At 43.0% G+C, this 56898-nt stretch carries 61 protein-coding genes and 1 tRNA gene (2 of these 62 cut by a window edge); 41 read left to right on the top strand and 21 right to left on the bottom strand.

What is annotated here, in order from left to right:
- From OFY17_RS02775 to OFY17_RS02730, 10 genes are all read right to left on the bottom strand, one after another.
- A protein-coding gene (locus OFY17_RS02775; RefSeq protein ID WP_263529172.1) for a methyl-accepting chemotaxis protein crosses the window boundary here: on the bottom strand, positions 1 to 115 show its start. Its footprint begins 1511 nt before the window's first position; 115 of the gene's 1626 nt are visible here — the first part of the coding sequence; it begins with the start codon at positions 113 to 115; its stop codon lies beyond the left edge, outside the window.
- A 158-nt stretch (positions 116 to 273) separates the two neighbouring features.
- A complete protein-coding gene (gene znuB, locus OFY17_RS02770; RefSeq protein ID WP_263529171.1) occupies positions 274 to 1074 on the bottom strand; it encodes a zinc ABC transporter permease subunit ZnuB in 801 nt (266 codons plus the stop codon).
- Positions 1075 to 1103: 29 nt separating this feature from the next.
- A complete protein-coding gene (gene znuC, locus OFY17_RS02765) occupies positions 1104 to 1889 on the bottom strand; it encodes a zinc ABC transporter ATP-binding protein ZnuC (RefSeq protein ID WP_263529170.1) in 786 nt (261 codons plus the stop codon).
- Positions 1890 to 1903: 14 nt separating this feature from the next.
- Positions 1904 to 2383: a Fur family transcriptional regulator gene (locus OFY17_RS02760; RefSeq protein ID WP_263529169.1), complete on the bottom strand. Its 480-nt coding sequence runs from the start codon at positions 2381 to 2383 to the stop codon at positions 1904 to 1906.
- The gene (locus OFY17_RS02755; RefSeq protein ID WP_263529168.1) at positions 2383 to 3399 is read right to left on the bottom strand and encodes a nickel/cobalt transporter; all 1017 of its coding nucleotides are present in this window, start codon (positions 3397 to 3399) and stop codon (positions 2383 to 2385) included. Before OFY17_RS02755 ends, OFY17_RS02760 begins: the two co-directional genes overlap by 1 nt.
- Positions 3400 to 3509: 110 nt before the next feature.
- Positions 3510 to 4121: a MarC family protein gene (locus OFY17_RS02750; protein WP_263529167.1), complete on the bottom strand. Its 612-nt coding sequence runs from the start codon at positions 4119 to 4121 to the stop codon at positions 3510 to 3512.
- Positions 4122 to 4514: 393 nt separating this feature from the next.
- Complete coding sequence (locus tag OFY17_RS02745; protein ID WP_263529166.1) at positions 4515 to 5285, bottom strand: SDR family NAD(P)-dependent oxidoreductase; 771 nt, start codon at positions 5283 to 5285, stop codon at positions 4515 to 4517.
- Between the two features lie 66 nt (positions 5286 to 5351).
- Entirely contained in the window at positions 5352 to 5990 is a 639-nt protein-coding gene (locus OFY17_RS02740) for a LysE family translocator (protein WP_263529165.1), read from the bottom strand.
- A 46-nt stretch (positions 5991 to 6036) separates the two neighbouring features.
- A complete protein-coding gene (locus OFY17_RS02735; protein ID WP_263529164.1) occupies positions 6037 to 6603 on the bottom strand; it encodes a DUF1007 family protein in 567 nt (188 codons plus the stop codon).
- A 9-nt stretch (positions 6604 to 6612) separates the two neighbouring features.
- Positions 6613 to 7566 (bottom strand): homoserine kinase, encoded by a 954-nt coding sequence (locus OFY17_RS02730; protein ID WP_263529163.1) that lies wholly within the window; start codon positions 7564 to 7566, stop codon positions 6613 to 6615.
- A gap of 250 nt (positions 7567 to 7816) precedes the next feature.
- Between OFY17_RS02730 and polA the strand changes: the two genes are divergently transcribed.
- The 3 genes from polA to OFY17_RS02715 all read left to right on the top strand — a co-directional run bounded on the left by polA (position 7817) and on the right by OFY17_RS02715 (position 12523).
- The gene (gene polA / locus OFY17_RS02725; RefSeq protein WP_263529515.1) at positions 7817 to 10558 is read left to right on the top strand and encodes a DNA polymerase I; all 2742 of its coding nucleotides are present in this window, start codon (positions 7817 to 7819) and stop codon (positions 10556 to 10558) included.
- A gap of 45 nt (positions 10559 to 10603) precedes the next feature.
- A complete protein-coding gene (locus tag OFY17_RS02720) occupies positions 10604 to 11602 on the top strand; it encodes an Abi family protein (RefSeq protein ID WP_263529162.1) in 999 nt (332 codons plus the stop codon).
- 348 nt (positions 11603 to 11950) lie between these two features.
- Entirely contained in the window at positions 11951 to 12523 is a 573-nt protein-coding gene (locus OFY17_RS02715; RefSeq protein WP_263529161.1) for a hypothetical protein, read from the top strand.
- Positions 12524 to 12729: 206 nt separating this feature from the next.
- On the opposite strand, the gene OFY17_RS02710 is transcribed toward OFY17_RS02715, so the two are convergent.
- From OFY17_RS02710 to OFY17_RS02700, 3 genes are all read right to left on the bottom strand, one after another.
- Positions 12730 to 14445: a diguanylate cyclase domain-containing protein gene (locus OFY17_RS02710; protein ID WP_263529160.1), complete on the bottom strand. Its 1716-nt coding sequence runs from the start codon at positions 14443 to 14445 to the stop codon at positions 12730 to 12732.
- 229 nt (positions 14446 to 14674) lie between these two features.
- A complete protein-coding gene (locus OFY17_RS02705) occupies positions 14675 to 15514 on the bottom strand; it encodes a 2OG-Fe(II) oxygenase family protein (protein WP_263529159.1) in 840 nt (279 codons plus the stop codon).
- Between the two features lie 90 nt (positions 15515 to 15604).
- Positions 15605 to 15760, bottom strand: coding sequence for a hypothetical protein (locus OFY17_RS02700; RefSeq protein WP_263529158.1), 156 nt, complete (start codon positions 15758 to 15760; stop codon positions 15605 to 15607).
- Positions 15761 to 16350: 590 nt separating this feature from the next.
- Between OFY17_RS02700 and OFY17_RS02695 the strand changes: the two genes are divergently transcribed.
- The 11 genes from OFY17_RS02695 (at position 16351) to OFY17_RS02645 (ending at position 24888) form a co-directional block, all read left to right on the top strand.
- Positions 16351 to 16917 (top strand): YqgE/AlgH family protein, encoded by a 567-nt coding sequence (locus OFY17_RS02695; protein ID WP_263529157.1) that lies wholly within the window; start codon positions 16351 to 16353, stop codon positions 16915 to 16917.
- Complete coding sequence (gene ruvX / locus OFY17_RS02690; protein WP_263529156.1) at positions 16918 to 17376, top strand: Holliday junction resolvase RuvX; 459 nt, start codon at positions 16918 to 16920, stop codon at positions 17374 to 17376.
- 72 nt (positions 17377 to 17448) lie between these two features.
- On the top strand, positions 17449 to 17946 hold the full coding sequence (pyrR, locus tag OFY17_RS02685) for a bifunctional pyr operon transcriptional regulator/uracil phosphoribosyltransferase PyrR (protein WP_263529155.1): 498 nt from the start codon (positions 17449 to 17451) through the stop codon (positions 17944 to 17946).
- A 248-nt stretch (positions 17947 to 18194) separates the two neighbouring features.
- Positions 18195 to 19199: an aspartate carbamoyltransferase catalytic subunit gene (locus OFY17_RS02680; protein WP_263529154.1), complete on the top strand. Its 1005-nt coding sequence runs from the start codon at positions 18195 to 18197 to the stop codon at positions 19197 to 19199.
- A gap of 1 nt (position 19200) precedes the next feature.
- Positions 19201 to 20478 (top strand): dihydroorotase, encoded by a 1278-nt coding sequence (locus tag OFY17_RS02675; RefSeq protein ID WP_263529153.1) that lies wholly within the window; start codon positions 19201 to 19203, stop codon positions 20476 to 20478.
- A 116-nt stretch (positions 20479 to 20594) separates the two neighbouring features.
- A complete protein-coding gene (locus OFY17_RS02670) occupies positions 20595 to 21698 on the top strand; it encodes a GGDEF domain-containing protein (protein ID WP_263529152.1) in 1104 nt (367 codons plus the stop codon).
- 125 nt (positions 21699 to 21823) lie between these two features.
- Positions 21824 to 22540, top strand: a complete 717-nt coding sequence (locus tag OFY17_RS02665) for a YggS family pyridoxal phosphate-dependent enzyme (RefSeq protein ID WP_407659340.1) — start codon at positions 21824 to 21826, stop codon at positions 22538 to 22540.
- A gap of 15 nt (positions 22541 to 22555) precedes the next feature.
- Complete coding sequence (gene proC, locus OFY17_RS02660) at positions 22556 to 23395, top strand: pyrroline-5-carboxylate reductase (protein WP_263529150.1); 840 nt, start codon at positions 22556 to 22558, stop codon at positions 23393 to 23395.
- 18 nt (positions 23396 to 23413) lie between these two features.
- Positions 23414 to 23956, top strand: a complete 543-nt coding sequence (locus OFY17_RS02655) for a YggT family protein (RefSeq protein WP_263529149.1) — start codon at positions 23414 to 23416, stop codon at positions 23954 to 23956.
- 153 nt (positions 23957 to 24109) lie between these two features.
- A complete protein-coding gene (coaD, locus tag OFY17_RS02650) occupies positions 24110 to 24595 on the top strand; it encodes a pantetheine-phosphate adenylyltransferase (RefSeq protein ID WP_263529148.1) in 486 nt (161 codons plus the stop codon).
- Between the two features lie 41 nt (positions 24596 to 24636).
- Entirely contained in the window at positions 24637 to 24888 is a 252-nt protein-coding gene (locus tag OFY17_RS02645; protein ID WP_263529147.1) for a YfhL family 4Fe-4S dicluster ferredoxin, read from the top strand.
- A gap of 104 nt (positions 24889 to 24992) precedes the next feature.
- On the opposite strand, the gene OFY17_RS02640 is transcribed toward OFY17_RS02645, so the two are convergent.
- Positions 24993 to 26105: a potassium channel family protein gene (locus OFY17_RS02640; protein WP_263529146.1), complete on the bottom strand. Its 1113-nt coding sequence runs from the start codon at positions 26103 to 26105 to the stop codon at positions 24993 to 24995.
- Between the two features lie 9 nt (positions 26106 to 26114).
- Positions 26115 to 26597: a tRNA (uridine(34)/cytosine(34)/5-carboxymethylaminomethyluridine(34)-2'-O)-methyltransferase TrmL gene (gene trmL, locus OFY17_RS02635; protein WP_263529145.1), complete on the bottom strand. Its 483-nt coding sequence runs from the start codon at positions 26595 to 26597 to the stop codon at positions 26115 to 26117.
- Between the two features lie 131 nt (positions 26598 to 26728).
- Here trmL and OFY17_RS02630 point away from each other — a divergent pair.
- From OFY17_RS02630 to OFY17_RS02565, 14 genes are all read left to right on the top strand, one after another.
- Positions 26729 to 26804, top strand: a tRNA-Phe gene (locus OFY17_RS02630).
- 368 nt (positions 26805 to 27172) lie between these two features.
- Positions 27173 to 28225 (top strand): hypothetical protein, encoded by a 1053-nt coding sequence (locus OFY17_RS02625; RefSeq protein ID WP_263529144.1) that lies wholly within the window; start codon positions 27173 to 27175, stop codon positions 28223 to 28225.
- Between the two features lie 185 nt (positions 28226 to 28410).
- Positions 28411 to 28734: a hypothetical protein gene (locus OFY17_RS02620; protein ID WP_263529143.1), complete on the top strand. Its 324-nt coding sequence runs from the start codon at positions 28411 to 28413 to the stop codon at positions 28732 to 28734.
- A gap of 12 nt (positions 28735 to 28746) precedes the next feature.
- Entirely contained in the window at positions 28747 to 29100 is a 354-nt protein-coding gene (locus tag OFY17_RS02615) for a hypothetical protein (protein ID WP_263529142.1), read from the top strand.
- A 429-nt stretch (positions 29101 to 29529) separates the two neighbouring features.
- Positions 29530 to 30828 (top strand): sn-glycerol-3-phosphate ABC transporter substrate-binding protein UgpB, encoded by a 1299-nt coding sequence (gene ugpB, locus OFY17_RS02610; protein ID WP_263529141.1) that lies wholly within the window; start codon positions 29530 to 29532, stop codon positions 30826 to 30828.
- Positions 30829 to 30907: 79 nt separating this feature from the next.
- Positions 30908 to 31783 (top strand): sn-glycerol-3-phosphate ABC transporter permease UgpA, encoded by an 876-nt coding sequence (ugpA, locus tag OFY17_RS02605; protein ID WP_263529140.1) that lies wholly within the window; start codon positions 30908 to 30910, stop codon positions 31781 to 31783.
- The gene (gene ugpE, locus OFY17_RS02600; RefSeq protein WP_263529139.1) at positions 31783 to 32631 is read left to right on the top strand and encodes a sn-glycerol-3-phosphate ABC transporter permease UgpE; all 849 of its coding nucleotides are present in this window, start codon (positions 31783 to 31785) and stop codon (positions 32629 to 32631) included. The genes ugpA and ugpE overlap by 1 nt, the downstream gene beginning before the upstream one ends.
- Positions 32632 to 32634: 3 nt before the next feature.
- Positions 32635 to 33711 carry a sn-glycerol-3-phosphate ABC transporter ATP-binding protein UgpC gene (gene ugpC / locus OFY17_RS02595; protein ID WP_263529138.1) on the top strand — a complete coding sequence of 359 codons (1077 nt, stop codon included), beginning with the start codon at positions 32635 to 32637 and terminating at the stop codon, positions 33709 to 33711.
- A gap of 13 nt (positions 33712 to 33724) precedes the next feature.
- On the top strand, positions 33725 to 34456 hold the full coding sequence (locus tag OFY17_RS02590; protein ID WP_263529137.1) for a glycerophosphoryl diester phosphodiesterase: 732 nt from the start codon (positions 33725 to 33727) through the stop codon (positions 34454 to 34456).
- Between the two features lie 57 nt (positions 34457 to 34513).
- Positions 34514 to 35329 carry an HAD-IIB family hydrolase gene (locus OFY17_RS02585; protein WP_263529136.1) on the top strand — a complete coding sequence of 272 codons (816 nt, stop codon included), beginning with the start codon at positions 34514 to 34516 and terminating at the stop codon, positions 35327 to 35329.
- A 172-nt stretch (positions 35330 to 35501) separates the two neighbouring features.
- The gene (locus tag OFY17_RS02580; RefSeq protein WP_263529135.1) at positions 35502 to 36689 is read left to right on the top strand and encodes a GAK system CofD-like protein; all 1188 of its coding nucleotides are present in this window, start codon (positions 35502 to 35504) and stop codon (positions 36687 to 36689) included.
- 144 nt (positions 36690 to 36833) lie between these two features.
- On the top strand, positions 36834 to 37847 hold the full coding sequence (locus OFY17_RS02575; protein WP_263529134.1) for a response regulator: 1014 nt from the start codon (positions 36834 to 36836) through the stop codon (positions 37845 to 37847).
- Positions 37847 to 38329, top strand: a complete 483-nt coding sequence (locus tag OFY17_RS02570) for a PAS domain-containing protein (protein ID WP_263529133.1) — start codon at positions 37847 to 37849, stop codon at positions 38327 to 38329. The genes OFY17_RS02575 and OFY17_RS02570 overlap by 1 nt, the downstream gene beginning before the upstream one ends.
- A gap of 196 nt (positions 38330 to 38525) precedes the next feature.
- Positions 38526 to 39437, top strand: a complete 912-nt coding sequence (locus tag OFY17_RS02565; protein ID WP_263529132.1) for a D-hexose-6-phosphate mutarotase — start codon at positions 38526 to 38528, stop codon at positions 39435 to 39437.
- A gap of 113 nt (positions 39438 to 39550) precedes the next feature.
- On the opposite strand, the gene OFY17_RS02560 is transcribed toward OFY17_RS02565, so the two are convergent.
- The gene (locus tag OFY17_RS02560; protein WP_263529131.1) at positions 39551 to 40327 is read right to left on the bottom strand and encodes an exodeoxyribonuclease III; all 777 of its coding nucleotides are present in this window, start codon (positions 40325 to 40327) and stop codon (positions 39551 to 39553) included.
- A gap of 114 nt (positions 40328 to 40441) precedes the next feature.
- Between OFY17_RS02560 and pyrE the strand changes: the two genes are divergently transcribed.
- Positions 40442 to 41089 carry an orotate phosphoribosyltransferase gene (gene pyrE, locus OFY17_RS02555; protein WP_263529130.1) on the top strand — a complete coding sequence of 216 codons (648 nt, stop codon included), beginning with the start codon at positions 40442 to 40444 and terminating at the stop codon, positions 41087 to 41089.
- Positions 41090 to 41141: 52 nt separating this feature from the next.
- On the opposite strand, the gene slmA is transcribed toward pyrE, so the two are convergent.
- The 4 genes from slmA to coaBC all read right to left on the bottom strand — a co-directional run bounded on the left by slmA (position 41142) and on the right by coaBC (position 44671).
- The gene (slmA, locus tag OFY17_RS02550; RefSeq protein WP_263529129.1) at positions 41142 to 41735 is read right to left on the bottom strand and encodes a nucleoid occlusion factor SlmA; all 594 of its coding nucleotides are present in this window, start codon (positions 41733 to 41735) and stop codon (positions 41142 to 41144) included.
- Positions 41736 to 41774: 39 nt separating this feature from the next.
- A complete protein-coding gene (gene argB, locus OFY17_RS02545; RefSeq protein ID WP_263529128.1) occupies positions 41775 to 42680 on the bottom strand; it encodes an acetylglutamate kinase in 906 nt (301 codons plus the stop codon).
- Between the two features lie 288 nt (positions 42681 to 42968).
- Positions 42969 to 43427 carry a dUTP diphosphatase gene (gene dut, locus OFY17_RS02540; RefSeq protein WP_263529127.1) on the bottom strand — a complete coding sequence of 153 codons (459 nt, stop codon included), beginning with the start codon at positions 43425 to 43427 and terminating at the stop codon, positions 42969 to 42971.
- Between the two features lie 14 nt (positions 43428 to 43441).
- Entirely contained in the window at positions 43442 to 44671 is a 1230-nt protein-coding gene (gene coaBC, locus OFY17_RS02535; protein ID WP_263529126.1) for a bifunctional phosphopantothenoylcysteine decarboxylase/phosphopantothenate--cysteine ligase CoaBC, read from the bottom strand.
- A gap of 137 nt (positions 44672 to 44808) precedes the next feature.
- On the opposite strand from coaBC, the gene radC reads away from it, so the two are divergent.
- From radC to fabA, 11 genes are all read left to right on the top strand, one after another.
- Positions 44809 to 45483 (top strand): RadC family protein, encoded by a 675-nt coding sequence (radC, locus tag OFY17_RS02530; RefSeq protein ID WP_263529125.1) that lies wholly within the window; start codon positions 44809 to 44811, stop codon positions 45481 to 45483.
- A gap of 177 nt (positions 45484 to 45660) precedes the next feature.
- A complete protein-coding gene (gene rpmB, locus OFY17_RS02525) occupies positions 45661 to 45897 on the top strand; it encodes a 50S ribosomal protein L28 (RefSeq protein WP_263529124.1) in 237 nt (78 codons plus the stop codon).
- Positions 45898 to 45908: 11 nt separating this feature from the next.
- Positions 45909 to 46079, top strand: a complete 171-nt coding sequence (rpmG, locus tag OFY17_RS02520) for a 50S ribosomal protein L33 (RefSeq protein WP_011978459.1) — start codon at positions 45909 to 45911, stop codon at positions 46077 to 46079.
- Positions 46080 to 46204: 125 nt separating this feature from the next.
- Positions 46205 to 47023: a bifunctional DNA-formamidopyrimidine glycosylase/DNA-(apurinic or apyrimidinic site) lyase gene (mutM, locus tag OFY17_RS02515; protein WP_263529123.1), complete on the top strand. Its 819-nt coding sequence runs from the start codon at positions 46205 to 46207 to the stop codon at positions 47021 to 47023.
- A gap of 272 nt (positions 47024 to 47295) precedes the next feature.
- Entirely contained in the window at positions 47296 to 48285 is a 990-nt protein-coding gene (locus OFY17_RS02510) for a BMP family lipoprotein (RefSeq protein ID WP_263529122.1), read from the top strand.
- Positions 48286 to 48480: 195 nt separating this feature from the next.
- Positions 48481 to 50049 carry an ABC transporter ATP-binding protein gene (locus OFY17_RS02505; protein WP_263529121.1) on the top strand — a complete coding sequence of 523 codons (1569 nt, stop codon included), beginning with the start codon at positions 48481 to 48483 and terminating at the stop codon, positions 50047 to 50049.
- The gene (locus tag OFY17_RS02500) at positions 50046 to 51143 is read left to right on the top strand and encodes an ABC transporter permease (RefSeq protein WP_263529120.1); all 1098 of its coding nucleotides are present in this window, start codon (positions 50046 to 50048) and stop codon (positions 51141 to 51143) included. The genes OFY17_RS02505 and OFY17_RS02500 overlap by 4 nt, the downstream gene beginning before the upstream one ends.
- Before the next feature lie 9 nt (positions 51144 to 51152).
- Positions 51153 to 52121, top strand: a complete 969-nt coding sequence (locus OFY17_RS02495; RefSeq protein ID WP_263529119.1) for an ABC transporter permease — start codon at positions 51153 to 51155, stop codon at positions 52119 to 52121.
- 1 nt (position 52122) lies between these two features.
- Positions 52123 to 52542 (top strand): cytidine deaminase, encoded by a 420-nt coding sequence (gene cdd, locus OFY17_RS02490; protein WP_263529118.1) that lies wholly within the window; start codon positions 52123 to 52125, stop codon positions 52540 to 52542.
- Between the two features lie 126 nt (positions 52543 to 52668).
- Positions 52669 to 53475: a helix-turn-helix domain-containing protein gene (locus OFY17_RS02485; RefSeq protein WP_263529117.1), complete on the top strand. Its 807-nt coding sequence runs from the start codon at positions 52669 to 52671 to the stop codon at positions 53473 to 53475.
- 31 nt (positions 53476 to 53506) lie between these two features.
- Positions 53507 to 54013 (top strand): bifunctional 3-hydroxydecanoyl-ACP dehydratase/trans-2-decenoyl-ACP isomerase, encoded by a 507-nt coding sequence (gene fabA / locus OFY17_RS02480; protein WP_322790594.1) that lies wholly within the window; start codon positions 53507 to 53509, stop codon positions 54011 to 54013.
- Between the two features lie 23 nt (positions 54014 to 54036).
- On the opposite strand, the gene OFY17_RS02475 is transcribed toward fabA, so the two are convergent.
- Entirely contained in the window at positions 54037 to 56418 is a 2382-nt protein-coding gene (locus OFY17_RS02475; protein WP_263529115.1) for a bifunctional acetate--CoA ligase family protein/GNAT family N-acetyltransferase, read from the bottom strand.
- 143 nt (positions 56419 to 56561) lie between these two features.
- Between OFY17_RS02475 and OFY17_RS02470 the strand changes: the two genes are divergently transcribed.
- A protein-coding gene (locus tag OFY17_RS02470; protein WP_263529114.1) for a histone deacetylase family protein crosses the window boundary here: on the top strand, positions 56562 to 56898 show its 5' portion. The gene runs 587 nt beyond the window's last position; the window shows 337 of its 924 coding nt (coding positions 1-337); its start codon is at positions 56562 to 56564; its stop codon lies beyond the right edge, outside the window.

Genomic DNA, 56898 nt, shown 5'->3' with positions numbered 1-56898 from the left:
GACTGGAGACTTGTTGGAACCGAGATGCGGAAAGACCAATAACAACTAATAAAAAGGCCAATAGGACGATATAACTGGCCGTGAGTCGGCCCCGAATGGTGGCAATTCCTAGCATAGATTACTCCGAGTGATTTTTAGTTATAGTTCGCTCTCAACAACTGTGAACTCTTTGTATAGTTACAATTAGACATAATACACACCATTAATATTACATACACATAATAAAAAAGCATATTAAGCAAAATGCGGGGGCTTAATATGCTTTGGTTGTTTTTATTTATGAGCAATAAGGCGCTTCAGAGGTAAAGAATAGGCCATTAAAAACAGGAATGTTGCGCAGACAACCACACTTGGTCCTGTTGGGGTATCCCATTGGTAAGAAGCCCATAAACCGCCACAAATCGCAATGCAGCCAAGCATACTGGCAATAGTCGCCATTTGCACAGGGGTATGAGATAGCTTGCGAGCAGTGGCAGCAGGTATGATCATCAACGAGGTGATGAGTAAGACGCCCACAATTTTCATTGCTACTGCGATCACCAGAGCAACCAATAGCATGAGTAGAAGGCGAATAGCCTCCACAGGATACCCTTCTACTTTAGCGAGCTCTTCGTTCACCGTCATCGCAAGTAGTGGTTTCCAAAACATCACTAACAAGCTGATAACGACGAATCCACCGCCATAAATCCATAAAATATCGTTGCTGCTGATCGCCAGCAAATCACCAAATAAATAGGTCATTAGGTCAATACGTATGTTGTCTAAAAAGCTTACGGCGACTAATCCTAGAGACAAAGACGAATGGGCCAAAATACCTAATAACGTATCTGTGGCTATGATGTGTTTCTTTTGTAGTGTTACTAATACAAGAGCCAGACCTACACATAGTACTATGATGGCTAGGTTCATATTAATGTCGAATAGAAAACCTAATGCGACACCTAACAGGGCTGAGTGAGCAAGGGTATCACCAAAATAAGCCATACGACGCCAAACCACGAAGGCCCCTAAAGGTCCTGCTACAGAGGCAACCCCTATCCCGCCGACTAAGGCTTTAAGCAAAAAATCTAACATGCTATTACAAACTCCAAACTAAGATAGGATTAATGATTACAACTGGCGCTATGCTGGTGAGGCTTATGCTGTTGGGGATCAGATACAACATGACCGTCTTCGGCATGAACGTGGTCGTGTTGGTGAGCATAAATGGCAATGGACTCAGAACCTGGCACCCCAAATAAGGCTTGGTAAGCAGGGTGCTCAGTAACATGTTGAGGGCTACCTGAGCAGCAAACGTGCTGGTTGATACAAACAACGGTATCGGTTTTTGCCATCACTAAATGCAAATCATGGGATACCATTAATACGCCACAGCCCAACTCATTACGAATATTCTCAATCAGGTTATACAGCTCAATTTGACCGTTTACATCAACTCCTTGAACAGGCTCATCGAGTACCAACAGGTTAGGTTGGTTTAATAAGGCACGAGCTAAGAGCAGGCGCTGGGTTTCCCCGCCAGATAAAACATGCACTTGAGAGGAAATAAGGTGTGCAATCCCCAGCCTTTCCAGAGTCGGTAAAATATCCGCTTTATTAACGCCACGAACTAGCCCAAGAAAATGCTTAACGGTTAACGGCAGGGTTGAGTCTATATGCAACTTTTGTGGCATATAGCCAATACGTAAGTTTTTATCGCGGGTTAGTTTTCCTGATGTTGCAGTTTGTAACCCTAATAAGGTTCTAATCAGAGTACTTTTTCCGCTTCCATTTGGACCGATAAGCGTCACTATTTCACCAGCGTCTATGGTCATGCTGATTTGATCGAGTAATGTGCGACCATCAAAAGCAATGCTGATATCTTCAAACGCTACGAGAGGAGCATTCATTAAAGGGGTACCTTTTAACTATCTTTACAAGAGGCGCAGCGGCCAGTTAATTCAATTGTTTCAGAGCGCAGCTCAAAACCATGGGCAGCGGCCTTATTTTCCAAAGAGGAATGGATATCTTGGTAATCAAACTCCAACACATCATGGCAGTCTTGGCAGATCAAAAAATACCCTGTGTGATTCTTGTCTGCTTGAGTACAGCCAAGGTACGCATTCATAGACTCCACTTTGTGAATCAGACCTGCTTCCAATAAGAAATCCAAGGCGCGATAAACCGTTGGAGGGGCTGAGTTAAAGCCTTCTTCCACTAGCTTGGCTAATAATTGGTAAGCACCCAAAGGGCGGTGGCTTTCCCAAATAAGCTCAAGAGCACGACGCCTTACTTTGGTTAGTCTTTGTCCTTGCTCGGTACATTTTGCCTCGGCAATAGCTAACGCACTGGCTATGCAGTCGTTATGATTATGCTGGTGGCTATGAGAGTCAGCTTCTGTCATTAGAATGCCCTTCCTGTATTACTGAGATAGCTCCAAATCATGGAGCAACTAATAATGATAAGAGTGAACGCCGCAATAAAACCGAACAACCGCGAGAGGCGTTGACGCCAAATGATGCTTTTTTTACTGAGTGTAAAAGAAGCATCACGAATAAAAACACTGACAGCGGCGAGAGCAGAAACTGTTATCGCTGTGCCCAGTGCCATGGCAAAAGTAGCGGCGACCCCCCACCAAAAAATTCCGGTACTGACAGAAAACAACAGTACTAAAACAGCACCAGTACAAGGGCGAATGCCAACTGCCGCGACCATAACCCAAATGCTTTTTTTCGCCGTGTTGCTTTCATTGTGGTTGTTATTTTCATGATGATCATGACCATTTTTAGCATGAGCACTATTTTCTACTGCCGCTGCGCTATGGCTACAAGAGGAATGATGAGAGCAGCAAGTATGCCCTTCTGGCTGATGGTGAACATGAGCGTGGCTGCCATTTAGATGATCTTTTGAGTGGTCATGGCCACAGCTTGATTGGCCTTTTAATAAGCGCACTAGCATCCAAACGCCGATCAAACCAACGGCAGCAAAACTTGCCACTTCAAAAAAGCGCGTAATAGGCATGACTTTGCCCGCTAGTGAAAAAATTTGGCTTAATACAACAATGACTAATATGGCGACTAAGGCTTGGGCACCTGCACATAAAAAGGACAAGCTGATCCCACGTCGCATGGGGGCATCGCTAGCGAGCATATAGGCGGAAATGACCGCTTTACCATGTCCGGGTCCAGCAGCATGAAATATGCCGTAAAAGAAACTGGAGCTCATTAATCCCCATAATAAAACCGCGCTGCCTTCCTTGCTAATTGCGCGTACAAGAGACACCAACTCGCGATGAAAGGTCGCCTGTTGGGAGATTACCCACTGAATAAAGCTTTGGTAGGCGTTAAAGTCTGCCGCCGCATAAAGAGGGCTGGAAATAAGGAAAAAAGAGATAATCAAAACGATGGCTTTGTTCGCCATAATGAAAGCCCACTAAAGAAACTTGAAGTCGAATTGTTATGGTATAACAATTCGACTTCAAGGAGAAGCTAAAGGCTAGTCGCTATGTAGAATCAGTAAGCTCTTTACAACTAGCTGACGACGGGATTTAAAAAGCCCATCAGGCCGCCCATAAAAATTTGCGCAGCCATTGCTGCTAAAATGAGTCCGGTAATTTTCGATAATACATTTAGGCCGGTGCGACCGAGCATTTTTTCGATCAAAGAGCCGGAATATAAGATGATCGCCAAGGAGCCAAGCGCCAATAATAAACCAACTAAGCCGAGAAATAGGTTCACACCCTGCAGCTCTGCACCATAAACGAGAATCGTACCTATCGTCGCAGGCCCAATGATGGTTGGCACGGCCAGTGGTACCACTGAGACATCATCACGGTCTTCACTAGGCACATTGCCACCATGATTGCGGGTGCCATCTTTCACCAAACTTAATGCCGACATAAACAGTAAGATGCCTGCACCAATTCGGAACGAATCTAGAGTAATACCAAGGATGGAGAATAAGCTGCCACCGAAAAATAATAGGACAATGGCAATGGTTGCAGCCGAGATAATGGCTTTATTAGCGATTTGCTTTCTAGCGGTGGCTGATTCTCCGCGGGTTAGTGCAAGAAACATAGATAAAACAAAGAAGGGGGCGAACAAAAAGAAGAACTTAATCCAAGTTGCGATCAATAGACTCATTAGGAAATTACCAAAAAAGCACTTACAACGCGATCAGCGCTGACACAATGCGGGTTTTACACCAAAGCCCACTAGCAGTACGCCAGTTAGGCCATCCAAGACTAGCGCCACTTTTGGTCGCGCTAACATATCCTCATCTTATGGTTTATAAAATAAGGGATAGGTGCCGCAAAGGTATAACATATTGCCTGATAGGAGAACCTAAACAGCAGAAAGATACGTTGAATTTAAATAGAATCGCCGCTTTCATTAATTAGGCAACCGCATTTTTAGCGTTGAGTATGCAGAGAAGAGAAGCGGTTCGTATTTTAAAAGGAAGCTGTTTGTATTTTTAAAGGGGGCAGCCCTTTTAAACAAGGGCTGCGCTTTACAGGATATAGGTGAGTATTCAGATTAAGCGGCGGTATAGCCACCATCAACGACAAGTTCTGAGCCTGTCATAAAAGCAGCGTCCTCACTGGCAAGAAAAAGCACTGGTCGTGCAATTTCAATGGGTTTACCCAAGCGTGTCATGGGGACGTTACCTATCGTTTTAGAAGCAAATGCTTCACCGTCTTCTCCTAGTCCAGCCATTAAGCTGTTAACTAATGCGGTTTCAGTCCAGCCCGGATGAATTGAGTTGATTCGGATAGGGTAGCCCTGACGAGCACAATCGATAGCCACAGCTTTTGTCATGGTTCTAACAGCTCCTTTGGTTGCGCAGTAAGCGGCCAGTAATGGTTCGCCGATGATGCCAGCAATGGAGGACATATTAACAATGGCTCCACCTTTTTCTTTCATTACCCGAATGCATGATTGCATGCCGAAAAATACCCCGTCGACGTTCAACGCATTAACGGAGCGCCATTGCTCCTCCGTGGTGTTTTCGCACAGAGCAAAGTCCGCACTTCCCGCGTTATTGAACATGACATCAAGTTGGCCGTAGTCAACAACAATGGCATCGACCATGCTGTCCCAGCTCGCTTTGTCCGTGACATCCTGATAGCGAGTGTCAATTCTCATGCCTTTGTCAGCCGCACTTGAAAAAGCGTTTTCGAGTCCTTGGGTATTAATATCGGTAGCGATGACTTGCGCGCCTTCTAGTGCAAATTGTTCCGCGGTGACGAGACCAATGCCGCTAGCAGCGCCTGTAACAAGTACAACTTTATTTTCAAATCGTTCCATTTCGTATCTTCCCTAGCTTCGTTACTGTGAAGCTTTAAAGAGTAGACTATGGAGAGTGACGGGGTGTTACGTTCTTTGGCTGAGGGCGAGTTTAATGCCAAAGCCCACTAATAATAGACCTGTAACACTATCGAAGACTTGGGCAACCCTAGGGCGTGCTAGCAAGATTCGAGCTTGGGAAACCATTATTGCAAGCAAGGTTTGCCATACCATAGCAATCATAAAGTGCAGGGCTGCCATAAAAAGAGATTGCGCAAGCGGGGAGTAGTTCGGGTCGATAAATTGTGGCAAAAATGCCATATAGAAAATAATGGGTTTGGGGTTAAAGACATTCGAAAACAGCCCTTGGCGGAAGCTGCTCCAGTAATTTAATTGTTTCGCTAACGGCTGGTCACTGAAGGTCATGCCAGTTGGCTTGTAGGCACTGCGTAGCGCCATGATTCCTAGATAAATAAGGTAAGCAGCACCTAGAAGTTTAAAGGCGGTAAATAGAGTCGCGGAGCTGAGCAGTATCACGGATAAGCCTAAAGCCGACAGGGTGGCGTGAGCAAATAAGCCAGAACAAATACCTAAACTGGTTAAGAAACCAGTGCGCCAGTTTCCTATAGCGGCGTTTCGCATCACTAAAATGGAGTCGACTCCGGGGCTCATGGTAAGGACGGTAATGGCCAGTAGAAAGGGCATCCATTGGAAGTTTTCTATCATGATGAGTTTCCCGTATGTAGCGGTTTCTTATAAGAAAAATAAGACGTTAAGATTGGCAGCTTAGATCAATCCAGTAGGCAACAGATGTCTCAAAAGCTTCTCGCTCAAGCGGCGTACATAGTTCAGAGAGCGGGCCAGATAAATGCACAAGCCCAGCTTCTAGGGGTTCCATAGCGAAATAAAGTTCGTCATCACCATAGGCCAAACTTAAAGTGGAAGTTTGCAAATCTATTGTTTGAGGGAGCGTTACGTCCAATGTTAGCCAGAGCATTTGATCGCGAATGCCAATATTTTTGACACGCACCGATTGAGGAATGAGGTCCTTACCATCCAACTTTAATTTCATAAAATAGCCGTATTGGTCGAAGCTGGTTAATACCTCAATCAAGTCTATCTTTTCTTGGCCGGTAAAAGCGCCGTCAAAATTCGTGTCGTATTCGGCGATCAAGCTGGTGGAGGTGAAAAGGTCTAAAGACCAAGTGCCTTCAAACGTACTGATTTGAGTTTGTTCGATATTGATTCGATACTCGGAGTCGACCCACACATGGGGGTGAGCAAGACTATGGCTAGCAAAGCTTAGGGCGATAAAGAGACAACACCAAGTACGAATCATAGTAGACCTCTAGGTCAAATCTGGCGTGTAACGAACACGAGCTTCCAAAATACGTTGGAACTCCACAGGATCATGTTGCTGAGCCAAACGCTTGGGATCATGTTTTGCTCCATGCCATGCTTCTAAGCGAGATAACCAGAAGCGTAAAGCGGCAATTTTGAGCATAAAGGGCCAAGCTTGTTTTTCTGCTTCCGTAACATCTCTGTGGTACAAGTAAGCTTTTAATAATGCCTGATACTTATCCATATCCAACTCACCAGTTGTAATGTCTGAACACCAGTCGTTTACCACTATGGCCAGATCGTACATAGCCCAAGAGTGGCAAGCATTATAGAAATCGATAATAGCGGATAAAGAATCACCATTAAATAGGGTGTTATTGTAAAACAGGTCGCCGTGAATGGTGGTTTTCGGTAAGTCGTTGTTCTGCTCTATAAAAGTATCGAAGCTTTGAATTTGAGAAAAAAGTAAACCAGCTTGTTCTGGCTCTAATTCGTCTTTAATGGCTTCGCTAGTCTCATGCCACCATGACATACCTCGATGGCTTTCCCTATGGGTTGGGAAGTCTTCACCCGCAATATGCAGTTTTGCTAAGGCTTCACCCATTTGGTGACAAGTGGCTTTGTTGGTTTCTGGTAGTTCACTTCCCGGGAAGCAGTCGACAATGATTGTAGGGCGCTCATTTACTACCCGTAGGCGCTCGCCATGAATATCAATTAACGCCGCAGGAACATTGAAACCTTTGTCTTTTAAGTGGGCAACCACGTCTAAAAAGTAGGGAACTTCGTCGAACTCGAACTCTTCGAACAAGGTCACCACGTATTTCCCTGTGGTTGTGACTAAAAAGTAATTGGTGTTTTCCACACCCCCTGAAATACCTTGAAAAGAAACCAGTTCACCTAAGTAATAATCAGCCACTAAGGCCTGCATGTCAGATTCAGAAAGGGAAGTGTAAACAGCCAAAAGGAACTACCTATGAAAAATAAAATGAGAAGGTGAATGTAAAGTGCCTATGCTCCACAATCTGTGGCAAAAGGTCAATTCGTTATGAATAAAAGCCAAGCGATTAAAGGCCATTAATTTCATAAGAATGGCATTTGAAGGCGTATTAAGACTGTAAAACTTATCTCAAACACATAGAATAGATGCCAATAATTGCGATTCATTCAGAGGTTTTATTTTGGCTACGGATTCTTCAACACAAAACACCCCAATGATCTTGGTAGACGGCTCGTCTTACCTTTACCGAGCTTTCCACGCCATCCCACCTATGAGTACCAGCGACGGTCATCCGACCAACGCCACTCGTGGTGTGATCAGCATGATCCGCAGCCTCATAAAAACTTACCCAGATTCACCAATGGTGATTATCTTTGACGCCAAAGGCAAAACCTTCCGCGACGAAATTTACAGCGAATACAAAGCGCAGCGTCCACCTATGCCGGATGATCTTCGTCCTCAAATTGAGCCGATTCACCGCATGGTAGAAGCCATGGGTTTACCTCTTGTCATTATTGATGGCGTAGAAGCCGACGATGTTATTGGCACTATCGCTAAACAAGTGGGCGAAACAGGTCGAGAAGTCATTGTCTCCACGGGCGATAAAGACATGGCTCAGCTGGTGACGGAGAAAGTCACCCTAGTGAATACCATGACCAACACTGTGATGGACATTCAAGGTGTAAAAGACAAATTTGGTATTCCGCCAGAGCTCATCATTGATTACCTCGCCTTGATGGGTGACAAGGTCGATAACATTCCCGGTGTACCGGGTGTTGGTGAGAAAACTGCATTGGCTTTATTGCAAGGCTTGGGCAGTATCAAAGACATTTACAACCGCTTAGATGACATTGCCGCGTTGGGTTTCCGTGGTTCAAAAACCATGAAGCAGAAGATGGAAGACAACAAAGAAATGGCTGAGTTGTCTTACACCCTTGCCACTATCAAATGCGACGTAGAGCTGCCTTTTAACTCTTTAGAGTTGCAAAATACCGAAGCTAACAAAGAGGTATTGCGTGAGTGGTTTGAGAAGCTGGAATTCAAAACATGGCTTAGAGATTTAGACAAAGCCCTATCAGGCAGTGTGGTTTCAAATAGCGCTGATGGCACCCAAGAAGGCCAAGTTGACGCACCTGTCGCAGCCAATATTGAAGTGCAGTACGAGACTATTTTAGATAAAGCGGCTTTCGCTACTTGGTTGGAGAAGATTCAAGCTGCTGAATTGACCGCCTTTGACACGGAAACCACTAGCTTAAATTACATGGCTGCGGAGCTGGTGGGTGTGTCCTTCTCGGTAGAAGCGGGTGTTGCCGCTTATGTGCCGTTTGCGCACGATTATGAAGGTGCCCCAGAGCAGCTAGAGCGTGATTGGGTATTAGAACAACTCAAGCCTTGGTTAGAAGACAGCAGTAAAGCCAAAGTAGGCCAGCATCTTAAATACGATGCCAATGTATTGAACAATTACGACATTACACTGGCTGGTATCGTTTATGACACCATGCTGGAATCCTATGTGTATAACTCAGTGAGTTCTCGTCACGACATGGACACCTTGGCGAAGAAATTCCTCGACCATACTTGTGTGAGTTTTGAAGAGTTAGCAGGCAAAGGTAAGAAGCAAAAAACCTTTAACCAAATCGAATTAGAACAAGCGGCTTTTTACGCGGCGGAAGATGCGGATATTACCCTACGTTTGCACCAAGCCATTTGGCCGAATGTGGAAAAAACACCTGAGCTGGTCAGTATCTTCAAAGACATTGAATGTCCATTGATTCCTGTATTGGCGAAGATGGAGCAAACAGGGGCGTTAATTGATCCGGAATTGCTCCATGCCCAAAGCAGTGAGATAGCGGCTAAATTACAAGAGTTAGAAATCAAAGCCCACGAAGAAGCGGGTGAGAGTTTTAACTTGAGCTCACCTAAGCAGCTGCAAGTTATCTTGTTTGAAAAGCTAGAATTGCCAATCATTAAGAAAACGCCAAAAGGTCAGCCTTCGACGGCAGAGCCTATATTGCAAGAACTGGCGCAAGACTATGAATTGCCTCGTATCATTATGGAACACCGCAGCTTGTCTAAGTTGAAGTCTACTTACACAGACAAGCTACCAGAAATGATCCAGAAAACAGGACGTATTCATACCTCTTACCATCAGGCGATTACCGCAACTGGGCGTTTGTCTTCCACTGATCCGAACTTGCAGAATATCCCAATTCGTACTGCAGAAGGTCGACGTATTCGCCAAGCCTTTATCGCCCCAGAAGGTTATAAAATGGTCGCGGCCGATTACTCGCAAATCGAACTACGTATCATGGCGCACTTGTCGCAGGACAAAGGCTTATTAGACGCCTTTGCGAAAGATGCCGATGTGCATAAAGCCACCGCAGCAGAAGTGTTTGATACCACGCCAGAAGAAGTAACAACCGAACAACGCCGTCGTGCCAAAGCCATTAACTTTGGTTTGATCTACGGCATGTCGGCATTTGGTTTGGCGAAGCAATTGGGCATCAGCCGACCAGAAGCACAAAAATATGTGCAACGTTATTTTGAGCGTTACCCCGGTGTTCGCAGCTACATGGATAACACCCGTGAAAACGCCAAAGAAAAAGGCTACGTAGAAACCTTATTTGGTCGCCGCTTGTACTTGCCTGATCTAAAAGCGAAAAATGCCATGATGCGCCAAGCCGCAGAACGTACCGCGATCAACGCGCCGATGCAGGGTACCGCCGCAGACATCATCAAGCGCGCCATGATTAAAATGCACGACTGGTTAGCAGGCACGAATCTCGATGTGAAAATGATCATGCAGGTACACGATGAACTCATCTTTGAAATCGCTGAAAACGACCTAGAAGAAGCCCAAGCGAAAATCATCGACATCATGCAAAACAGCAGTCAAATCGACGTGCCCTTATTGGTGGAAGCGGGTGTAGGGAACAACTGGGACGAGGCGCATTGATTGGTAATTAGATGCTAATGTAAAAAATATATCAGAGGGAACTGAATGTATAACAAACCATGGCTCAGTTATGAGCAGCAACTCGATAAGCTCATTGAAAATGGGCTTATCATTGATGATAGAAACAAGGCTCTCTCGTCTTTAGAAAAAATTGGATATTATCGGCTCAGCGGTTATTGGTATCCGTTTAGAGAGCGGTCTGAACTCTGTTGTTTATATGACCCATCATTAAATATGCCTAATAAAAAGCAGAGGCGAGTCACAAAACTAGTGTTTGATCGCTTTGATTCAGGTTTTGGATTTCAAGATGCAGTAGACCTGTATGTTTTTGATAAAAAACTAAGAATTTTAGTTTTGGATGCATTAGAGCGAATAGAAATTGCCCTTCGAGTTGATATTTCTCATACCCTTGGCCAAATAAGCGCTTTTGCTTATTTAGAATCAGCAAACTTTAAAAATGTATTTAGCAAACGGGTAGACTCCAGAACGGGAGTTATTCCACAACATTCTTGGCTACAAAACCATGCCAACCTAATTTCTCGTTCGAAAGAAGAATTCATTTTACATACAAAAGAAAAATATGGTTTGCCAGTTCCTATCTGGGTCGCTTGTGAAGTATGGGATTTTGGCACTATGTCTCGACTATTTAAGGGAATGTTACCTGAACAACAAACATTAATTGCAAATAAATACGGTATAACTAAGGGTGAAACACTTGAGTCCTGGTTACGTTGTTTAAATTACCTTCGTAACGTCTGTGCGCATCATAGTCGCCTATGGAATCGCAATATGATCGAACAACCTAAGCAAGAAGGATTGAGTGATATTGATCATTTAGAAGGTCACCTGAAACCTCACATTCTTGCCAGACCATTTCTGCAACTTTGTCTTACACAACATATATTAATGAAAATAAGCCCTACTTCCACATGGTGGGAGCGCTTAAAAAGCTTACTTAATGAGTTTCCTGATTTAGCAGCACAAGGAGTTACTTTAGAGGCAATGGGGATTATCGAAGGTTACGCAGATTGGAGTTGGCAATAAAAAACCCCTAAGCAGATCTGTTGAGACAACATCACTGAAAGGGGCCGTGTTACGATTAATTATGTACCAATATGACAATATACGCAATATGAGGAAAGAAAAGCTAAGTTTCTCTGAAGTAAAAACTTCAATTGGCATTATGAAAACAAGTAGTTTAATTGACGTGCCCATACTTGTGAAATCAAGATTAGGAAACAACAGGGGTGAAGCGCACTAAAGTCTAGGAATTAAGGGCATTTGTTCCCTTGTAATATATAGAGAATTGATTATGGATATTAGCTTTCAAGAGATAAACCCAATTTTACAGTTTGTTTTTTTATAGTAAGCCCACTTATAACTTTAGCGGCAGTGGCAATTGCGTACTACGCCCTCTATAGACAAGCTAAGCCCTCAATTTCTATCTATTATGAACCCAATCCAGATGTTGGCTCTATTATTGATTTGGTTATTAAAAATACGGGTGGATCTGCTGCTACAAATTTAACTTTCTCCGTCCCAATTCCAATCAAGAGATTTGGTATAGAAAAAGCAGACTCAAGCAGAAATGATTGCTTTGATTACACTATTCATTATTTGGCTGCTGGACGTGAATTAAGATATTGGGGAGGTCAATTTGCTGGTTTAAAAGCCGCAATACCAGAGGGGTTAGAGGTTGTTTCTCAATATGGCTTTAAATCTCCTCTACGTAAAAGGAAAGGCAAGGATGTGTCTATTTTAGACATACGTTATTTAAAAGGTGTTAATAGTTCAAATAGCGCTGCAACGGACTTATCTGATGCATTAAAAGGTAAAAACAATACTATTTTTTCAGAGATCCATGAATCATTAAACAGTGTCGCTAAAGAGCTAAAAACTCTTAATATAACTGTAGTAAATTTGAAGGAGTTAGATTCGCCAGATAATAAATCAGGTAGTAATTAACACTCTTAACAAATGTGAGTGCTTAAGCGCTGCGCAACTTAGTAGGCTGCTGAAGTGTCTTTTCCATCTTGAGGCTAACCGCTCAAATCCTTTTTGCTTTGTTGTTTTCAATATGACGACAAACACATAACCCGCAATTTTTAGGCTCAGCCACCTTGAGGTAAATTCGTTTTACTCTGATTTTTAGTGGCTTATGCCCCCTGATTTTATTGAGCCATCTTCATCGTCGTTTTATTCACGTACATTACGGTATCGGCGATGTTGAGGAGTTGCTCAATGTTATCGCTATCTGCTGGGTAATATGCGGCACCAATGGCGGTACGTAAATTGAGCTCTTCGCCATCTTGCAGTTTAATGGGCTGCTCAAGAACCTTTTCCATCTCGAGGACAATGGGCTCAACTTCTTCTTTGTCCTTGATGTTATTCAACATGACGACAAATTCATCCCCTGCATATCTTGCAGCGATATCCCCTTGGGAAATGGTATTTTTTAGCCTAAATGCGAACTCTCTTAGCACAATGTCGCCGGTCTCATGGCCAAATAGGTCGTTGATGTTTTTAAAGTCGTTTAGGTCAAAGAATAAGACAACAAATGGGGTGATGGTGTTTGTTGTTATGTCTTTTGTAATGGTTGCCTGTAGGTGCTGTTCAAAGGCGTATCGATTAGGAATTCTGGTTAGGTAATCCGTTTGTAGCCTTTTTTGCATGTCTGAGAAGTTCTTGGCGAGGTCGCCAATTTCGTCTTTTCTTTGAATATAGATAGGCTTTTCTAGGAAACCGCTACCTACTTTATTGACCGCTTTCGATAGCAGTTTAATGTCTTTGGTTACCCACTGTAGGACAAGTAATCCAATAATGGTGACAAAGGCTGTGGCAAAAATGCCAATGAGTACAGTTTGTAAAACATTGTGTTTAATGCCGCCCATAAAGTCTTCGCTGGGCATGGCGACAATGTTAATCCATTTTAAGCCCGCTTCGTCTTCAAAAATATTGTAGCCAATGTAAATGCTTTTATTGTTTTGATCTTTGTAGTTGATGGTTTGCGGCTCAAGGCTTTCTAAGTTGTCAGAAAGGAGTGGTTTGATGTGTTGGTACACATCTGCCAGTAAGAAGTTTTCGCTTTCATGGGCGAAGACTCTCGATTTAGCTCCGTTCTCGTCTCGCTTAATATTGGCGCTGTGTGAAGAGGCGATTAGCATGCCGTTGGGCTCAATGATAAAAGCGATCGCGTTTTCAGAGATATTTAGTGTGCTGACAAAAGTATTCAAAGATTTAAGTGACATATCAGTTGCCACCACACCTTCTAATTCACCATCTTCTCCCTGAATGCGTCGAGCACGGGTAGCGACTAGATCCTGTGTACCGAAGTCTATGTAAACAGATGTCCAGATATCATCCAAACTATCCCAAGCGGCTTGGAACCATGGTCTTACGCGTGGTTCAAAGTTCTTTTCTTCTACCGACGCAAATATCGGTTCGCCATTAATACCATCTAATTTATAGAAGGTACGGTGTTCTTCTGGGGTGAATTTGACCCTTAACTCTCCTGAGTTAAGGGAGTCACGGTACAGGCCTATAGCTTGGCCGCTTTTGTTGCCGTAATAAACATAGTTGTTTGGGTCTAAGTACAGGGAAGACGCTGTCCATAGGCGCGTGCGAATGCCGTCGAAGTCCGTTTGTATGTCTGTTGGAGTGGTAATACCGGCTGGAAAAGCTGTTTCAAGGGCTGAAACAGAGCCCACCACATGTCGGTCGATTGCCTGACTTAAACGGCTAACCGTTTCTTTTAATAAATGTGTAGAGACTGTTTGAACAGCATAACTGCCTGTTTGATAAGAAAGCAATCCGATTGCTAGGGCTAAACAAATAACCAGTGTCACATAAGGGAAAATGAGCACGGAGCGAAGAGAAAACTTAGTCATAGGGTGTGTTGTACTGTCATATAGCGATTAAAGAAACGTCACCAAAAGGGGGGCAATCTTATATCTATTGTGTTGGGTTTGCTAGTTACTAAAGTAAGTTAGTGTTAACTATTGTGAAAACGCTTTTATCTCATTGTTTTTATGAGTCTATGGAGGTCGAAAATGTTCTATTTAAATAAACAAAAAGGGGGCTCAAAGCCCCCTTTTTGTTTGCTGGTCAGTAACCGAGTTAGATAACGCCTAGTTCTACTAGGCGTTCGTGTAGGTAACTTTTCGCTGTGTAGCGATCGGATAAAACCACTTCTGGTTTTGGATGCAAGAAGAGAGGCAAAGAGATGCGCGACTTGGTTTTGTCTGCACCGTCTGGATTAATAACTCGGTGAGATGTAGATGGAAAGTAGCCTGCTGATGCTTCTTGTAACATATCCCCAATATTAACGATGAGCGTGCCAAAGTCGCAGGGCACATCCATCCAAGAGCCATCTTTCGCTTGAACCTGTAAACCGGGCTCATTAGCAGACGGTAGAATGGTTAGTAGGTTGATGTCTTCATGGGCACCTGCACGTATAGCGCCTAATTCTTCATCACCTTTTAATGGCGGGTAATGCAGTACTCGTAATAGCGTTTGATCACTGTCTTCCACCATACTAGAAAGCGCTTGTGTGTAATGTTGAGCAATGTCTGCAGGTGTGTGCTTTTCAACCCAAGCTAACAGTTCGGCTGCAAGGGTGTTAGCTTCACTGTAGTACTGCGCCAGCAAGTCTTTTCTGTCTGCTGGACATTGTCCCCACGGGTAGTAGTGGAAGTATTCTTTTATATCTTTTTTAGTATGGCCTTTGGCTGTTTCGGAAACATCGGGTGGGAAATAGCCGTCTTGTGTGCCGACGTTGTAACGGAAGTCATACTTTGATTCATCATCAAAGAAGGTTTGCCATTCGCTGTAAATCGAGCTTACTAATGATTTTTGTATAGGGTGGTTTTTTAAGACTCCAAAGCCTGTCTCGTGTAGAGATTTAACAAAGTCTTCTTGGGCTGTTGGGCTAGTGTAATCAATGGCTTGTAGTTTCATAATGTTGTCCTTTGTAAGCTTGTCTTTCGTATCTATTGTGTATAGCTCAAAGCAATTCAGTATGCCTTGAATGGGAGATGCGAAATAAAACTAGGACGACCATCCACTATGGAAGAAGTAACGTAGGTCTACTGTTTCTGCTTGGTAGTGTTGTACCCACTGTGCCAACGTCTTCAGATGAAGGCGCTCAAATAGTGCTGTTGAAGCAGCATTATTGAGATAGTGTTGGTGAATGGTGAACGGCATTGTTTGAGTACCCTAAAAGTAAAGTTTGATCGTAAAAGAAGTGTAATAAACTTTTACTTTATCTGTGAGCTTAGTCTACTGTTTGATGTAAGTTTTTTGAAGGGGGGAAGGAAAAAAGCTATCTTTAAGTCAGGAAGAATGCTTATCTTGTTCTATACTGCATTCGATTAAGGCGTATTTTTGTTGAAGGAAGGTACGAACAAGTCCACTGGCTTCAGCGTGTGGATAAACCTTTATTATTCGAGGCAAGTTTCGCCGTCCAATATTGAACATATTGGCAAGAAGCTTAACAAAGAATAAAAAGTGTTTAGCCCACGCCCTTCGGGTCTTTTAGAGAAATGGCCTCTCTGTGTTAAGAGTGATTGAAAGGTATTAACATTCCGGCTCACTCTTGCCTTGATAGTCCACTTCTCTGATAAGACTGAAGCACAGAAGGCTTATTCGCACCTTCCTTAAACTGTTCTTCTGTTGGTATCGCTTCTGTATTTTTAATGCTCTTTCGTTGTATTTGTTGTCTTTTTTCAGTTCGTTGTACGTTTAGAAAATCAGCTCTTTCTTGTTTTTACTTTATTTAAAGAGGGTTTATCGTTATGAATGTATCTTTTAGTTCTTTTAAAAATCACTTTTTAATCTCAATGCCACACCTAGACGATCCTCATTTTGAGCACACCGTAGTTTACCTTTGCGAACACACCAAGGGTGGCGCTATGGGGGTGATTATTAACCGACCTTCTAATGTCGACTTTACCGAGCTGGCGAATTATTTAGGCATGCCAGTGGATGACCCTATTGTTGCCAGCGAACCAATTTATACGGGTGGTCCTGTTGAATCCGAGCGTGGTTTTATATTGCATACCGCCGACAAAAACTGGAACAACACCTTACCTGTTACGGATGAGGTGTCCTTATCTGCATCCTTAGAAGCGTTAGAAGATATTGCTGCAGGGAAAGGTGCGAAAGCCTTTCGTATTACCCTAGGTTGCGCTGGTTGGGATCCAGGTCAGTTAGAAACAGAAATTGCGAACAATGATTGGCTAGTATGTGAGGCGGATTTAGACGTATTATTCCATACACCAAGCGATATGCAGTTTACCGCCGCGACTCAGGTACTGGGAATTGATATGGCAAGACTCTCTCCAGATATAGGACATGGTTAAATGCTTGAAACTTCTTCAATAGGAGAAACTGAAAAGCCCAATACTGAAACCTCGGTATTGGGCTTTGATTTTGGCACCACTCGAATTGGTGTGGCTATAGGACAAAGTATTACAGGAACAGCGCGCCCACTCGACCCTTTAAAAGCGAAAGATGGCATTCCTAATTGGGATGACATAAACAAGCTTGTTGAAGAGTGGCAACCTGATGCATTTGTGGTGGGCTTGCCATTAGATATGGATGGCAGTGAGAACGAGATGTGTCTTCGCGCAACCAAATTCGCTAAGCGTCTGCATGGTCGTTTTAATAAGCCTTACCACATGATGGATGAGCGTTTGTCTTCGTATGAGGCCAAAGGTCAGGTCATCTCCCGTGGTGGCAACCGTAATTTTAAAGATAATTCAGTGGACGGCTTAGCCGCTCAGATGATTTTAGAAACTTGGTTTATGGAATCGGTTTAAACTCGGCAATAAGTCATGTATTTTTCACTTAACTCAATTCGAACATAAACCTAGAACAAGGTGAACAGGGTAATGAAGTTAGATTTAGATCTGTCTTTAGCATCAATGAAAGAAAAGCTTGCCGCTTACTGTGAGCAAAAAAACATACAAGACGCTATTGTCGTGGGGATTCACAGCGGTGGTGTTTGGGTTGCCGAGCAACTGATTTCTGCGGCTCCTACCAATGAACCATTGGCTACGCTTGATATTACATTTTACCGAGATGATTTTTCCAAAGCGGGTTTGAACCCTAAAGTGAAGCAAACATTACTGCCTGCTATTGAAGATCGTCACGTCATTCTAGTGGATGATGTACTCATGTCGGGCCGTACTATTCGTGCCGCTATGAATGAAATTTTTGACTTTGGCCGACCGGCCAGTATTACATTGGCTATCCTTTATGATTTGGGACAACATGAATTACCCATCGCTGCGGATATTGTTGGGGAGAAGTTAACGCTAAAACCTAACCAAAGGGTTAAACTTTCTGGGCCTCAGCCGCTCGAAGTTTCCTTAATTGAGACCCAATAATCTGCATTTCAGGCTTTATTTTTTGTTTCACAAATAAGACAATTAGCCCATGAAAATTATCCATGATCGAATAGCCATAAATAGACAGATTTCACCCCGTTGTGGAGGAATCGCTATTTGATCTTATAAATGCCCGATGTCAGTTTTACTGAGTCGGGCATTTCTCTATTTAGCCACTATGGTTGAATGAGACTTATATTTAATAACAGAAAAGCGATAGTGCTTTTCCAGTTTGAGGCAGACAAACAATGATGCAATCCGACCCTCGGGCATTACAGCTTAATGCACACGGCCAGCTTAAACATTTTCTGACACTAGATGGGCTGGATAAAACGATTTTGACAGAGATTCTTGATCGAGCTGAATCTTTTCTTTCGATGGGTGAACAGTCTGTTAAAAAGGTTCCTTTACTGCGCGGCCGAACGGTTGTGAATTTGTTTTTTGAAAATTCCACTCGTACCCGTACCACATTTGAATTGGCTGCTAAGCGTTTATCAGCCGATGTTATTAATCTCAACATCCAAACCTCTGCAACATCTAAAGGTGAATCATTATTAGATACCCTGCAAAATTTAGAAGCCATGCAGAGTGATATGTTTGTGGTTCGCCATTCTGATAGCGGCGCAGCACACTTTATCGCCGAACACTGCACACCAAATGTCGCCATCATTAATGCAGGCGATGGTCGACATGCTCATCCAACGCAAGCCATGTTGGATATGTTAACGATTCGTCGTCATAAGGGTGGCTTTGAAGGGCTTAAAGTTGCCATTGTTGGCGATATTCTTCATTCACGAGTAGCGCGTTCATTATTACAAGCCCTAACGACATTGGGTGTTGATGAAGCTCGTCTTGTAGGGCCAAAAACATTAGTTCCTGACTTCTTTGCAGATATGGGCGCGACGATTTGTCATGAGCTAGAAGCGGGTTTGAAAGACGTTGATGTGGTCATCATGCTGCGCCTTCAGAAAGAACGTATGGCTGGTGCCTTATTACCAAGTGAAAGTGAGTTCTTCCGTTTGTACGGCCTCACTGAAGAGTCCTTATCTTGGGCGAAACCGGATGCCATTGTTATGCACCCGGGGCCAATAAACCGAGGTGTTGAGATTTCATCGGAAGTGGCGGATGGAGAACACTCGGTTATTTTAAATCAGGTAACCAATGGTATTGCAGTGCGCATGGCGGTGATGTCTATGGCCATGAGTGGTCAGTTACAAGGTGATGACACGCCAGAAGAGAAGGGTGGTCAATAATATGAAATTACGTATTCAAAATGGGCGTTTAATTGACCCTAGCCAAGGCATTAATGAAATTACCGAGTTATTTATAGCGGATCAAAAAGTGGTTGCCATTGGCGAGGCGCCAGCAGACTTTGACGATGCAGAAGTAGTAGATGCCGAAGGGCAATGGATTCTACCCGGATTGGTCGATTTGGCCGTGGCTCTTCGTGAACCCGGTTATACCCAAAAAGGTAACATAGCGACAGAAGGGCGCGCGGCAGTATCTGGTGGTGTGACCACACTTATTTGTTCCCCTGATACTAAGCCTATTGTTGATACCCCAGCAGTTGCCGCTTTAATCCAAGATAAAGCGGACGAAGCTGGTATGGCGAATGTTTTTCCTCTTGGCGCATTAACGCAAGGCTTAGAAGGCTCACAGTTGAGCAACATGGTGGCGTTAACCGAAGCAGGTTGTGTGGCTTTATCGAATGGTCGTCATGAAATGGCCAATACCAAGGTACTGACTCGTGCGTTGGAATACGCAGCGACCCATGATCTGCTGGTGGTATTCCACCCTGATGAGAAAAGTCTATCGGAAGGTGGTTGTGCCCATGAGGGGCTAATGTCAACCATGCATGGTTTGGCGGGTATTCCTGATACAGCCGAAACGGTAGCGCTTATGCGTGACCTGCTTCTTATTGAAAAGACAGGCGTAAGAGCACACTTTGCTCGTATCTCTTGTGCTAAATCGGTAGAAATGATCGCCGAGGCCAAAGATGCTGGCCTTGATGTGACAGCGGATGTGGCAATACATAATTTATTGTTAAGTGATGACGTATTGAATCAGTTTGATGGTCAGTACCATGTATTGCCTCCATTACGAGGTGAGAATGATCGTTTAACTCTGATTGAAGGTGTGAAGCGAGGAGTCATCTCTGCTATTTGTTCGGACCATCAGCCCCATGAAAAAATGGCCAAAGTAGCGCCTTTTGCTGCGACAGAATCTGGTATGGCAAATATTGAAATTCTGCTGCCTTTAGCGATGCGTTTAATGGATGAAGGTGATTTAACCTTTACCGAATTACTGTCTTGTTTAACGTCTGGCCCGGCTTCTTGTTTTGGTTTAGAAGTTGGTTCTTTGGCTGTCGGTAGCTTTGCAGACTTTACTTTATTTGATAGTACGGCTCGCTGGAATTGGCATTATGAAGCACGCAAAACCAAAGGTCATAATTCGCCTTTCTTTGCAGAAGAGTTTGTTGGCAAGGTAATGAGTACCTATGTCTCTGGGCAAAGGGTTTATCAGGCGAGCTAAACCTTTTAGTTGAATATTATTACTATTCAAGTAGGTATTCTCGATGATATCTTTACTTTTTGTATCAGGTCGTTAACCTGTTTTTAATCATTTAATGGATTCGGTCTTAATTTACTATGACGACAAATACACAAAGCGCATTGCTAAAAGAGGATCAAGGGGTGCAAAAGCGTCTCAATTATCTCGAAAAAGAGCGAAGCTTTTTAAAAAGTTTATACAGTGATTTGCCTGAAACTATGCAGCTTCTTGCTAAAGGTGCTCCTTTAGGGTCAATGCTTGGTCGTTTTAAAACCAAGATAGAAGATCAGCTGGCGAGTACTTACTGCTTATTTTTAGTTTGTGATAAAGACTGTTTGCAATGGCGTCTCCAGTACCCCGACTCTATTAATGAAAAATTACTAAACGGCATTGGCCAGCTCACAGAGATTCCGCAAAGTTTGGTTACCTTTGCAGCCTCACCTTCATGCCCTAAGAGAATGGATTCTGATATCCAACAGTCGACAGGTTGGAGCATATGGCAGACTTTTCTAGAGCATAATGGCTTTATTCATGTTTCCATGGTGAGTGTTTCTGATGAAAAAGGCTCCATTTATTTGATGCTTTCCTTTCAAAAGGAAAACAGCAAATTAGAAAGTGAGTTAATGGATGTCACATTAGATATGTACTTGTCGCTTGTTAGCGCGGCGTTCGAACGTGAGAGAGCAAACTTTTTACTATTAGAAGACAGTCATAAAAGCCCAGATACTGGCTTGCTCCGCCGTTACAGTTTTGAGAATAGCTTTGGGATTATTCTCAAAGATTCTAGACGCCATTTCCAACGAGCGGCTTTAATGTCTATTCGTCTATTGGATGAACAAAAAATCAATTCGGCAGAATTAAAAGCCTTAGCCGATGTAATGCGCGAATCAGTTCGTGATAATGATTTGATTGCACATTATGATGAGCGTGAGTTAGTCATGGGTATTCGTATTCAACATTTAGTTGATGCGGAAGTTGTGGCTAATAAATTATTGGATTCACTTCAAAAAGATGAATTCTCTAACAATCGTTTAATCCGTTCAGGTATTGCCATCGGTATCGCCTTTTATCCTGAGCACTCATCACTAGATGCGCTTCATCAGGCAGCGGCCCACGCAGCGAGTTCATTAAAGAAAACCACGGGTTACCATATCGAATTTCATGGCAAATTCCACAAAAGCAGCTCGGATCTCTATTCTTAATAAAGGGTTTTGCTGTGGGGTTAAAAAGTGCGCTACTATGCCGCTTTTATGAGGTACGTAAGCCTACATAGATGGCGACTATTTGCTGTTTATGTAGGGAAACAATAAAAGTAGTGGTGATGTACGTGGCAAGCAACTCAGCAGACCAGATAAAGACAAACCTGTCTTTTGTTTCTCAGCAAATCGAACAACTAGTACAAAAAGCGCAAAGGCCAAAAGGCAGTGTTAGGTTGTTGGCAGTTAGTAAAACCAAACCTATTTCAGCATTACAAACAGCCTACGATGCTGGCCAAAGAGCGTTTGGTGAAAACTATGTACAAGAAGCGGTTGAAAAGTTTCATGCTCTATCCCATTTGAAAGACATCGAGTGGCACTTTATTGGCCCAATTCAATCGAATAAATCACGTCAAATTGCGGAAACAATGGATTGGGTGCACACCCTTGATCGAGAGAAAATTGCGCGTAGGTTGAGCGAGCAACGCCCAACAAACATGCCGCCACTAAACGTATGTATTCAAGTTAATATTAGCGGCGAAGCCAGTAAATCGGGTATTCCATTAGAGCAGTTACCTTCTATGGTAGAGTTGGTGAAAAGCTTACCAAACTTAATATTAAGGGGGGTGATGGCAATACCTGCTCCCCAGCAATCCCATGAAGCTCAATGTGCAGTTTACTCACCTTTAGTAACAGCCTTTGAGAAGTTAGCTGAGTTGGATTCCCAATTAGATACAGTATCAATTGGTATGTCTGGGGATATGGCGGCGGCCATTGAATCCGGTAGCAGTATTGTTAGAGTGGGAACAGCCATTTTTGGTGAGCGGGATTATCACCTTACTGAATAGATAAGGGACGAGACGATGAATAACATAGGTCAAACAATGGAAGCAAAAGTTGCCTTTATCGGCGTTGGAAATATGGCTCGTGCTATCTTTAGCGGCATGATTGCTAGTGGCTACTCTGCTGAGAGCATTATTGGTACATCAAGAACACCTGAGAAGCGTGAATACTATCGTGAGCAATACGGTATTAGCATGCTAGCTGATAACGGCATGGCCGTTGAGCAAGCCGATGTTGTGGTGTTATGTGTGAAGCCTGCTCAAATGAAGGCAGTTATTGAAGAGTTTGCTCCTCATGTTCGTGGCGACCAACTGTTTATTTCTGTAGCGGCTGGTGTTGAGTTGAGTGCTATATCTCATTGGTTGGCACAACCTGCTGCCGTGGTTCGTAGTATGCCAAATACGCCGTCGCAGTTGGGTGCTGGTATGACAGGGCTGATTGCTAATGAGGTGACAACCGACGTTCAGAGAGACTGGGTTGATCAACTTTTTGCGAGTGTAGGCAGTTCAGTGTGGGTGGATAGTGAAGATCATATGCATACGGTGACGAGTTTATCTGGCAGTGCGCCTGCTTATTTCTTCCGCTTTATCGAAGCTATGATGAAGGAAGCTAAAAAGCAGGGGCTTGATGAAGAAACTAGCCGCAAATTGGCAAGCCATGCCATGTTGGGTGCGGCGCGTATGGCAATAGAGCTTGATGATCCTGTTGATCTTTTGCGTGAAAATATTACTTCACCAAATGGCACAACTGAACGAGCACTTATCTCTTTTGAAGCATCAGATATTGATAAAATTATTTCTGATGCCATGATAGCTTGTGTTGACCGATCAAAAGAAATGTCGAAAGACTTTTCCGCCTAATTCAAGGAATTTATAACCATGTTGTCCGATCCTTTTTACACTCTAGTAAAAGTGATATGTAACCTTTACCTTTTTATTGTTCTATTACGTTTGGTTTTACAACTTAGTAGAGCGGATTTTTACAACCCAATTAGTCAGGGTGTCGTTAAAGCAACGAGCCCTTTGATTTTGCCACTACGAAAAGTGATCCCAGCTATTGGTCGTTTGGACACAGCCTCGCTTGTTTTAGCATTGGGTGTTCAGCTTGTTACTGTTGGTCTTGTCGTGTTACTCAAAGGCGCAAGCTTGCCACCGGCAGGTTACGCTATTTATACCATTGCTGGCACCTTATACCATTTGTTGGATCTGTATTTCTGGGCCATGTTAATCTCAGTGATTCTAAGTTGGGTGGCACCAGATGCTAATCACCCCGGTGCCATGTTAGTTAGGCAAGTAACAGCGCCTTTGTATCAAACTTGCCAACGCTTTATTCCTAGCTTTGGTGGGTTAGATATTTCACCTATCTTTATCTTCCTAGCGATTTCTTTCTTAAAGCAGGCATTAATGCCCTATAGTATTTAAAGTCAGTATTGAAACGCTGAATGGCGCCATACAGTTTGGTGAATTGAGTAAAAGGGCGTATTCCTATATGATTCGCCCTCCATTAAACAGTAGAAGTGGTTAGGCTTGCGCCTAAATCGCTTTGATACCCTTTAATTATTTTGGATGAAAGCCATGAGTACAATTGCGGTTTATCCGGGGACATTTGACCCTATAACAAATGGCCATACGGATTTGGTTGAACGCGCATCTAAGCTGTTTCCTTCCGTGATTGTTGCGGTTGCTGCAAGCCATAAAAAGCGCCCAGTTGTGCCTCATGACCTGCGTATTTCATTAGCGCAAAATGTATTGAGTCATTTACCTAATGTTACCGTGGTGGGCTTTGATAACCTGTTAACTGAGTTTGCTGCGTCTGTTGACGCCACTGTGGTAATTCGTGGTTTACGTGCCGTATCGGACTTTGAATACGAGTTCCAGTTAGCCAATATGAACCGTGTTATCGCACCAGAAATTGAAAGTATCTTTCTAACGCCTTCTGAGAAATATTCGTATATCTCGTCCACACTGGTAAGAGAAATTGCCTCTTTGAATGGTGATTTTGGCAAGTTCGTTCATCCTGATGTAAAACGTGTTTTACAAGAGCATTATCAGACAGCCTAAGTTCTGGCTTCTGAATGTTAAAAGTTTGTTAGGAGCGAAAAATGTCTCTTATTATTACCGATGAATGCATCAACTGTGACGTTTGCGAACCAGAATGTCCGAATGAGGCGATTTATCCGGGTGAACTGATTTATGAAATTGAGCCAGCCAAGTGTACCGAATGTGTTGGTCACTTTGATGAGCCCCAATGTCAGGTTGTATGTCCTGTAGATTGTATTCCTTTAGACCCAAACCATAAGGAAACAGAAGAAGAGTTGATGGAGAAATACCTCACATTAACAGGTCAACTTTAAGTCATCGCCTCGTACTATCTGAACTACCCACTTTTGTAATATTCAACCATCACCTTTTCTAAATACATTTAAAAGGTGATGGTTTGCACCCTAGAATTTGCTTTCTATTTTTTCTTCTTTGTGAAAAAGCTATTTATGCTTGCTATAGAAGGCAGCGCCTCATCGTCGTTGACTAAAACGATTAAGCCTTTAGCGTCGATCTTTGTCCCTGTGGAAGGGTGCGTAACGATTTCGTTATTGGTCTGAACATAGCCCAAAGCTGTACCTATATTGTTCTGAATTAAGGTGGTGACTATCTCCGCCCAAGTGACGCCACTTAACTCCATATCCAAGCGAACGGTATGGTCACCTTGATGGCGGAAAAGATTCTCGAGTACCTGCTCTGTTCCCGGTGCAATTAGCGAGCGCACTAGCATTTCAGGATAAGCGCGTACTGGACGAATAACCGCTTTAGCACCTACAGATCGAAACCTTGCTCGGTTTGAATCATTAATGGCCTCAGCTAAGACAAAGGCTGGCGAGCCTAGCGCCTTAATTCTATGTAGCGTATCAAATACTAGGCTATCACTCTGACTATCTTGGCTGTCTGGACTAAGCACAATAATGTGTTTTGCTCTTTCAACGCCTGCAGATAGCAAAGCGCTGTCGCTAAGACCATTACCAGTATGATGAACCACTCCGTTTGCTCTTAATTTAGCGGGTAAGCCATCAGGAAAAGCCTCACTTAAAATTTGAATCGGTGTATCGGCAAACTCAGGAGTAATATGAATTTGATTCGTCAGTAGTTCTAAATAACGCTCTGGTAAGTTCTTAGGTGTATTGATGATAAGTATGTGATTCTGCATATCGTCCCACTTTATACGTCCTTTGATGCGCATTTCTTTCTTTACTAGCCTGTACTCTACATAGTCACTGGCTATTTGCGCTAATAGGGTAATACCCATGCCGTAAATTAAAATAATGGTTGAGAACTGCCCCCAAAAGGTGGCAGCGGAAATGTCGCCGTAGCCTGTGGTGCTGGCTGAGGTCATGGTAAGCCAAAACGCTTGCCACCAATTTAAGTCCTCAAAGAACACCATGGCTAAACTATGCAAAGCAATCACTCCTGCTAATAAAGCGAAGCGCTTTCTTAAATCATTGACGCTGTGCATATGTACTTTTTTACGAAACTGGTGACGACTCTTGCTTCGCCTTAGAAGTAACCCTAATGAATTCATCAGATACCTTTACTTTGCCTGTATGTCACTTGCTTCAATCCTATAATCTAGCTGACGCCAAGATTCATACACCATGACAGCAACAGTATTAGATAAATTCAAACTGCGTGAGTCTGGCTGCATAGGAAGGCGCAACCTTTGTGCTAAAGGAAGCGCTTGGATAAAGTCGTCTGGTAAACCCCGAGTTTCAGGACCAAATACTAATACATCATTCTGTTTAAAGCTGGCTTCACTGTGTGTATGGGAACCCTTGGTTGTTAAAGCGTAGATGGTCTCGGTAGTGTTTTGATCTAAGAAGCTTTGAAAGTCAGGGTAGCGCTTGAAGCTAGTAAACTCGTGATAGTCCAAACCCGCACGGCGTAGTTTCTTATCGTCGAGATCAAAACCAAGTGGCTCGATCAAATGCAGATGGTAGCCAGTATTGGCACAGAGTCGAATAACATTGCCCGTGTTCGGCGGAATTTCAGGTTGGTAAAGTACAATGTGAAGCATAGATTTATCCCCTTGATATAGTAACGATAATATCAGAACTGCAAGATAAACTAAGTTTTTAATTCCTATACAAATTAATTTTAAAAAAACTGTTGACCATAAAATTCGTTTCTCTATAATACGCCCCACTTGCCCAGATAGCTCAGTCGGTAGAGCAGAGGATTGAAAATCCTCGTGTCGGCGGTTCGATTCCGTCTCTGGGCACCATATTAAAGAAACCCGCTATTTTAGCGGGTTTTTTTATGCCTGAAATTTATGATTGGTTTATTTAAAGTTATTGTTTTATAAATGATTTCTTGTGTTTCCTTCCTGCTGTTTTCCTTTTCTGTAATATTGCTTTTCGTTATTCCGTGTGTAGTTGTTATATTTCTGTCGTGTAGTAAAAGTTGGTAGGTGAGCAAAAGTCTAACAATTTTGCTGTATTTGGGTCGTGGTTTTTTAGTTTGGCATCACGATTGATGTCATTGTGAGCTGTGAGTGAGGAAGTCTGCCCTTAAATAAGAGCTTCTCGCTTTAATTTTGGCTTTTTCTAACACTCTTAAGTGACTGGGTATCAGAAAAATAAGTTAGTAAAAATGTTTTCATTTGATGACAAATGCAAGATGATAATAGCAACTTCAAACGCCGATGGAATGCATAGAAAGATGGATAAACAAGAAGAGATAATACAAACAAAGGATAAGTTGGGTATAGGGGGCTCTAAACTATGGGATTGGGTAAAGGCTATTTCTACCTTGAGCATAGTTGGTGTATTCTCCGTAAAGCTGTTTCAAACCCCTATAGCACTTACCGTTGATTTTCCCACTTTATTGTCTTTATTACTTGGCTTCTTCTCAGTGGGCCTAGCATCATTGTTTTATTTCAAAGCCACCGATACCAGTAATGCCTTCTATGACAACACCAATAAATTCACCAAAGACATAGCTCAGCTTTTAGCAAAAATTGAAAGTGGGTTTGGGGAGCGCTTGAAAAACATTGAAGACAGTAATATCTCCTTCCGTGATTATGTTTATAGTGGTGAAGGTAGAAATGAAAGCAATAGACGTGTCGTTGATGATATCGAGAGCAAAGAAGGTGAAATTGAGAAAGAAAAAGAAGAAATTGAGTCTGTTAAAAAAGAGAAAGATCAGGTGATATCTGAGCAGGAAGGAATTATCCAAGACTTGATATCCAGAGCGAATATTCATGACGACGAGAAGAACCGTATACTGGCTAGCTTAAAAGAAAATGAGAAAAAGTTGAGAGCTAAAGATTCTGAGTTGAATTCAGTTTTTAATGAACTTCGGAGAAAGGAAGATCAGTTAGAGCATATAAAAAATAGAGATAAATCTTCATACAGTATTTTGACAAATAAAGAAAAAAAAATAATGTCTAACTTGATTGTTTACATAGAAGGTTTTCTTCCAAACTTTATTTCTTCTGAAGCTTTTTTCGATTTAGACCAAATAAAAGTAATGGATTTAATTGATAGTTATGCTGTTGATTTAGATGGAAGGTACATTGAAGATATGAACTACCTAGGGTTCATGAAGGGGTCAAAAGTAACATTGAAAGGATATAACTTCTTGAGTGACGTTATGTCTGGACGCCTAAGTTCTCCCAAGAAAGAAGGGCTATCGTACCTGTAAAACCAGCAACACCGAATATTGTGTTGATGAGCTTAAATTAATGTGAGGGTAGAGCTTCAGAAAACTGCGTACTGCAAAAGAATATCTGGGTATATGATACTCTAAAGTGTTGAAATATATATTCAATTAAGTTTTTAAATGTAGCTATAGTTTTAAAAATTCTTTTAGAAGGGGATTGCGCAGTTATGAAAACTTCAGAGTTCTTAGTAAAGCTTAAAAAATTAGATGCCAGCGTGCCCTTTGATGCTGAGTTAGTGATTGGCGATGATTGGATGCCACAGCGTGTAACAGGTCTTTATCATGAGCCTCCTCATACTTTCATAAAAGTTGAATCACCAGAGGTCTATGATGAAGAAGATTTTATAACTAGAGAAGAGCAGAAGGCTACCAGAGCAGGCGTTATGATGGCTTTACATGAAGCAAAAAAGATTGCCGAGAACTCAACCTGTGATGCATCTATCCAACGTGCGCGAACGATCATTGCATGGCTAGAGCCAATTTTAAAGTAAAGGTGGGCTAAAATGAGAAAAGGGCTGAGTATTTTCTTCTTAGGTGCGTTGTTAGGTGCAGCGACGGTAGGTGCTGCGCCATTTGTCCACAAACATTACCTCCATTCAAAAGAAGTGGAGAAAATGATTGAAGACGGAAAATGGGGCTATGTTGATATCGGAGGGAACAACTCATCTAACATGGAACCGGAATTAATGGATATTTGTGTACGAGATCGAGCAGAATGTGAAAAGGAAACATACTCACTATTGACTGATAAACGTTACCTTGTTTGTGAGTATCAAGACCTCCATAATAGATGTGACGAGCATACTAAGCGCGCAGAAATAGCTAAAAAGGTCCGGAAGCGTTTTGGTTTCATGTGATTTAATGAAGGCCTGTACTCTTAATTTTTCACGATGATTAAGTATTATGCGTAAATTATAGGTGAAATTAAATTAACCTATTGATTTTAATAGATAACGCATTAAAAATTTATGTTTTATGGATTTAAATTAGAAATTGAAAATCCTCGTGTCGGCGGTTCGATTCCGTCTCTGGGCACCATATTAAAGAAACCCGCTATTTTAGCGGGTTTTTTTATGTCTGAAATTTATGTTCTTGCCTCCCCCCAAAGCCTTCGCCTTCGCTAACTCAATGATTAAGCTCAGCTTTACCTTCACTGAAAAATGTTTTATTTCTCACTCTTTTCCTTTGTCTTTTTAATGCAGTAATTGCTACACAAAAGTGACATATTCCCCTCCTATACTGCTGCTTTCTTTATTAAATGAATCTTAGTTACAAGGAGCACGGAAATGCAGAGTTTCAAGTTGGCGTCAGTTGTTATCGGCATGTCTATTGCCAGTGTAAGTTTTGCTGCTACGGAAGTTGAATGGTGGCATGCAATGGGTGGAGCGAATGGTGAAAAGGTAAATGAAATCGCCCAAGCGTTTAATGAGTCACAGGGCGCATATACTGTAAAGCCTGTTTATAAAGGTAACTATACGGAAACAATGACGTCGGCAATCGCGGCTTTCCGTGCAAAAAAACAACCTGCCATTGTTCAGGTTTTTGAAGTTGGTACGGCGAGTATGATGGCTGCAAAAGGCGCTATCTACCCAGTGTATGAGTTAATGAGTGACTTTGGACAGCCGTTTAAGGCATCTGATTATTTAAGCTCTGTAACAGGTTACTACTCTGATGTTGATGGCAATATTTTATCTATGCCATTCAATAGCTCTACACCAGTGCTTTTCTATAACAAAGAATTGTTTGCTAAAGCGGGTATTAGCTCTGCACCAACAACGTGGGAGCAAATGGAGACAGTTTCTGAGAAGTTACTAAAAAATGGCGTGAGCTGTGGTTTTACCACTTCTTGGCAGTCTTGGATTCAGCTAGAAAACTTTAGTGCTCGTCACGATGTGCCTTTTGCCACAGAAGAAAATGGCTTTGGCGGTATGAATACTGAGTTTGCATTTAACGGTCCAACTCAAGTTGCACACATCCAAAAAATGAGTGAGTGGCAGAAGAGTGGTGTGTTTAGCTACGCGGGTCGTCGTAGTGATTCAGCACCTAAGTTCTACAGCCAAGAATGCGCTATGTACATGGGTTCTTCAGCTGGCTATGCAGGTATGAAGCGCAATACAAGCTTTGATTTTGGTGTATCTCAGCTACCTTACTGGGAAAGTAAAATTGAAAAACCAAACAACACCATCATTGGTGGCGCTTCTTTGTGGGTTCTAAAAGGCCATTCTGAAGAAGAGTACCGTGGTGTTGCGTCCTTCTTAAGCTTCTTATCTCGCGCAGATGTGCAAGCAGATTGGCATCAGTTCTCTGGCTACCTACCTATTACTCACGCCGCTTATGGTTTAACAAAAGGCCAAGGCTATTATGAGAAAAACCTAGGTACGGAAACAGGTGTTATTCAAATGACCTCTACGACACCAACTGCAAACTCTAAGGGTCTTCGTTTGGGTAACTTCGTGCAAATTCGTGACATTATTAATGAGTCATTAGAAGGTGTGTGGAGTGGTCAAACAACAGCACAAGAAGCTTTAGATTCTGCAGTTAAGCGCGGTAATGCTTTATTACGTAAATTCGAAAAAGCGAATTAATAGTAATTAGCTCCCTAAAGCCCTTACCCCTTATTGGGTAAGGGCTTTTGTCTTAAAGTACTGCGAGGAATACCTCTAAATGTCTGTGTATTTTCCCCATAAAAAGCTGCCTTATTTACTGCTATTGCCGCAACTGGTGATCACTTTTATCTTTTTTTTGTGGCCAGCTGAACAAGCATTTGAACAAGCATTTTACCAAGAAGACCCTTTTGGCTTGAGTCGAACCTTCATTGGACTAGACAATTTTATTAGTTTATTTAGTGACCCTATTTATTACGAATCCATGTTAGTCACTTTAGTGTTTAGTTTTTCAGTGGCGTTTTTAGGATTATCGATTGCTCTCTGGTTAGCTGTGATGGCCGACAGGGTAATACACGGCAAGCTTGCCTATCAAACTATGCTTATTTGGCCTTATGCCGTCGCTCCGGTATTGGCTGGGGTATTGTGGTGGATTTTATTTGACCCAAGCATGGGACCTGTTGCGCTCTGGTTGAAATATCTAGGAGTGAATTGGGATCATTATTTGAATGGCGATCAAGCTATGATTTTGGTCGTGATTTCCGCCACATGGAAACAAATTAGCTACAACTTCTTATTCTTTCTAGCAGGCCTCCAAGCCGTCCCTCGTTCACTAATTGAGGCGGCGTCAATTGATGGTGCCACTCCCTTTAAACGCTTTTGGACCATTGTTTTTCCATTGTTATCACCCACTACTTTTTTCTTACTTGTGGTGAATCTGGTGTATGCCTTCTTCGACACGTTCGGTGTTATCGATGCAACAACACAAGGTGGCCCCGGTGTAAGTACAGCAACCATGGTTTATAAAGTGTTTAGTGATGGTTTTATTGGTCTAGACCTTGGTGGTTCTGCCGCTCAATCCGTGGTGCTTATGTTTTTAGTTGGCATTATGACGGTGATTCAGTTTCGCTACATTGAACGCAAGGTGGAATACTAATGATAGAAAATCGTCCTTGGCTGACCTTTGTAAGCCATCTTTCCTTGTTATTTGGCATTGCGCTTGTGGCTTTGCCCGTTTGGGTTGCCTTGGTGGCATCGACTCATCCGACTTCGGCTTTTGGAGCTGGGCACATACCGCTTTGGTTTGGTGATCAAGCTTTGCAAAACTGGGGCAGTGTGCTGTTTGATAATGCTGGCAGTGGTGTTGATGTGCCTGTGTGGTACATGATGCTGAATTCTCTGATTATGGCTCTGGGTATCACGATTGGAAAAATTCTGATTTCACTGTTGTCTGCCTATGCCATTGTTTACTTTCGTTTTCCTTTTCGACACCTATGTTTCTGGGTGATTTTTATCACTCTTATGTTGCCTGTTGAGGTGCGTATTGTGCCTACTTACGAGGTTGTAGCGAATCTCAATATGTTGAACAGCTACGCTGGCTTAACCTTGCCTTTGATTGCGAGCGCTACAGCTACTTTCTTATTTAGACAATGTTTTATGAGCATTCCCGGTGAGCTAGTTGAAGCGGCTCGCATCGATGGTGCAGGCCCGATTCGATTCTTCTTCGATATTCTGTTGCCGCTATCAAGAACGAACATCGCCGCCTTATTTGTCATCATGTTCATCTATGGCTGGAACCAATATTTATGGCCATTGATAGTGACCACAGATGACGCCTATTACACCTTGGTAATGAGTATTAAACGAATGTTATCCGTAGATAACGGTGATGTTGAATGGAACCGAGTAATGGTCACTACCTTGTTGGCTATGCTGCCACCGATAGCGGTTGTTGTTGGTATGCAAAAGCTGTTTGTAAAAGGTTTAGTGGACGCGGAGAAATAAGTTATGACAGATATTATTTTAAACAAGATTGGTAAAACTTACCCTAATGGCTTTCACGCGATTCCAAGTATCGACCTCACTATAAAAGAGGGTGAATTTATTGTACTAGTTGGGCCTTCTGGTTGTGGTAAGTCGACTTTGCTACGAATGGTGGCGGGTTTAGAGAGTATTTCTCAAGGTGACATGATGATCAAAGGTCAAAGGGTTAATGAGAAAGAACCTGCAGATCGGGATATCGCCATGGTTTTCCAGAACTATGCACTTTATCCGCATATGACGGTGTACGCCAATATGGCTTACGGTTTAAAAAACCGTGGCGAGAGCAAAAATGTTATCGATGATAAAGTGAATAACGTTGCTAATATGCTTGGATTGGAAGCGTTATTGCAGCGTAAACCAGGGCAATTGTCTGGTGGCCAGCGTCAGCGAGTTGCCATGGGGCGAGCAATGGTTCGAGACCCTAAAGTGTTTTTGTTTGATGAACCACTATCGAATTTGGATGCCAAATTACGAGTACAAATGCGTATCGAAATTCGGCAATTACAACGCAAACTTGGTACAACCACTTTGTACGTGACTCATGACCAAGTGGAAGCGATGACGTTAGCAGACCGTTTGGTGGTGTTGAGCAAAGGGAAGGCAGAGCAAATAGGTACGCCAATGGAGCTTTATAGCAAACCTGCAACGCCTTTTGTTGCCGCTTTTATTGGCTCCCCTTCGATGAATTTGTTACCTGCTGAGTTAAACGATCAAGGAATAAAGTTGTCTGAGCAGCTAACCTTGCCCTTTGAACATGACTTTAGAGGTAAGCTTGTGTGGGGGATTCGTCCTGAGCACTTAGAAGTGTCGGATGAAAATGATGCTGATTTTGCTATGCGCATACAGGCGGTAGAGTCTTTAGGTGTTGAGACATTAATTCATGGTGTTTTAGAGCAAAGCGACGGAGCATCTACTCCGTTGGTTGTACGTTTATCTGGACCACACACACCCGAAATTAATAGCCTCATGTGGTTAACCGTGCCAGAGCATCACTGGCATATATTTAACGCTGAAACAGAACAAAGGTTGTCAGAGAGTTAATAAGGGGGAGAAGATGATCGACACTAAGGTAATAGGCCACCGTGGCGCTGCACTATTAGCACCTGAAAATACCTTGGCTTCTATTCGGGCAGCGGCTGAGGCGGGTGCAACTTGGGTTGAAATTGATGTGTCTTTAATTAATGAAGGTGGATTGGTGATTTTTCATGATAATACGTTAGATCGCTGTACTGATGGTTCAGGGCCAATACGTAAAGCACTGCCGGCTGACGTGGCATTATTGGACGCAGGTTCATCTTTTTCTACGGAGTTTGCAGGAGAAAAGGTGCCTACTCTGTTGGAAGCATTAGAGTGTATTCAGGCACTTGGTTTGGGGTTGAACCTTGAAATTAAGCATGATGCTAATGATGTTGAAAATATTGTCCCTGCGGTAATGGCGACATTGCGAGATTACTGGCAAGACGAAGATAAACTCATTATTTCCAGCTTTAATTATGCCGCGTTGCAGCTGTGTTATGAGATTGATAGTTATCGGCATTTAGCGCCTCTTTATGATGATATTCCTGAAAACTGGCAAGAGCAGGCGGAAGCCATACAAGCCTATAGTGTGCACTGCCTTTATTCGCGATTGACTCAACCTCAAGCACAGCAGATTAAAGCGGCGGGCTATAAACTTATTTGTTTTACAGCGAATGACCCTAATGTGGTTGAGCCGCTTTGGTTGTGGGGAATGGATGCGATTATTACTGATGATCCAACGAAGTTTGCTTCGTTACTAGATTCGTAAACCTACAATGGCCGAGGTATTACAGGCGATTTAACAATGATGGAAAGTGTTTAAAGTATGGTGCGACTTCAGGATATATCGAATCTTACGCCTGAGATATGTCAGAATATTGATTTTATTTTGACAGACTTTGATGACACCTTAACTTGGCAGGGGCTGCTTCCCATTGCTGCGCATCAGGCTTTGAGTGATCTTGCTGAGCTAGGTATTAAAGTGATTCCAGTCACTGGCGGCTGTGCTGGCTGGTCGGATATGATGGCAAGAGTATTACCTGTCGAAGTCGTTATCACGGAAGGAGGAGCTTGTTTTATCCATAAAGCGCCCGATAGTCGCCTAACTTATCAATTCTGGGAAAACGAATCAGACATGCGTGCTCAGCAAGCTCGGCTGTTAGCGCAAGTGTCTCCTATTCTAGAACGTTTCCCTCAACTCACTTTAGCGAGAGATCAGTCTTACCGTCTCACCGATGTTGCAATTGATTACGCGCAAGATGTTAGTCCACCTGCGTTACAAGAAAAAGAAGCTTGTTTGACGGAGTTACTTAGGCTTGGCCTGAATGCCAAAGCCAGTTCGATTCATATCAATATTTGCTCTGAAGGGTACGATAAATTCGCTATGGCTCAGCGAGTTCTTAACCAGAAATATGGGTTGAGTGATCAAGAGCAAAAAACAAACGTACTCTATGTCGGTGATGCTCCTAATGATGAAAGTATGTTTGCTCAATTTCCATTAAGCGTCGGTGTTGCAAACATCGTTGAACATCTGCCAAAAATGCAATATTTGCCTTCTTATCAAACCAACCAGCCCGGCGGCTTAGGTTTTGCTGAGTTGGTGAATCACCTTCTGTCCAAAAGAAGCCCCGCTAAGCATTAACATTATGATGAAGTGGAGGTGCTTACATAGCCGGCATTAATCTACTTCTATGCCTAAATCCCACCTAATAGATCACTTGCCATGAAAAGGTGATCGAAATACGCGTATAATGTTGATATTGCATACTTTTTTGCTAATATTTATTACTACTCTCTGGATGAGGTAAAGTTTAATGGTGAGTTCTTCACGAACCTTTCGGCGCTTGATCGTTCCTGACGATATTCGTGCTCATCGTTATAGAAGATTGCCGGAACAGGGCCCCAAAGTTCTTTTCTTTAGTGGTGGCTCGGCTTTGAATAAGATAAGTCGAGTATTCAAAGATTACACGCATAATTCCATTCACTTAGTGACTCCCTTCGATTCCGGTGGCAGCTCTGCACGTTTACGGGCGGAGTTTCATATTCCAGCAGTGGGTGATTTACGTAGTCGACTAATGGCGTTAGCGGATGAAACAGTACTGGGCCAGCATGAGGTCTATGCTTTGTTTACCCACAGATTTAGCAAAACGGACAGTCTTTCCCTACTGTGGCAGCAGTTACAAGAAATGGTAGAGGGTGTTCATCCGCTTATTGAAACCATTCCTAACCCTATCAAGTCTTTGATCCAAACTCAGCTCGCGGTCACTAAGGCCAAAATGAACGAAGAATTCGACCTGCGTGGTGCCAGCATAGGTAATTTGATTATGGCGGGTGGTTACCTAAATAATGGCCAACAATTAGACCCTATAGTTTTCTTATTTTCTCGCTTAGTAAAAACGTTAGGGGATGTGAAAACAGTATTAGATGCCGATTTTCATTTGGGCGTTGAGCTAGAAGACAGTCAAATTGTCCTTGGTCAACATAACATTACAGGAAAAGAAACCGATCAGCTGACAAGTCCTATAAAATCTATCTGGCTGAACAAAGGGCTAAAAGACATAAAACCTATTAATCAAAGTATTGCGGATGACAGGCGAGTAGCAATCGAGAATGCAGATTTGATTTGTTATCCGCCGGGTAGTTTCTACAGTAGCTTGGTCGCAAATCTACTGCCTACAGGGGTAGGTCGTGCTATTTGTCAAAACCCTAACCCAAAAGTGTATTTACCTAATTTAGGTTTTGATCCTGAACAGCAGGGTCTATCTTTAACTGAAAGAGTAAAGCGTTTAGTGGGTGTGGTGATGGCTGATGTTGATGAACCATGTGGTGCGTCTTCTACGTTAGATTACCTGTTACTAGATGAAGGCTATGACTACGGCAATATTGATATGAAGGTGTTATCTGATTTGAACGTGACTCTAGTGAAAACACCTTTAATCAGATCAAAGAAAGATAAGTATGACGAAAGTCTTGTAGCTAATGCGTTACTTTCTTTCGTATGAGTATCTGCTTTGTAAATAAAAAAGTACTTTTTGACACATATATGAAATAAAAACAGTGCCTCCAGTAACATTAAGGTTTTTCTGGGGGCTTGTATCGAATATCATATGAAATATTGGTGATATTTTAATCAGATGAGAATGGGAATGACTACTAGAGTATTAATTTGTGATGATTCCAAAGTAGCTAGAAAGCAACTATCTAGAATACTTCCTACGGATTGGGATGTAGAAGTAGAGTTTGCTGAAAACGGCCAAGAAGCCTTGGATGTTATGTCATCTAGCCGTTTTGATATTTTATTCCTAGATTTAAATATGCCAGTGAAAGACGGCTACGAAACATTAGAAGCGCTTAAGTCTTTCGAAGAATCACCAAAGGTTATTGTTGTTTCAGGTGATGTACAACCGCAAGCTGTTGCCCGTGTAAAAGAAATGGGAGCCATTGCCTTCCAGAAAAAGCCTGCTACTGCAGACGACCTCCGTGAATCTCTTATTGCTCTAGGACTCTTTTCAGAAGGGCAAAAAGCGACTCAAACCGCGCCAGAAGTTGTAACAGCGGCTGAGCAGTTCACTTTAAATGAAGGTCTACAAGAAATTTCAAACGTGGCTATGGGGCGAGCGGCGAGTGTGCTTGCTAATATGCTAAATGTCTTTGTTAAATTGCCTGTCCCAAAAGTTAATGTACTGGAAGTTGGCGAGCTGCAAATGGCGCTTGATCATAGCGTAAAAGATGAAAGTTGCTCGGCGGTTTCTCGTGGCTTTGTCGGTTCAGGCATCGCCTTTGAAGCTTTGTTGATCTTTAATGATTCGAGCTTCCCCGATATGGCGAAACTGCTAGGCGTAGCAGAAGAAATTAATAGAACAGTAGAAACAGAACTACTAATGGATGCTTCGTCTATCTTGGTAGGCCCTTTTATGGAAGCATTTGGTAGACAATTGAATATCGACTTTAGCCATGGTCACCCTGTTGTACTAGGTCAGCACGTTAAGATTAAAGACCTTATCAATGCTAAGAAAGCCTTGTGGAAACGTACGCTAGCGGTTGAAATTGTCTATGAAGTTGAAAATTACGATATCCATTGCGACCTATTGCTATTGTTTACAGAAGAGTCGGTGCCTACTTTGGAAAATCTATTATCGTTTTTGGTTGAGGATGAGTAATGAGTGAATCTGACGGTTTTGAAGATTTTCACTGGATGTTTGATATGCTCCACCATATTGATGTGGGGTTGGTCGTACTTAATGCAAATTATGAGGTACACCTGTGGAACAGCTTTATGGAAAATCACAGTGGTATTAGTTCTTCCATTGCGAAAGGACAAGCTCTGTTGTCTCTGTTTCCAGACATAGATCCTAATTGGTTTAACCAAAAGTTAGATAATGTTCTTAAGCTAAAAACGCCAATATTTGTCTCTTGGGAACAACACCCAAATACCTTCCCTTTTAAGAGTTATCGTCCTATTACTGGGATTGCCGATAAGATGTATCAGAATGTGATGATTCGTCCTGTTTCTAGTCCAGATGGTACGATCAAGCAACTGTGTTTGGTGGTCTATGATGTAACGGATATTGCCGTTAACAAGATGGCGCTATCCACTGCCAATTCAAGATTACAGCGATTGGCATCTGCCATATCCAAATAATTATTGTGAGTTTTCTAAGCCACTTTTGCTTTATGACAGAGTATTAGTGGCTTTTTTCGTTTAAAGTGGTCAGTATTTTCTTTTATCCTCGTAAGGACTATCTGCTTTGATGAATTCTCGTTATAAGCATTCTATGTTGTAATTGAGTCAACAAAAGCTAATATGTGCACATTACATATAGGTATCGGAGTTGTGAATGAACTGTGAGTTAATGGCAGACTTGGAAGAGCTGGGTGGCGAAATACGTCCGGCAAGCTTGAAAAAATGCGATGAAATCATCATAAATCAGCCGGGGTTTACTGCTGTCATTGCTTTGTGGGGTGGTCATCTAGAAAGCTTTATCCCCGCAGGTCAAGAAGACTTACTGTTTCAATCTGCAAATGAGGGTGGTGAGGGGCGTTTTATGCGTCGACATTTTGGTGTTCCTGTTTGCTGGCCATGGTTTGCTGTTAACGACAAACATGACGACTATCCTACTCATGGTTTGGCCCGATACTTTCGTTGGGAATTTATAGAAGCAGGTCGCTTTAAAGATGGTGATGTGAAAATTGTGCTTCGCCTTGCCTCTGAAGATCATCCTCTGATTGAAGAAATGTGGCCTCAAGCTTTTGAATTAAGACAAGTATTTCGTTTTTCTGGTGATGGTTTTAAAGTGAGCTTCTCAGCGGCAAACTTGTCTGATACACCAATGCAAGTGAGTGAAGCTTTGCATACTTATTTTAAAGTGGGTGATAGCCAAACATCTGAAGTGATAGGTTTTGAAAACTCTAATTACATAGATAAATTAGACGATACTGAACAGGTGCAAAATGGACCTGTGCTAACCAATAAGCGTGTAGATAGAGTGTATTTATCCTCTCCTGAAGTTTGTGAAATACACGACACCACTTTCAATAGAAAAATAACGATTGAGGCTGATGGCTGCGCAAATACCGTGATTTGGAATCCAGGTGAAGAGCTCGCTAAGCAAAGAGTGGATATGGAAGATGAAGATTATCGTTACTTTGTTTGTGTTGAAGCGGCTAATGTATTGAAAAATGCTTATGAAATTCCTGCTGGTGGTATGCATCAATTGAAGCTTAAAGTGAAATCTCAGAAGCTAGCGTAACCTTCCCTATGGATAACGCTTGATTGCCTTTTAGTCTTCTTATAAATAAGAAAACCCCATTAGTGTCATCACTAATGGGGTTTTCTTTGTTTAAGACAAATTAAGACGTGAAGTTAATCTAAATCATATTCCATGATAAGTGGTGCATGATCTGAAAACCTTTGGCCTTTATAAATACTGCCGCCTTGAATGACATTTTTTAAACCGGGAGTTGCAATCTGGTAGTCTAAACGACCACCTTCATCCAGTTTCCATGCGCGTTCATAATCTGGCCACCAAGTGTATTGTTTATCTTGCTTGCTTACTTGGCGAAAAGCATCAATGTATTCATGCTCATTAAAAATTTCGTTGATCCATTTGCGTTCTTCAGGCAAGAAGCCTGAGTTGCGTTGGTTTACAAACCAGCTACTTACGTCGATAGGCGAGCGCGCAACATTGGCTGTACCACAGAAAATGTACTCGCGGCGCTTACGGCGTGTTTTGATTAAGTGGTTTTTGAAGCCTTCCATGAAGCGATATTTATGGTCTTGTAGGGCTTCTTCATGGTTTGAACCATGGGGTGTTAGAAAAGAGCCAATACTGACTTTTTCAAAGTCGGCTTGAATAAAACGCCCTTCAAAATCACATTCAGGGAATCCCATGCCTGTCATAATAGCTTTAGGCATGGTTTTACAATAAATTGCGACGCCTGCTTGATCTGGGTCTTCCATAGAGTCAAAAAAATACGTGTTGTACCCAGACGGAAAGAACACGCTGTCGCTTAGTGTGCGTTCGTCTACTTGAATATCTTGTAGGCATACTACATCTGGGTCCTGACGAACCATCCATTCAAAAAAGCCACGATCGGCGGCTTGTCTTATACCATTTACATTAAGGCTTATGACCTTCATTTCTGGTCCCTACAATTCCTACTAGTGTGTTATATTAACGCCCATCTTATTTTAGCAATGCATTATTTTATTGATGACGCCTTGTTATGTGTTACTAATCTTTCTGGAGTTGGCATGAAACCTTACCAAAGAGACTTTATCGAATTCGCAATTGAGCAAAATGTACTGCGTTTTGGCGAATTCACTCTTAAATCGGGCCGTATTAGCCCTTACTTTTTTAATGCTGGACTCTTTAATTCTGGTCAAGCGTTAGCGAAATTAGGCCGTTTTTATGCTGCATCTCTTATGGAGTCTGCTGTTCCATTCGATGTGCTGTTCGGCCCTGCCTACAAAGGCATTCCACTGGCAACAACTACAGCTGTTGCTTTGTATGATCACCATGATGTTGATACACCTTATGTCTTTAACCGTAAAGAAGCAAAGTCTCACGGTGAAGGTGGTTCTCTTGTCGGAGCACCGTTAGAAGGAAACATCATGATTATTGATGATGTTATTACCGCTGGTACCGCGATTCGAGAAGTTATGGCGATCATTCAGCAGGCTCAAGCGACGCCAGCTGGTGTTCTTATTGCTTTGGATCGTCAAGAACGAGGCCAAGGCGAGTTATCTGCAATCCAAGAAGTAGAGCGTGACTTCGGAATGCCTGTTATTAGCATTGTATCTTTAAACGATATTATGACTTATTTAGCAGAACAAGATGCGCCTGAATTCGCGGAACATCTTGGTGCAGTTAAAGCTTATCGTGAGCAATACGGCATCTAAAACAGTGCTAAATCATAGGCTTAGAGTCTTTTCTAAGCCTTATCGATGCTATTTATCTGTTCAACATCAAGTTTTGTGCCAAAACCGTCCATTGGTCTTGCCATACGTCCATCGGCTTTACTTTAAACTCACTGCGCACGTAGTGACGAATTTTCCCTTCGATAATCGCAACCAGAAAGTTTGAGCATGGCACAATACCCATTGCTGGACGTAGACCTTGTTTTAAATCGGCTTCGCGAATAATTTGTTTTAACTGTGTTTCAATACGATCAAAAACTTGCGCGATACGAACCCGTAAACGCTCCGTTTCACCCGCTAAAGCATCTGCCGTTAATAGGCGGCACATACCAGGATTTTGCTCTGCAAAGCCAAGAACCAAGGTTAGAATCATTTCAATACGAGTAAGCACATTGCTTTCTTCCTGAACAATGCGATTAATACGAGTGAATAGAGTCTCTTCGATAAACTCGATTAAACCTTCAAACATTTTGGCTTTGCTAGGAAAATGGCGATATAAAGCCGCTTCAGACACGCCCACTTGTTTTGCTAGGGCAGCTGTTGTGATGCGTGCACCGGGGCTGCTTTCTAGCATTTGTGCAAGGGCTTGTAATATCTGTGTACGGCGGTCATTTTTTTTATTCGTCATGATCGTATCCAGCGTTCTACTATATTTGTGAATGTTCTTTTATTCGGCGTTAGTGTTTGAGATTAAGGTACCAACACCTGTGTCGGTAAAAATCTCTAAAAGCGTGGCATGGGGTACACGGCCATCAATAATATGCGAGCTTGTTACGCCTGCATTAACAGCGGATAGTGCACAACTGATTTTCGGCAGCATGCCACCATAGATGGTTCCATCAGCAATTAAAGCATCCACTTGAGCTGTGCTGAGGCCCGTTAAGACGTTGCCTTCTTTATCTTGTACGCCTGAAATATTAGTCAGCAGCATAAGCTTTTCTGCACCAACCGCTTCAGCTACTTTACCAGCCACAAGATCTGCATTGATGTTGTACGAATTGCCTTCATCATCAACACCAATTGGTGCAATAACAGGGATAAGGTCGCTGTTTTCGAAGAGGCTCAAGAAACTCGTATCGATACTCGCTACTTCACCAACATGGCCGATATCAACTTGCTCTGGCGAATTCATGCCTTCTGCTTGGTGTTTAACGAAAAGCTTTTTCGCTTTAATGAAACGGCTGTCTTTGCCTGTAATACCTACGGCTTTACCGCCAGCCTCACAGATTAGGTTAACTATGCCTTTATTTACTTGGCCGCCTAGTACCATCTCAACCACGTCCATGGTGGCCGTGTCAGTAACACGCATACCGTTTAGGAACTTAGATTCAATATCTAGCTTGTTCAACATGCTGCCAATTTGAGGTCCACCGCCGTGCACAACAATCGGATTAATACCGATAGCCTTCATCAAAACAATGTCACGTGCGAAGCCTGCTTGTAGTGCCTCATCCGTCATCGCATTGCCGCCATATTTGATTACTAAAGTTTTGCCAGCAAAGCGTTGAATGTAAGGAAGAGATTCGCTTAAAACCTTAGCGACATCTAAAGCGGATTGATGAGTAAAAGGCACGTTGAACGGGCTCCTGTAAAAAACAAAAAATTATTTGGTTGCGGGAATGAAGCTCTGGTAGCCGTGATGGCGAGCGAGTGTGAGCAACCACTTAGAGAGGGAATAATAACGTGATCGAGAGGGATACTCTATAAGTATTTGTATGAAAATATAGATGTTCAGGTATTTAAAAGTGAATATTTTTTTTAGCGAAGCAAAAAGATTAGAGAATTTGATCAAGGCCTTTAAAAAGGTGAGAAAAACTCATCATTTTAAAGGCCTTAATACTTGACTGATAAAGGTTTTTGGCTATTTAGTGCCTGTATGACCAAAGCCGCCTTCACCACGTTCTGTCTTTTCAAACTCAGTCACAATATCAAATTCGGCTTGTACCACGGGGAGCAAAACAAGCTGCGCGACACGCTCACCGGGTTCGATAGTAAAACTGGTTTTGCCTCGGTTCCAGCAGGAAACCATCAGCTCACCTTGGTAGTCAGAATCAATTAAGCCGACAAGGTTACCTAAAACGATACCGTGCTTATGGCCTAAACCGGAGCGAGGCAAGATAGTCGCGGCTAGGTTTGGGTCTTGGATGAAAATGGATAAACCCGTAGGTAATAAAGTGGTATCGCCCGGTGCCAATTCAATGCTTTCGTCAAGGCAAGCGCGAAGGTCTAACCCCGCTGAACCTTCTGTGGCATAAGTTGGCATTGGGATTTCGTTGCCGATTTTGTCGCTTAGTATTTTTAGTTGAATTGCTTGTTTCATGCTGCTCTCTTTTCTCAATTCGATGGGGTGGATTGGGAATGCTGACAAATGAAGTCGACTAGCTGATTCGCTAGTTCACTTTTAGCGGCTTTTGCAGGTTCCCAAGATGTTTGTTTAGTAATGACAGTAACTTGGTTTTCATCTTGATTAAAACCAATGTCTGCGCGGGACACGTCATTAGCAATAATAATATCGAGCCCTTTACGTTCCAATTTACTTTTAGCGTAATCAATTACATTCTGCGTTTCTGCGGCAAACCCCACCATGATGTTGGCGCGCTTATCTTGCGCTAACGTGGCAATGATATCTGGATTTTTGACCAATGTGAGCTGCATTTCATCTGAGTCTGATGTTTTCTTCATTTTTTGGTCAGTTGCCGTCTTCATTTTAAAATCGGCTACGGCGGCAGCGCCAATGAACACGCTAGCGGGTGTATCCATATTACTTTCACAGGCCGCTAACATTTCGTCAGCACTTTTTACCTTTATTAAATTAACGCCAGCGGGAGGAGTGCATTGCACTGGGCCGCTGACTAAGGTGACAGTAGCGCCACGACTTATTGCCGATGCCGCAAGGGCGTAGCCCATTTTTCCTGAACTGTGATTGCTTATGTAGCGTACAGGGTCAATCGCTTCCATGGTCGGTCCAGCGGTAATAACCCAATGTTGACCTGCTAAGGCCTGAGGGATTTGTTTAGCGTGGAAATATTTTGATATGGCAATGTAAATGGCTTCAGGTTCACTCATTCGCCCCGGGCCAATATCGCCACACGCTTGCGCTCCATCAGCTGGACCTTCCATTAGTACGCCACGGCTAAGTAATGTTTTTGTGTTGGCTTGCGTTGCAGCATGTCGCCACATGGCTTGGTTCATAGCGGGTGCGAGCAAGACAGGAGCTTCTGTTGCTAGACAAAGCGTACTTAATAAGTCGTTTGCCATGCCTTGTGCATAGCGTGCCATAAAGTCTGCTGATGCTGGAGCTATCACAATGAGATCAGCCCATTTGGCTAATTCAATATGGCCCATTCCTGCTTCAGCATTGGGATCCAGAATAGTGCTACGAACAGGATTCCCAGAAACGGCCTGTAATGTCATTTCAGTCACAAAGGCTTTTGCGCCTTCGGTTAATACCACTTGGACTTCTGCACCCGCTTTCGTTAGCAAGCGAATTAACTCAATGCTTTTATAAGCAGCAATTCCACCCGTAATGCCGAGCAGAATGCGTTTCTGAGTTAGGTCTGACATAAAAACTTCTCAACTTCTTTTGTATTGGATTAAGTTTAATAAAGAGGACGGAGTCGCTTCTTTATATTGCAGCCCATTATTAACTAATGGCGACTGATTAAGTTACAGCAAGACTATCATGGATCAAGGAGTAGATCATGAGTATAAAGCACTGGCCTGAACAAGAAAGGCCAAGAGAAAAGCTCATTCATCAGGGCGCACAGGCGTTGAGTGATGCAGAACTATTGGCGATTTTCTTAAGAACAGGAACACAAGGAATTAGTGCTGTTGAGCTTGCTCGACAGGTATTGACCGAATTTGGCGGATTACGTTCCCTAATGTCGGCCAGTCGTGAAGATTTTTGTAAAGGTTTTGGTTTGGGAGATGCTAAATACACCCAATTACAGGCTGTTTTGGAAATGTCGAAGCGTCACCTGAAAGAACAGCTTTCCCGAGAGACAGTATTTAATAATGCTGAGCATGTGCGGGCTTATCTTTCTTCTCAATTGCGTCACTCCCAGCGAGAAATCTTCGCTGTACTTTTTCTGGATACCCAACATAGATTAATTCGTTACCAAGAGCTTTTTATGGGCACCATAGATGCTGCAGCTGTTTATCCAAGGGAAGTGGTAAAAGCAGCGTTGCAGTACAATGCGGCCGCTGTAATTCTAGCTCACAACCACCCAAGCGGTGTAGCCGAACCAAGCCAAGCGGATATATCCATTACCTCCAGAATAAAAGATGCACTGAATCTTGTTGAAGTTAGACTGTTAGATCACTTTGTTGTGGGCGATGCTGCCCCAGTATCCTTGGCGGAAAGGGGGCTGATCTAGGTTTTGTTTGCTAGTTGATCATTTTTTAACAAAAGGTTTGCTTGCAGGGCGGTCTTATGGGAGAATTCGCGCCGCTATATCCTCGGTATGGGATTTATTTGGTTCATTCGGAACCATGCTCCGCCTGAGGAAGTGAACTACTTCCAACAATTTCTGGATAGCAAAAGGTATTTAATTATGTCTCGCGTATGTCAAGTTACTGGGAAGCGTCCTGTTACAGGTAACAACGTTTCTCACTCAAAACGTCGTACAAAACGTCGTTTTTTGCCAAACCTTCACTGGCACCGTTTTTGGGTTGAAAGTGAAAACCGTTTCATCCGTCTTCGTGTATCTTCTAAAGGTATGCGTATTATCGATAAAAAAGGTATTGATTCAGTTCTTGCTGAAATTCGTGCCAATGGCGAAAAAGTATAAGGATCTGAATCATGGCTTCTAAAGGCGCTCGCGATTTAATTCGCATGGTATCTTCCGCTGGTACTGGTCACTTTTACACAACTGACAAGAACAAGCGTAATACTCCTGACAAACTTGAAATGAAAAAGTTTGACCCAGTTGTTCGTAAACACGTTATGTATAAAGAAGCGAAAATTAAATAATTTTTGTTTCCTGCAAGCTTGTTAAAAAAAACCGACTCATTTGAGTCGGTTTTTTTTTATCTATTGGTAAGTGGATATATTGGCTAGTTTTTCGTTATGGTACGTTTTATTTGTGGGAGCATTTCATGCCTGAATTACCCGAGGTAGAAACCACCTTGCGTGGTATTGAATCCAACCTAGTTGGCCGAACTGTGTCAAAGATAGATATCCGCCAGCCTAAGCTACGTTGGCCGATTCCCGATGAATTAACGAGTGACATGGTTGGGCAGGAAATAATCAATCTGACTCGACGGGGAAAATACATAGGTGTGCATACTGCCAAGGGCACTTTGATTATTCACCTTGGTATGTCTGGCAGCTTGTACTTTGTGCCAGAGGGCACGCCGCCACTTTTTCACGATCATGTTGATTTTCAATTTTCTGATAATGGAAATTGGCTTCGTTATACAGACCCGCGACGCTTTGGTGCTATCTTATGGACAACCGAAAATTGGACGACTCACGACTTGTTAAGCCATCTAGGTCCAGAACCTTTGTCGGATGAGTTTGATGTGGAGCTTCTACACAACAAAGCCAAAGGTCGTAAAGTGCCGATTAAGACTTTTATTATGGACAGTAAGGTTGTAGTGGGTGTGGGTAACATCTATGCCAATGAAGCCTTATTTAAAGCCGGCATAAAACCGAATCGCATGGCGGGCAATATTAGTAAGGCACGACTAAAGGTATTAGTAGAGTGCATTAAAGTGGTGCTTGCTGCTGCTATTGAGCAAGGCGGAACGACATTAAAAGACTTTGTTGGTGGTGATGGTAAACCGGGTTACTTCAAACAAGAGCTCTCCGTTTATGGGCGAGCGGATAAACCCTGTGTCAGCTGTGAAAGGCCTCTAAAGGAAATTCGTCTGGCGCAGCGCAGCACTGTCTATTGTTCCCATTGCCAAACTTAGCATTATTTTTATTCAATGCTTGGCCAATATGCCTCTTAGGTATAAAAATTGCTGATTAATCGGATTGGCAAAAAGAAAACAGAAAGTTTTGGCGTGTTCTACAATAATTACGCTACTTTTGATGGAATAATGACTGCTGATAGCAAAAATGTAACGCAATCTTTGTATATAGGATTGCAGTATTAATCAATTCGGTTTATTTTGACCAGTTAGGCAAGATTGTAAAAACATTATAATTTTTGGTTTGAATAACTTACTAAAGGGGTATTGGAATGAAGGGTGTATTTGTAGCGTCTCTTACGGCGTTAGCCATCTCATCAACTATGGTTAGTGCGGCAGATCCAGCTGTTGTTTACGACCAAGCTGGTAAATTCGATAAATCATTTAACGAAGGCGTTTATAACGGCGTTAAAAAATACACAGCGGAAAGCAAAATTCAAGTTCGTGAATTTGAACCAAAGAATGAAGCTCAGGTAGAACAAGGTCTTCGTCGTCTTGCGACTCGTGGTTACTCTCCAATCGTTTCTGTTGGTTTTAACATGACGTCAGCAGTAGAGAAAGTAGCGAAAGATTTTCCAGATGTTAAGTTCACTATCATTGATGGTGTAATCGACCTACCAAACGTTCAGTCTGTTGTGTTTAAAGAGCATGAAGGTTCTTTCGTTGTTGGTGCATTGGCAGCAATGGCGTCTAAAACAGATGCTGTAGGTTTTGTTGGTGGAATGGATATCCCTCTAATTCGTCGTTTTGGTTGTGGTTACGAGCAAGGTGCTAAATACGTATCTTCTAGCGCAACGGTTCTACAAAACATGACGGGTTCTACAGGTGCTGCCTTTAACGATCCAACTAAAGGTTCTGAACTTGCGAAAAGCCAATTCTCTCAAGGCGCTGACGTTGTCTTCGCAGCAGCAGGTGGTACTGGTATCGGTGTGTACCAAGCAGCAAAAGACGAAGGTAAATTTGCGATTGGTGTAGATTCCAACCAAAACCATATCCAGCCAGGTACTATGCTAACGTCTATGGTTAAGCGTGTTGACCAAGCGGCGTACAACACATACAAAGATGCTGAAATGGGTACTTGGAAATCAGGTATCGTTGTTCTTGGTTTAGCAGAAGGCGGTGTTGATTGGGCTCTTGATGACAACAACGCAAGCCTTGTAACCGCTGAGATGAAAGCGAAAGTTGAAGACATTCGCAGCAAAATCATCAGTGGTGACATTAAAGTGCATGACTACATGTCAGACAGTACTTGTACTTACTAAGACATAAAATAGAAACAGCTATTCGCCTAGGGTGAATAGCTGTTTTTTTTGTGTAAATGTTTTCACCTACTAAGCTATTCTGAATAGTTTTTAGTCGGTGATATTGAGTGTTTATAAAACATCAAGAATTTTCATTTTGAGCTGTTTCCAAATGGACTTTTAGTGTTTCACTTCAGCAGATAACGACATACAGATATGACTACAGACACAACGCCATACGCAATTGAGTTGCGAGATATCAGCAAGCGCTTTGGGGCGGTTCAAGCCAACAAAGATATTTGTTTGCAAGTTCCAGCAGGCACAGTTCACGGCATTATTGGTGAGAACGGTGCAGGTAAATCGACACTAATGAGTATCATCTATGGCTTCTATGAAGCAGATACGGGTTACATTGAAGTCGATGGAAAGCGTATTGATATCCATAACTCACAAGATGCGATTAACGCAGGCATAGGTATGGTGCATCAGCACTTTATGTTGGTGGAAAACTTTAGCGTTCTGGAAAACGTCATCTTGGGTGCTGAGGGTGGAGCCTTGCTAAAAGAGGGTGTTGAAACCGCTCGCGTTGAATTACAACGACTTGCCCAAGAATACAGCTTAGACATTGATGTTGATGCGATAGTGGAAGACTTACCTGTTGGTCTACAGCAACGTGTTGAGATCCTAAAAGCCTTATATCGTGGTGCTCGTATTCTGATTCTTGATGAGCCAACGGGTGTGTTAACCCCGCAAGAAGCCGATCATTTATTTAGAATCTTGGATGCCCTAAAAGAGCAAGGCGTTACTGTATTGCTTATTACGCACAAATTGCGTGAGATTCTGGCATCGACAGACAATGTTTCTGTCATGCGACAAGGACAAATGGTTGCCCACCGTGAAACCGCTAAGACAAGCAAAGAAGAGCTAGCGGAATTAATGGTAGGTAAAAAAGTTCGTCTTACGGTAGATAAAGACGAAGCGACACCAAGCGATGTTTTCTTATCGGCTAAAAATATTTCTCAGTACGATAAGCAAGGTGTAAAGCGCCTGAAAAATATCAATTTAGAGTTACGTGCCGGTGAAATTGTTGGTATTGCTGGTGTATCTGGCAATGGACAAAGTGAGCTGCTAAATGTGCTGTCGGGCATTGAGCCTATGACAGAAGGTGAGCTACATGTTGCAGGCCAAGTTATCACCGCAAAAGCACCGAAAGATGCGGCCCAAATGCGTGGCTTGAAAATGGCACATGTGCCAGAAGACAGACATAAAATGGGCTTGGTAACAGGCTTTGAAGCTTATGAAGCGGCTGTATTGGGTTACCACAATTCTTCAGACTACAACGGCAAAGTCTTGATGAACCGCAAGGTGATGATAGACGAATGTAACCAGCGTATGGCGGATTGGGATGTTCGTCCACCAAACCCACATTTAAAAACCGCCAACTTCTCTGGTGGTAATCAGCAAAAAATTGTTATCGCTCGTGAAGTAGAGCAAAACCCAGACATCCTTTTGATTGGCCAGCCAACACGAGGTGTAGACATTGGGGCAATTGAAAATATCCATGAACAGATAGTGAAATTAAGAGACTCAGGAAAAGCAATCTTACTAGTCTCGGTAGAATTGGACGAAATTATGGCACTAAGTGATCGCATTATTGTGATGTTTGATGGTGCGGTTGTCGGTGAGTTAGACGCTAAAGACGCAGACGAACGTACGCTAGGTTTGATGATGGCGAATGCCTTCAATAAAGAAGAGCAAGAAAATCAAAAAGGAGAATCCGCATGAGTCAGGCAAAAGTACCTGCTTGGGTGAACCTTGCGCTTATTCCTTTCCTCAATATTCTGTTGGCTTTTGTTGTTTCAGGTTTGGTTATCCTAGCCATAGGTGAAGACCCAATTGAAGCGGCAAGTTTTCTAATTTACGGTGCGTTTGGCTATAACGAAGGTATCGCTTATACCTTGTATTACGCTACTAACCTTATCTTTACTGGCTTAGCGGTTTCTGTCGCTTTTAAAGGTGGCTTGTTCAACATAGGTGGTGAAGGGCAAGCTTACATCGGTGGTTTGGGTGTGGGTCTTGTGTGTTTATCCCTAGATCACACTATGCCTTTGTATATTATCGCGCCATTGGCCATTTTAGGTGCCGCGGCTTTTGGTGCAGCATGGGCTTATGTGCCTGCTTACCTGCAAGCTCGTCGTGGTAGCCACATTGTTATCACCACCATCATGTTTAACTTTATTGCGTCTTCTTTAATGGTTTACCTCATCGTGAACTGGTTAAAAGAAGAAGGCCGTATGGCAGCGAACAGCCGTACTTTCGAAGAAAGTGCATGGTTACCTCACCTCAGCGATATTCTGGCTCCTCTTGGTATTGATATTGGTTACGCACCATTAAACCTTGCCTTTGTACTGGCATTGGTTTGTTGTGTTTTAGTCTGGGCTTTGTTGTGGCACACCCGTTGGGGCTACCAATTAAGGACTCTGGGAACGAATCCAACTGCTGCGAAATACGCAGGTATTGATACCGCCAAAGTTACTATTTGGGCGATGTTAATTTCAGGTGGTTTAGCAGGCTTTGTTGGCGTTAACGAAATTATGGGGGCTAACCACAGTTTGCTGCTCAACTTTACTGCTGGTTATGGTTTTGCTGGTATTGCTGTGTCCTTGATGGGACGTAACCACCCTATTGGTATCATTATGGCGGCCATCTTGTTTGGTGCTTTATACCAAGGTGGTTCTGAGCTGGCGTTTGAAATTCCAACTATCACTCCTGAGATCGTTATCGTGATTCAAGGTTTGGTTATTTTGTTCTCTGGTGCGCTTGAACACATGTTCAAAGACCGTATCGAAGGCTTTTTTATTCGCAGAGCAGTGGCGTAGGAGAGAATCATGTTTGAAACATTAATACTTATGTTAGATGCGACCATGCGAGTTTCTGCCCCTTTGATCTTGGCAGCACTAGCGGGCTTATACGCAGAAAGGTCAGGTATTGTAGACATCGGCCTTGAAGGTAAGATTTTAGGCAGTGCCTTCGCAGCAGCGGCAGGTGCAGCAGTTTATGGTTCCGCATGGATTGGCCTTGGCTTTGGTGTATTAGCGTCGGTCTTCTTAGCTATGATTCACGGCTTCGCTTGTATTACTCACCGTGGTGATCACATTGTATCGGGTGTGGCGATCAACACTATTGTGGCGGGTTTGACTGTTACCCTATCTATGAACTGGTTCAGCATGGGCGGTCAAACACCAACCTTGTCGGGCGATGCTCGCTTTTTATCGGTAACGCTTCCTTTCGCAGACGCTTTAGCAGATGTGCCCGTTATTGGTCTCATTTACTCTGAGCTATTAAGTGGCCATAACATTTTGGTGTACCTTGCCTTCTTGATGGTGCCAGCGACCTATTGGGCAATTTACAAAACACGCTTTGGCTTGCGCCTTCGTGCGGTTGGTGAAAACCCACATGCGGTTGATACGGCGGGTATTTCCGTTGCCTTCGTACGTTACCGTGCTTTGATTATTTGTGGCATCTTGTGTGGTATTGCAGGTGCTTATCTATCCACCGCTCACAATGCGGGCTTCCTAAAAGACATGAGTGCAGGTAAAGGCTACATGGCTTTGGCGGCGTTAATCTTTGGTAAGTGGCGACCAGTACCTGTGTTGTTTGCTTGTTTACTGTTTGGTTTCCTAGATGCCCTTGCGATTCGTATGCAAGGTGTAGAAATTGCTGGTATCGGTGAAGTGCCTGTACAAGCGATTGAAGTATTGCCTTATGTATTAACGGTATTACTGCTTGCTGGCTTCATCGGTAAAGCGGTTGGTCCGAAAGCCATAGGCCGACCTTATGTGAAAGAGCGGGCTTAATATGGTGAATGAGCCTAAAGAGCCAACAATGAATATGTCCTTGTTTGAAATGGCAAAATCCTCAATGGGTAAGGCATATGCGCCTTACTCTAAGTTTTTTGTTGGTGCGGCACTGGTCACCCCAAACGGAAAAACTTTCGCAGGTTGTAATGTCGAGAATGCGGCTTACCCTGAAGGTGTTTGCGCAGAAGCGGGTGCTATCTCTGCCATGGTGCTAGACGGAGAAACCAAGATCCAAGAGATCTATGTAATGGGACAAGGTGACGCGCTGGTAACCCCTTGCGGTGGTTGTCGTCAAAAGATACGAGAGTTCTCTACACCAGATACTCAAATACATGTTTGTGACTCTGAGGGCATTCGTAAAACCCTGAGCATGGAAGAGCTACTGCCTTTCTCCTTTGGTCCTGAGAATTTAGGGTAACCTGAGTTTCTTATCTTTAAGCTCAACCATTTGAATTCAACAATAAAAGCCACCTATGTGGCTTTTATTGTTTTGAAAGAGTTAAATGAGCGAGAATACTTAACAACTTTATGGTGAACATGGATCATGTACACTCAAAAATATGTCCCATTTCAACCGACTTTGACATTGGAAGGTCAGTCATACTTCGGTTTATCCATTGAGCTAACTCCCCCTGTAGCGGCGTTAGCCGATGCAATTCATGCATATATTCAAGTGAAAGTGGATACACCAACGCCGTACCCTATGATCCCTGATGCTACAAATGTTCTATTCTTTTCTTCTAAAACGAGTATGGTGGGGGGAACGCGTTTATCCATTCTAGAAGCCCAGCTTCTGGAACCTGGAGAGTATTTCGGTGTTTGGTTTAAACCGGGCATGTTTAGGCAATTTTTTAATGTCGATCTTGCTGATATAACGCAAGCCGTGGTTGACGATGACTATTTATCAAATCGCCATTTTAGTTATTTAGGCGAACGTTTATATGACAAGAAAGGTTTTCAAGAAAAGGTCGCCTTGTGTGACTCGCTCTTTTTGAAATCCCTTTTAGGTCAGCCGTTACCCTTATTGAGTGGAGCCTTACAGCTTATTTATGAGAGCTTTGGATCTATATCAGTGGAGAAGCTGGCAGACAAGGTAGGGATAAGCTGTCGCCAGCTTAATAGACAGTTTTCTTTGCACACCGGAGTGTCTACAAAGGCATTTTCTCAGTTAATCAAAGCGCAAGCGCTATTAAGAAACTACTATTTAGGTAGCGAATCTATTTTAGCCTACGGTCTTGATTTGGGTTTTTATGATCAGTCTCATTTGAGTAAATCGCTCAAAAAGCATCATGTCTCTTCACTCTCTTCTCAAGCACAAAGCTTCATGTCCGATTTTTACAAGCCGCGCTAAGAAAGAAGAGACATACTCTTTTCGAAATAACGTGGAGAAGAGAATGATGTTTTCAAATGCTGATGTGCTAGCAATGTCCGAAGGGAATTTTTTCGGTACAGGTAATGCGCAATTACCTAGTGACCAAATGCTGATGATTGATGAAATCACACATCTTGATTTAGAAGGTGGTCAATATGGTAAAGGTTTACTAGAGGCCAATTTTAAAATTCACCCTAACCATTGGTTTTTTGCTTGTCACTTTAAAGGAGATCCAGTCATGCCGGGTTGTTTAGGCTTGGATGCTTTGTGGCAATTATTAGGTGTATTTTTAGGCTGGTCAGGTTTACCGGGTAAAGGTCGCGCTTTAGGTGTGGGAAAAGTGCGTTTTACGGGGCAAATTTATCCCTCAGCCCATTCAATAGAATATAAAATCCATATCAAACGAGTTAAAAAGTCCCCGCTGGGTATGGGGATCGCAGATGGTTTTGTGTTGCTTGATGGTAAGGTTATTTATGAAGCACAAGATCTGAAAGTAGGTTTAATAAAAGCAGTATAAATGCTTCCTTTTAACTAGATTTTTTATAATGTTAGTGACTCTAATTTCACAGTAGCAATCACTTGTCCAAAGTCGTCGGGGTCGCGGACAATGGTGAAGCCTAGGTGCTTACAGAAATCGATCATGCGTTTGTTTTCTGCGAGCACTATGCCCTTCATCACCTTAAAGCCTTTATCTATCGCTACTTGAAAGAGCTGGCGCATGAGGAAAGAGGCCAATCCTAGCCCTTGGAATTCATCTCCTAAAACCACGGCAAATTCACAGCTCTTGTCGTCAAAGTTATCTATATAGCGTGCGGTACCTATGATGAGGTCTTTGTCGTCCCTTTTGAGTACGGCGAGTAGCGCCATTTCTCGGTCATAATCGATATGGGACAAGCTATTGAGCATGCGCGGTGTTAGCTCAGAGATATTGGATATGAAGCGAAAGTAGCGGGTTTCTTCTGATAAGTTGCGAACAAAGTCGGCCAAAATCCCCGAATCCCTCGGTAAAATGGGGCGTATTGTTGCTATCTCGTCATTCTTTAAGGTTTTGTCCGACACCCATTGTCTTGGGTAAGGTTGAATCGCCAAATGTTCATAGCGTCGTAGCCCTTGGCTCTTGGTTAAATTCGCACTGATTTCAGCAAACACACTACCACTGTCGTGCAAGCGCACATCGGCTAACTCCATATGCTGTATTTCTGGCAGCTCACACACCATGGTGGATAGGTTTCGTAGCAAACTTTCTAGCTCGAAAGACTCTTCACAGGGGAAAGCCCTTTGAATCAGGTCTTTTGCTAATACTGTATTAAGTGGTGGTAAAGCGACGGCTTCCGCTTGTTTGTGTTGTTGCGCCCCTTCAAGAGACAACCCAATCGCTGGGCCAAACACAGGGTCTTGGAAAATACGCAAATGAATCGGGGCGGATAGCAGTTGGCTACTTTGACGACGAGAAATAAGAGGAATATGAAATAGCTCGAATATGTCTCGTAAATGCTCTGCATTGGCAATGGCGTTATTATGTTCGATAAGGTGATTTAACTGGCCTGTGGCTTCAGATACATCAATTTTAAAGCGGAAGGCGTGGCTGTCTGGTGACTGTTTCGCAAGCAGTTGGTTGCGCTGGAATTGCACCAAAAACTGGAAACCTTCAATGGCGGTTTCTGGTGTACGGAAAGTAGGAATGCCGGCTTCGTTAATGCGGATGCGCATGTTGGTCATGTTGCCGCCACCAAGTAAACACACCATCACCAGTTTCTTTTGCTCCTTGTGAAGTTTAGTTACTAGGCTATACAGAGAGTCGATGTCGATTAGTGCGGTTGGACTGAGCGTGAGTAGCACAGCACCACAGTCTGGGCTTTGTAAGACATCGGCTGCCAGTTTGATATATAAGTCGGTGGCGCTGCTTGCCCATACTGTGGTGACAGGGCCAATGCCGCCTCGACCTGCCATGGTGTTTTCTAACGTAGTAGCCAGTTCACCGCTTGGGTGCAGTAGGTCGATACCCAGCTCCATAGCTCGTTGTGCTGCCATTTCACTTGGACCTGCGCCGTTACCGATAATCAATAAGGAGCCATCTTTTACTCGTCGGGCGTTGGTCATCACGGAAGCTGCGGCAATTAGGTCATTCAAACGACGACCTCGCACGGCGCCTGTTCGACTCAGGGCAGCGTCTAATACTCGCTCATCAGCGCCTACCGCATGTTCAGTCACAACGGCAACGGGCTTGCTTCGGCCTGTGGCTCGTAAGCTACTGAGGAAGCGCGTGGGTTGGCCAATCTTTTGTAGATACATCAAAATTGCCTGACTCTCAAAATCGGTGGAGAGGTAATCCAATACTTGAGAGGGCATCACATCAATGGGGGTGCCCATGGCGACCACCTGAGAAAAGCCAATGCCCTGCCAGTTCGCCCAGTCGACCAAGGCGCTGGCTACTGTTCCTGATTGGGACATTAACGCCAATCGACCTGTTAATGGCTGGGTTAACCCAAGCCACGCAAAAACGCCCTGTCGTGGTCGGCATATGCCAAAGCTGTTTGGCCCCAGCAGACGTACATTATGCTCTCGTAATAAAGGTAATAATTCTGATGCGGTTTTCTCTGCCCAAGACAACATCAGTAAAGAACCTATGCCTGCTTTGCCGCAATCTATTATGAGTTCTTCAATAGAAGTTTGTGTGTACTCACCGACCATAACCGCAAGGTCTGGCGTAGCAGGGAGCTCTGTTAATTTAGTGAAAATAGGGCAAGGAAAATCGACTGAAGGCTTAATTCCAACAAGGGAAATAGCACAACTGGAACGGGCTTCATTGGTATTAAAAAGGTTATTTAGCAGTGCCAGCATAAGAGGGTCGTTGTCATCTTCACCCGTGAGGATGGCCATGGATTTAGGGGCTAACAGTGGCTGTAAAACGTGTTGGCTCATTTGACTTCCCTTCTTATTGTTACGCTAAAAGTACCATGATGCTTGTGTGGATGATTGTAGACCATGGTAGGGTAGAGGTGTTTCTTTGTTTTATGGCTTGATAGCATCTAGTAAACAACAATAATAAAGACTTAGGAAATGGAATGACAACGGCTTATATCACACATACTTATTGTGACCGACATAATATGGGAGACGAACACCCAGAGTCGCCACAACGCCTTGGCGCAATTCAAAACCGCTTGATCACAGGGCAATTGATGGATTTCATCCGTCGCATGGAAGCCGAGCCAGCCAGCCGAGAGCAGTTGGAAGCCACCCATGATGCAAACTATGTTGCCTCTGTTTATAAACAATCTCCAACGGAAGGCGCAGTCGAATTAGATCAAGATACCCTGATGATGACCCACACTCTGGACGCAGCTATTCATGCGGCAGGGTGTGTGACCACAGCGGTAGATCGAGTGATGTCGGGGGAGG

It is taken from the genome of Marinomonas sargassi (assembly GCF_025716875.1).
Lineage (GTDB): Bacteria > Pseudomonadota > Gammaproteobacteria > Pseudomonadales > Marinomonadaceae > Marinomonas > Marinomonas sargassi.
Note: the sequence above shows the minus strand (reverse complement) of the source record. Positions and strands in the feature narration are given on the sequence as shown.

What these genes read in the sequence shown, in the direction of transcription:
- znuB (WP_263529171.1), bottom strand. Translation starts at nt 1,074, where the DNA reads ATGTTAGATTTTTTGCTTAAAGCCTTAGTCGGCGGGATAGGGGTTGCC.
- znuC (WP_263529170.1), bottom strand. Translation starts at nt 1,889, where the DNA reads ATGAATGCTCCTCTCGTAGCGTTTGAAGATATCAGCATTGCTTTTGAT.
- OFY17_RS02760 (WP_263529169.1), bottom strand. Translation starts at nt 2,383, where the DNA reads ATGACAGAAGCTGACTCTCATAGCCACCAGCATAATCATAACGACTGC.
- OFY17_RS02755 (WP_263529168.1), bottom strand. Translation starts at nt 3,399, where the DNA reads ATGGCGAACAAAGCCATCGTTTTGATTATCTCTTTTTTCCTTATTTCC.
- OFY17_RS02750 (WP_263529167.1), bottom strand. Translation starts at nt 4,121, where the DNA reads ATGAGTCTATTGATCGCAACTTGGATTAAGTTCTTCTTTTTGTTCGCC.
- OFY17_RS02745 (WP_263529166.1), bottom strand. Translation starts at nt 5,285, where the DNA reads ATGGAACGATTTGAAAATAAAGTTGTACTTGTTACAGGCGCTGCTAGC.
- OFY17_RS02740 (WP_263529165.1), bottom strand. Translation starts at nt 5,990, where the DNA reads ATGATAGAAAACTTCCAATGGATGCCCTTTCTACTGGCCATTACCGTC.
- OFY17_RS02735 (WP_263529164.1), bottom strand. Translation starts at nt 6,603, where the DNA reads ATGATTCGTACTTGGTGTTGTCTCTTTATCGCCCTAAGCTTTGCTAGC.
- polA (WP_263529515.1), top strand. Translation starts at nt 7,817, where the DNA reads ATGATCTTGGTAGACGGCTCGTCTTACCTTTACCGAGCTTTCCACGCC.
- OFY17_RS02720 (WP_263529162.1), top strand. Translation starts at nt 10,604, where the DNA reads ATGTATAACAAACCATGGCTCAGTTATGAGCAGCAACTCGATAAGCTC.
- OFY17_RS02710 (WP_263529160.1), bottom strand. Translation starts at nt 14,445, where the DNA reads ATGACTAAGTTTTCTCTTCGCTCCGTGCTCATTTTCCCTTATGTGACA.
- OFY17_RS02705 (WP_263529159.1), bottom strand. Translation starts at nt 15,514, where the DNA reads ATGAAACTACAAGCCATTGATTACACTAGCCCAACAGCCCAAGAAGAC.
- OFY17_RS02700 (WP_263529158.1), bottom strand. Translation starts at nt 15,760, where the DNA reads ATGCCGTTCACCATTCACCAACACTATCTCAATAATGCTGCTTCAACA.
- OFY17_RS02695 (WP_263529157.1), top strand. Translation starts at nt 16,351, where the DNA reads ATGAATGTATCTTTTAGTTCTTTTAAAAATCACTTTTTAATCTCAATG.
- ruvX (WP_263529156.1), top strand. Translation starts at nt 16,918, where the DNA reads ATGCTTGAAACTTCTTCAATAGGAGAAACTGAAAAGCCCAATACTGAA.
- pyrR (WP_263529155.1), top strand. Translation starts at nt 17,449, where the DNA reads ATGAAGTTAGATTTAGATCTGTCTTTAGCATCAATGAAAGAAAAGCTT.
- OFY17_RS02680 (WP_263529154.1), top strand. Translation starts at nt 18,195, where the DNA reads ATGATGCAATCCGACCCTCGGGCATTACAGCTTAATGCACACGGCCAG.
- OFY17_RS02675 (WP_263529153.1), top strand. Translation starts at nt 19,201, where the DNA reads ATGAAATTACGTATTCAAAATGGGCGTTTAATTGACCCTAGCCAAGGC.
- OFY17_RS02670 (WP_263529152.1), top strand. Translation starts at nt 20,595, where the DNA reads ATGACGACAAATACACAAAGCGCATTGCTAAAAGAGGATCAAGGGGTG.
- proC (WP_263529150.1), top strand. Translation starts at nt 22,556, where the DNA reads ATGAATAACATAGGTCAAACAATGGAAGCAAAAGTTGCCTTTATCGGC.
- OFY17_RS02655 (WP_263529149.1), top strand. Translation starts at nt 23,414, where the DNA reads ATGTTGTCCGATCCTTTTTACACTCTAGTAAAAGTGATATGTAACCTT.
- coaD (WP_263529148.1), top strand. Translation starts at nt 24,110, where the DNA reads ATGAGTACAATTGCGGTTTATCCGGGGACATTTGACCCTATAACAAAT.
- OFY17_RS02645 (WP_263529147.1), top strand. Translation starts at nt 24,637, where the DNA reads ATGTCTCTTATTATTACCGATGAATGCATCAACTGTGACGTTTGCGAA.
- OFY17_RS02640 (WP_263529146.1), bottom strand. Translation starts at nt 26,105, where the DNA reads ATGAATTCATTAGGGTTACTTCTAAGGCGAAGCAAGAGTCGTCACCAG.
- trmL (WP_263529145.1), bottom strand. Translation starts at nt 26,597, where the DNA reads ATGCTTCACATTGTACTTTACCAACCTGAAATTCCGCCGAACACGGGC.
- OFY17_RS02625 (WP_263529144.1), top strand. Translation starts at nt 27,173, where the DNA reads ATGTTTTCATTTGATGACAAATGCAAGATGATAATAGCAACTTCAAAC.
- OFY17_RS02620 (WP_263529143.1), top strand. Translation starts at nt 28,411, where the DNA reads ATGAAAACTTCAGAGTTCTTAGTAAAGCTTAAAAAATTAGATGCCAGC.
- OFY17_RS02615 (WP_263529142.1), top strand. Translation starts at nt 28,747, where the DNA reads ATGAGAAAAGGGCTGAGTATTTTCTTCTTAGGTGCGTTGTTAGGTGCA.
- ugpB (WP_263529141.1), top strand. Translation starts at nt 29,530, where the DNA reads ATGCAGAGTTTCAAGTTGGCGTCAGTTGTTATCGGCATGTCTATTGCC.
- ugpA (WP_263529140.1), top strand. Translation starts at nt 30,908, where the DNA reads ATGTCTGTGTATTTTCCCCATAAAAAGCTGCCTTATTTACTGCTATTG.
- ugpE (WP_263529139.1), top strand. Translation starts at nt 31,783, where the DNA reads ATGATAGAAAATCGTCCTTGGCTGACCTTTGTAAGCCATCTTTCCTTG.
- ugpC (WP_263529138.1), top strand. Translation starts at nt 32,635, where the DNA reads ATGACAGATATTATTTTAAACAAGATTGGTAAAACTTACCCTAATGGC.
- OFY17_RS02590 (WP_263529137.1), top strand. Translation starts at nt 33,725, where the DNA reads ATGATCGACACTAAGGTAATAGGCCACCGTGGCGCTGCACTATTAGCA.
- OFY17_RS02585 (WP_263529136.1), top strand. Translation starts at nt 34,514, where the DNA reads ATGGTGCGACTTCAGGATATATCGAATCTTACGCCTGAGATATGTCAG.
- OFY17_RS02580 (WP_263529135.1), top strand. Translation starts at nt 35,502, where the DNA reads ATGGTGAGTTCTTCACGAACCTTTCGGCGCTTGATCGTTCCTGACGAT.
- OFY17_RS02575 (WP_263529134.1), top strand. Translation starts at nt 36,834, where the DNA reads ATGACTACTAGAGTATTAATTTGTGATGATTCCAAAGTAGCTAGAAAG.
- OFY17_RS02570 (WP_263529133.1), top strand. Translation starts at nt 37,847, where the DNA reads ATGAGTGAATCTGACGGTTTTGAAGATTTTCACTGGATGTTTGATATG.
- OFY17_RS02565 (WP_263529132.1), top strand. Translation starts at nt 38,526, where the DNA reads ATGAACTGTGAGTTAATGGCAGACTTGGAAGAGCTGGGTGGCGAAATA.
- OFY17_RS02560 (WP_263529131.1), bottom strand. Translation starts at nt 40,327, where the DNA reads ATGAAGGTCATAAGCCTTAATGTAAATGGTATAAGACAAGCCGCCGAT.
- pyrE (WP_263529130.1), top strand. Translation starts at nt 40,442, where the DNA reads ATGAAACCTTACCAAAGAGACTTTATCGAATTCGCAATTGAGCAAAAT.
- slmA (WP_263529129.1), bottom strand. Translation starts at nt 41,735, where the DNA reads ATGACGAATAAAAAAAATGACCGCCGTACACAGATATTACAAGCCCTT.
- dut (WP_263529127.1), bottom strand. Translation starts at nt 43,427, where the DNA reads ATGAAACAAGCAATTCAACTAAAAATACTAAGCGACAAAATCGGCAAC.
- coaBC (WP_263529126.1), bottom strand. Translation starts at nt 44,671, where the DNA reads ATGTCAGACCTAACTCAGAAACGCATTCTGCTCGGCATTACGGGTGGA.
- radC (WP_263529125.1), top strand. Translation starts at nt 44,809, where the DNA reads ATGAGTATAAAGCACTGGCCTGAACAAGAAAGGCCAAGAGAAAAGCTC.
- rpmB (WP_263529124.1), top strand. Translation starts at nt 45,661, where the DNA reads ATGTCTCGCGTATGTCAAGTTACTGGGAAGCGTCCTGTTACAGGTAAC.
- rpmG (WP_011978459.1), top strand. Translation starts at nt 45,909, where the DNA reads ATGGCTTCTAAAGGCGCTCGCGATTTAATTCGCATGGTATCTTCCGCT.
- mutM (WP_263529123.1), top strand. Translation starts at nt 46,205, where the DNA reads ATGCCTGAATTACCCGAGGTAGAAACCACCTTGCGTGGTATTGAATCC.
- OFY17_RS02510 (WP_263529122.1), top strand. Translation starts at nt 47,296, where the DNA reads ATGAAGGGTGTATTTGTAGCGTCTCTTACGGCGTTAGCCATCTCATCA.
- OFY17_RS02505 (WP_263529121.1), top strand. Translation starts at nt 48,481, where the DNA reads ATGACTACAGACACAACGCCATACGCAATTGAGTTGCGAGATATCAGC.
- OFY17_RS02500 (WP_263529120.1), top strand. Translation starts at nt 50,046, where the DNA reads ATGAGTCAGGCAAAAGTACCTGCTTGGGTGAACCTTGCGCTTATTCCT.
- OFY17_RS02495 (WP_263529119.1), top strand. Translation starts at nt 51,153, where the DNA reads ATGTTTGAAACATTAATACTTATGTTAGATGCGACCATGCGAGTTTCT.
- cdd (WP_263529118.1), top strand. Translation starts at nt 52,123, where the DNA reads ATGGTGAATGAGCCTAAAGAGCCAACAATGAATATGTCCTTGTTTGAA.
- OFY17_RS02485 (WP_263529117.1), top strand. Translation starts at nt 52,669, where the DNA reads ATGTACACTCAAAAATATGTCCCATTTCAACCGACTTTGACATTGGAA.
- OFY17_RS02475 (WP_263529115.1), bottom strand. Translation starts at nt 56,418, where the DNA reads ATGAGCCAACACGTTTTACAGCCACTGTTAGCCCCTAAATCCATGGCC.